Below are 57,671 nucleotides of genomic sequence, written 5' to 3'. Positions count from 1 at the left end.
CGCACACATTGATACAGCTTCAAATCGACCCTTGGAGGGCAATATTTGGTGAGCGGCTGTATGCTGGTCTGACTCCGGAAGAAGTGCGTTACTTGGATGATCAGACCTTGACCAATTGGAAGCAGCAGTATGGTCTCCGATTTGCGGCCACAGGAGATGTGCGATACGTGCAGGAAGAGGATATGGATGCATATCATTGTCTGCTTGCAATTGAAGAAGGAGCAACATGGGAGCCGATTGTGCATGATGCGCAGCCGGCGCATCATTTGCGTACAGTAGCAGAAATGGAGCGTCTATCGGATAGTGTATTGTGGCAGGAGGCATTGGCTGAGGCTGGTTCCATTGCTGAACGCTGTACGATTCAGCTGCAGCTTGGCGGCCGTCATTTACCTTCATATCCAGTTCCTCAGGAAGGACAAGCTGATGCATATTTGAGTCAGATATGCAGCAAACGGCTTCAGGAGCTATACGGGGATAGCAAGGAAGCTAAGGAACGATTGACATATGAGCTGAATGTCATCAAGGAAATGGGCTTTAGTGATTATTTCCTCATCGTTTGGGATTTTGTCCGTTATGCCAAGGAAAACGGCATCCGTGTAGGTCCTGGCCGCGGATCGGCCGCTGGCTCACTGGTTGCCTATGTGCTGGGCATTACAGCGGTGGATCCGTTGTCGTACGGTCTTTTGTTTGAGCGTTTCCTTAATCCGGAACGGATCTCGATGCCTGATATTGATATTGACTTCTCGGATTATCGCCGGGATGAGGTCATCCGCTATGTAAAAAATAAATACGGTGCAGACCACGTAGCGCAAATCATTACGTTTGGTACCTTTGCGGCCCGTTCCCTTTTGCGGGAGCTGATCAAGACGATGGAAATACCACAGGCGGACGCTGCCTATTTGCTTAAGATGATTCCCAATAACGCAGCATCTTTGTCTGCAGGCTTAAAGGCTTCAGAAGAACTGACTGCCTATGTGAAAGAATCAGAGCAGCTGAAGCGCTTATTCCGAATCGGCGTCAAGCTGGAGGGGCTGCCGCGTCATGCATCGACGCATGCAGCTGGTATTGTCATCAGTGCCGATCCACTTGTGAAAACTGTTCCGCTCGCTTCAGGACACGATGAGGTAGCGTTGACCCAATTTGCCATGAAAGAGCTGGAACAGCTTGGTCTGTTGAAAATGGATTTCCTTGGGTTGCGCAATCTGACCTTGATGGACCATATTTTGAACAGCTTGCCAAAGAAACCTGATATAGAAACTATTCCGCTGGATGACGAAGCAACCTTCCGTTTATTCCGGGAAGGACGCACGAATGGTGTGTTCCAATTTGAATCAAGCGGTATGAAGCAAGTACTGCGGCAGCTGAAGCCATCATCCTTTGAAGATATTGTTGCCGTCAATGCCTTGTACCGACCAGGTCCGATGAGTTATATTCCTGTCTTTGTCCGTCGTAAACACGGAGAGGAAGCGGTCAGCTACCCGCATGCGAAGCTTGCGCCAATTTTGGAGAAGACTTATGGTGTACTCGTCTACCAGGAACAAATCATGCAAATAGCAGCATCCATGGCAGGATACAAGCTAGGGGAAGCAGATCTGCTGCGCCGGGCTGTCAGTAAGAAAGATGCCGGGGTACTTGAAAAAGAAGAAAGCCGCTTTCTTTCCGGCTGTATAGAAAAGGGCTACAGCACCGATACTGCCAAGGAAGTATTTTCCTGGATCGTGAAATTCGCCAACTACGGATTCAACCGCAGCCATGCAGTCGCATACAGCTATCTTGCGTATCAGCTGGCATACTTAAAAGCGCATTTTCCTGCAAACTTTTTTGCTGAATTGATGAGCGGTGCAGCGAATCAGCCAGATAAGATTCGGCAATATATCCGTGAAGCAGCTGACAGCGGAATCAGGGTATCAGCTCCCAGCATCAATAAAAGTTTCGGCAAGTATACAGTAGAAAACAGAAATATACGTATGGGACTGCTGACCATCAAAGGTATTGGTGCCCAAGTGGTCCGGGCAATTATCGATGCACGGAAAGATGGACCATTCAAGCATCTCTTCGATTTTTGCATCCGGGTGTCCATCAGTAAATCTGCATTGGAGCAGCTCATCTTAGCCGGCACATTCGATAGCTTGCATGATAACCGAGCTGCAGTGTTGGCTACAATAGATAAGGCGATAGAGCAGGCAGAATTGTTCAGGGAATTATACGATCAGCCGTCGCTGTTGGGAGAAGTCGAATTCGAAGCCACTTATGAAAAGCAGGAGCCATTTTCATCGATGGCCATTTTGAAGTACGAAAAAGAAGTGCTTGGATTGTATATTTCCAGTCATCCGCTCGCAAGCTATCGGGGTGATCTCCGCAGCAGCGGTTATATCGCAGTGCAGCAGCTTGAGGCATTGCCAGCTAAGGAGCAGGTACGGCTAGCTGCTGTTGTGCTCCAGCAGCGAACGATCCGGACGAAAAAGGGACAGCCCATGGCATTCTTGACACTCGGAGACGAGACAGGAGAAGTTGAAGCTGTCGTATTTCCGGATTTGCATCGTCAAATTGGCCGTTTTCTGGAAGAGGAAACACTGCTCGATCTTGTTGGTAAGATCGAGGAAAGGAATGGGGAAAGGCAGCTTATTCTGCAAGAGGCGCAACTTTTCCAGGAAGACAAGCTTGAACCGAGTAAAGAACGGCTCTTTATTCGTTATGATACGATTGCGGAAGCAGAAGTCCTCGATATTGTCCGGGAATGTGCCGCACAGTATCCTGGAAACGTACCTGTCATCGTTGTACACAAGGAAACACGGAAAAGCTATCAGCTGTCCGGTTCGTATCACCTCGAGCTAAACCAGAAAAGCCTGGGTATGTTAAGGAAACATTTCGGGAAAGAAAACGTTGCCGTGTCGGGGCAATGATGATACGACTTTCTTTACACCATGGTGTGATATGCCTATAATGTATAGTCGTCTGTACCGACCGTCATGCTATAAATTACAAAAAGGATGATAAAATATGTCCAACTTAAGAGAAGATGCACTGAAAATACACCGTGAAAATAAAGGGAAACTGACAATGAAGTCAAAGATCCCTGTCCGTAATGCAACGGATTTGAGTCTTGCTTATTCCCCTGGTGTAGCTGAGCCTTGTAAAGAGATCCACCAAAACAAGGATGACGTCTACGAATACACGATGAAAGGCAACATGGTTGCGGTTGTCAGTGACGGCTCTGCTGTACTTGGCCTTGGAAACATCGGTCCGGAAGCATCTCTGCCGGTAATGGAAGGAAAATCTGTCCTATTCCAAAGCTTCGCAGGTGTGGACAGCTTCCCTATCGTACTCGATACAAACGATGTGGACGAAATCGTTCGCACTGTTAAATTAATGGCACCAACATTCGGCGGTGTGAACTTGGAGGATATTTCCGCTCCTCGCTGCTTCGAAATCGAGGAGCGTTTGAAAGCAGAAACGGATATTCCAGTATTCCACGATGATCAGCATGGTACTGCGATCGTAACGGTTGCTGGTTTGCTGAATGCATTGAAATTGGTTGGCAAAAGTTTCGATAACATCAAAGTTGTCGCAAACGGCGCTGGTGCTGCAGGTATCGCAATCATCGAATTGCTGCACAGCCTTGGCGTAAACAACGTGATCATGTGTGATTCCAAAGGGATGATCTACGAAGGCCGTCCGGAAGGCATGAACAAAATGAAGGACCGCGTAGCGAAAATCACGAACCGCGACCGTCAGGAAGGCAGCCTGTCCGATGCGATCAAGGATGCTGATGTGTTCATCGGTGTATCTTTGGCTAACCTATTGTCTAAAGATGATGTACGCACAATGGCGAAAGATCCAATCATCTTCGCAATGGCGAACCCAGATCCGGAAATCCTTCCAGATGATGCAAAAGAAGCGGGTGCCCGTGTAATCGGTACAGGCCGCTCTGACTTCCCTAACCAGGTGAACAACGTACTTGCTTTCCCTGGTATCTTCCGTGGTGCCCTTGATGTTCGCGCAACTGGCATTAATGAAGAAATGAAGATTGCAGCTGCTAGAGCGATTGCAGATCTAATCGACGAAAGCGACTTGAACGAAGACTACGTTATCCCGGCTCCATTCGATCCACGCGTTGCACCAGCTGTTGCCAAAGCAGTAGCGAAAGCGGCAATGGATACTGGCGTCAACCGCATCACGGTCGATCCGGAAGAAGTGGCTGAGAAAACGCGTCAGCTTACAATCATCGACGAAGACTGACATCCAACCTGCACAGGCAGACGTTTCCATTGTTGGAAAATGTCTGTCTGACGCGGGTTATATGTATTTACATAGTTGAATTTAACGCGCACGTTCATGGAAATGATGGTACAATAAATAGTTAGATGCGTTTGTTCAAAAGGAGGAATTACCTTGCTTAAAGATTTTTTTAGCAAGAAGAAACATGCTTCCAAGCCTAGTGAAGAGGCGAAGCAGGATATTCCTGAAGGACTCATGCTCAAATGCTCGGACTGTGGAAAGATCTACTACCGAGAAGAGATGAGAAAGCAATTGTATGTGTGCCCTAACTGCGGCCACCATCATCAATTGCCTTCTGATGAGCGAATTAACAATTTGTTCGACGAAGGTTCATTTACGGAATATGATACAGACTTAACAACAGGCAATCCGCTCGGATTCCCAAGCTATACGCAGAAATTGGAGAAAGACCAGCTGAAGACAGGATTAAAAGAAGCTGTCGTCACCGGTGAAGGTACAATCAATGGTTTCCGCACAAGCTTTGCTGTCATGGACTCTCGTTTCCGGATGGCAAGTATGGGTTCTGTTGCGGGAGAGAAGATTGCTCGTGCAATTGAAAATGCACGCAAACAAAACATTCCATTCATCATTTTCACAGCATCTGGAGGTGCCAGGATGCAGGAGGGCGCTTTGAGCCTTATGCAGATGGCTAAGACATCTGCTGCTGTACAGCGTTTCCGTGATGCAGGCGGACTGATGATTTCTGTCATGACCAATCCTACATATGGCGGAGTTTCTGCAAGTTTTGCGTCACTAGGGGACTATAACTTTGCTGAGCCGGGCGCACTAATCGGTTTTGCCGGCAGACGTGTTGTGGAAGAAACAATTCGTGAGAAGCTTCCTGAGGACTTCCAGACTGCGGAGTTCCTATTGGCGCACGGCCAGCTGGATGATGTTATCAATCGCCATGATATGAAAAAGTATCTGACCACGATCCTCGATATTCATCAAGCAGGAGGAAACGTATCATGAAACAAGTATTGGAATTCGAGAAGCCAGTCATCGCTCTGCGTGAAAAAATTGCAGAGCTGAAGACTTTCACAAAAGAGAGCGACCTCGACTTGACGGAAGAAATCGTTAAGCTGGAGACGCGTCTGGAAAAGCTGGAGAATGATATTTACACGAACCTGAAGCCTTGGGATCGAGTACAAATGGCACGACATGCAGAGCGTCCGACGACACTTGATTATGTGGATCAGCTTTTCACTGATTTCCTGGAGTTCCATGGTGATCGCTATTACGGTGACGATGCTGCCATTGTCGCAGGTATCGCCAAGTATAAAGGTCGCCCGGTAACCATCGTGGGACATCAGCGCGGCAAATCAACGAAAGAAAATATCCGCCGTAACTTTGGTATGCCGCATCCGGAAGGTTTCCGGAAAGCAGCACGCCATATGCAGCAAGCTGCTAAATTCGGCCGTCCGATCATTTGCTTCATCGATACAAAGGGTGCTTTCCCAGGTCGAGCAGCAGAAGAACGAGGACAAAGCGAAGCAATTGCCCGCAACTTAATGGAAATGTCCGGATTCGAAGTACCGATTATTTGCATCGTTATCGGAGAAGGCGGCAGCGGTGGCGCATTGGCGCTTGGTGTCGGTGATCGCTTGCTTATGCTGGAGAATTCCACCTTCTCTGTTATTTCACCGGAAGGCGCAGCCTCCATCCTGTGGAAAGACGGCGGAAAAGCGAAAGAAGCAGCTGAAAAACTTAAGATCACTGCACCTGACTTGAAGGAGCTTGGTGTCGTTGATGGCATCATTCCAGAAATCCGGGGAGGGGCTCATCGGGATCTCTCGGCTCAAGCAGAGCTTGTGGATCAGGCTATTGCCGAACATCTTTCCCAATTGGAAAAATTGGACAAGCAAGTATTACTGGAACAAAGATGGGAAAAATATAGTAATATTGGTTCCTTTGCTGAATAAGCACTCGTACAATTGACTTCATCTTCCGCTTCTGTAAACGATTTACATAGGCTTTTTTGCGGAATTCTTTCCCTTACTTTTTTTAATAAGAAAATTATATGTTTTTATTTGATAATAAGTTGGATAAGGATTATCTTTGAAAGGGTATAAAAGTTCTATAATCGAAATTGCTTAGAGGTGAGCGCATGAAAAAGATAGGTGTTCTAACAAGCGGAGGAGATTCTCCAGGCATGAACGCGGCAATCCGTTCAGTCGTAAGGAAGGCTATTTATCATGATTTGGAAGTGTATGGCATATACAACGGCTATCAAGGTTTGATTGATGGAAATATCAAACAGCTGGATCTTGGATCAGTCGGCGATATCATTCAGCGCGGCGGGACGGTGCTCCACACTGCACGCTGTGAAGAATTCAAGACAGATGAAGGACAGAATAAGGGTATTGAACAATTGAAGCGCTTTGGCATCGAGGGACTAGTTGTCATTGGCGGCGACGGTTCATTCCGCGGAGCAGAGAAGCTGACGCAAAAAGGCTATCCATGCATCGGTGTACCAGGAACGATCGATAACGATATTCCGGGTACTGACTTTACAATCGGTTTTGATACGGCACTTAACACAGTTATCGAAGCGATTGATAAAGTGCGCGATACGGCTACGAGCCATGAGCGTACGTATGTAGTAGAGGTAATGGGCCGACATGCAGGCGATATAGCCCTATGGGCAGGTCTTGCAGACGGTGCGGAAAGTATTTTGATCCCGGAACAGCCGACAGACTTCAATGACGTCATCGAGCGGCTGAAGCGCGGACAGGAACGTGGAAAGAAACATAGTATCATCATCGTTGCAGAAGGGGTCGGCAGTGGTTTTGAGTTCGGCAAACGCATCGAGGAAGCAACGAATATGGATACACGGGTAACTATTTTGGGCCATGTGCAAAGGGGCGGATCGCCTACAGCAAATGACCGTGTACTTGCAAGCCGTCTAGGCGCACACGCGGTCGATCTTCTGCTTGATGGCAAATCCGGACGCATGGTAGGAATCCAAAACAATAAACTTGTGGATCATGACATTCTGGAAATTTTGGACCAGAGACACGAAATCGACCTGGACATGTATAAACTATCCCAGGAACTATCGATCTAATAGATGTTGCACTACTGAAGGAGGATTCTCATAATGAGAAAAACAAAAATCGTATGTACAATTGGACCAGCTTCTGAGTCCGTAGAAACACTAGTTCAGCTTATCGAGGAAGGTATGAATGTCGCACGCCTTAACTTCTCCCATGGAGATTTCGAGGAGCATGGCGCCCGCATCAAGAATATCCGTGAAGCATCAAAACGCACAGGTAAAACGGTAGCTATCCTTTTGGATACAAAAGGACCAGAAATCCGTACCGGCGTTTTGCAAGGCGGCGAAGCGAACATTGAAAAAGGCGACGAAATCTTTGTCAGCATGACTGAGCTTGAAGGTACCAAAGAGAGATTCTCTGTAACGTATCCTGGCTTGATCAATGATGTTCATGTCGGCTCGAAGTTTCTATTGGATGATGGCTTGATCGAATTGGAAGTACTGGACATCGATAAAGCGAATAACGAAATCAAAACAAAAGCATTGAACTCCGGATTGCTTAAAAACAAAAAAGGTGTCAATGTGCCAGGTGTCAGCGTAAACCTTCCAGGTATCACAGACAAGGATGCAAGCGACATCGAGTTCGGAATCGAACAAGGCATTGATTTCATCGCGGCTTCCTTCGTAAGACGCCCATCTGATGTATTGGAAATCCGTGAATTGCTTGAAAAGCATGAGGCAGGCCATATCCAAATCATCCCGAAAATCGAAAACCAGGAAGGCTTCGATAACCTGGATTCCATTTTGCAGGTGAGTGACGGTCTAATGGTTGCGCGTGGCGACCTGGGCGTTGAAATCCCGGCAGAAGATGTGCCTTTGGCTCAAAAAGAAATGATCAAGCAATGTAACATCGCTGGTAAACCAGTAATCACTGCTACACAGATGCTTGACAGCATGCAGCGTAACCCGCGTCCGACACGTGCAGAAGCATCTGACGTTGCGAATGCGATTTTCGATGGTACAGACGCTATCATGCTTTCTGGTGAAACAGCTGCTGGTAACTACCCTGTCGAGGCTGTGCGCACGATGAATAACATCGCTCGTAAAGCTGAGACTGCACTAGATCATAAAGCAATTCTTGACGAGCGCTCCAAAGCAAGTGACATGACAATTACTGATGCGATCAGCCAGTCTGTTGGTCATACTGCAATCAACTTGAGTGTCAGCGCAATCGTTACAGCTACTTCAAGCGGCTATACTGCGAAGATGATTTCCAAATATCGTCCGAAAGCTCCTATTGTAGCTGTTACATTCGATGAGGCGACAAACCGCAGACTTGCCCTTGTATGGGGTGTACAAGCAATTACAGGTGAACGTGTAGAATCTACGGATGATATGCTGGATCTTGCAGTTGACACAGGACTATCTACTGACTTGTTCAAGCGCGGGGACCGCATCATCATCGCTGCAGGTGTACCTGTGGGAGAAACTGGTACAACTAACTTGATGAAAGTACATGTTATCGGTGATATCCTTGCTAAAGGCCAAGGCATCGGTAAAGGCAGTGTATACGGCAAAGCTGTCGTTGCAAAAGATGCAGAAGAAGCACAGCGTCTTCTTCAAGCGGGAGATATCCTTGTAACGTACGGTACAGATAAAGACATGATGCCAGCCATCGAAAAAGCTGGCGGTCTTATTGTAGAAGAAGGCGGTTTGACTTCCCACGCAGCGGTTGTCGGCTTAAGCCTTGGTATCCCGGTCGTAGTTGGTGTGGCGGAAGCAACAACTAAAATCTCTAATGGTGCACTAGTAACAGTTGATGCAGCCAAAGGTGATATCTACGACGGTCATGCAAGTGTCCTATAAGTTATAAGTTATAAGAGACTAGGAGAGGGTATGAGACCCTCTCCTTTTTTTAATTTTTTTGGCGTGGTACACTTGAATTATTCTGATGTAATGGAGCGTTGTATATGAAAAAAGCGTTACTTTTTCTATTCATCTTGTTCCCGGCTATAGAGATAACGTTTTTTATCTGGGCTGGTATGGAAATTGGTTTTCTATGGCTTTTCCTTCTTATCGTGGCAACAGGATTGCTTGGAGTAGCGTTGGCGCGCCGCGAGGGGATCCAGACATATAAAAGGGCAAGGGAGCAAATGCAGAATGGCCAGCCGCCAACGGATGAACTTCTTAATGGTACGTGCATTCTGATTGGCGGATTCCTGCTGTTGCTTCCTGGCTTTTTCAGTGATTTGGTAGGTCTTTTGTTTTTACTGCCGTTTACACGTAAAAGACTTCGTTACTGGGTGCAAGCATTGCTCATGCGGCTTATATCCAAAAATACGATTCGTGTTTACCGCCGTTAAGCCTGTTTGCCGTATTTGATATATTGCCAGAGGATACGCAGCACACCCGTATGGTAAAGCGTATGGAGGACGACTAATAAAACTGGGCCGGCAAGCAGGCCGATAAAGCCTAACAGCTGGAACCCAGCAAAGACTGCAATTAGAGTAGCTAACGGATTCAGCCCAATCTGGACAGACAATAGATTGGGCTCCATGAGCTGCCGCTGCAGCACGATTACAAGATAAAGAACTGCCAGCCCGATTGTTATAGTGAAGTTTCCGGTAAGAAAGCTGTAGAGGATCCAAGGGACGAAGACAATTCCTGTTCCAAGATAAGGTACGATATCAATCAGGGAGATAAAAAAAGCCGTAGCAATCGGATGCTCGATACGAAGTACGGCAAATCCGATGCACATGATGACAAATGTCAAACTCAAGAGTAAAGCCTGTGCTTTAAGGAATCCTACACATGCTTTTTTTAATCCTTTGAAAACTTGTTTCGCGGAGGAGAGCAGCAAGGCAGGCAGAAAACGATTTAAAAATAGCATGATTTTTTCCCAATCTTTACAGATGAAAAAAGTGCCCAGCAAGGCAAATATACAGACGCTTATATAAAGCGGGGCTTTGCCGAGCAGCATAGGTACAGCTTCCAATGCAGCTTGAATGCCATCCCCGAGAGTGGCTGAAAGATGCTGGATGACAGCTTGCAGATTTTCATCCAATGCTTCTTGCTGGCCAGGATCCAATTCTTGCTGAAATGACATCAATCGTTCGTAATATGGCACAATATAAAGTTCCGCCAGCTTTTGTACATACCCTACAAAATCAGTGAAATGTACGGGAACGGTCTTAGCCAAATACGCTGCACCCTGGGCAATTTCATTTACCGCCAGTGCGAGACCAGCTACGCAGCAGCCTAAAAATATCAATAATATCAGTGCAACAGCTGCAGTCCTGTTCAAGGCTGTTTTTCGCTCAATTACGCGAATAGCAGGATTCATCAGAACGGCAAGGATGACAGAGATGATAAATGGATATACATAAGGAGCGGCAACCAGAATGAGTGTAATACTGCCCGCAATCAATCCAAGGACAATACATACCCGCAGCAGCTGGTGGAGTGTTGCCATTTGCATGAGCTCACATCCTTTTAATAGTAAAGAAGAAGTTTGGAGGAAAGGAATTTGTTAAACACTTCATCATTATTTTTAGTTATCATTCTTATATTAGGAATCATCGGAAAGAACCAATCCATCACAATCGCCGCATACGTATTGCTAGGCATCAAAGTGCTGCAGCTGGATGACAAAGTGTTCCCATTTCTTGCATCCAAAGGTTTAAGTATCGGAATCACTGTCCTGACAATTGCAGTACTTGTCCCAATCGCAAGCGGAGAAATCGGCTTTAAAGATTTATATGCAAGCGTGAAATCATATTATGCCTGGGTAGCATTGGCAGCAGGTATTCTTGTGGCGATTTTAGGAAAGTACGGTGTGAATCTGATGTCCACCGATCCGCAGGTGACAGTGGCCCTTGTGATAGGCACAATCCTTGCTGTTGTGCTGTTGAACGGAGTTGCAGTTGGACCTCTGATAGGTGCCGGCATCGCTTATATGATCTTCCAGATTGTTGGACTATTTACTAAATAACGAAAAATTGATATTATTCTAATAATAAAGAAAACAAAAAAATTAAAACGTTTTCATTTCACAAACAGCTATATTATGTTTATAATGAAAGTGCTTCACTCAAATATCTAGCAACTTGAATTTTTTATTACACATGTTATGGATTTGACTTTTACTAAAGGGGAGAGATTAACATGGCAGTAGTTAAGGGGCTTGAAGGTGTTGTAGCGGCAGAATCAAAGATTAGCTCAATCATTGATGATCAGCTGACTTATGCTGGCTACAGCATTGACGATCTTGCTAGTAATTCCAGTTTCGAGGAAGTAATTTATTTGTTATGGCATGATGAGCTGCCGACACAGGAGCAGCTTGCACAGCTAAGAGGGGAATTGGCTGCGCAGGCAAAGCTTCCGGAACCGGTCATCGACCACTTGAAATCCTGTGATTTGAAAGCGGTTCATCCTATGGCGGCACTTCGCACTGCTGTTTCACTGCTTGGGTTGTACGATGAGGATGCAGAAGTGAATACACCAGAAGCGAACGCTAAAAAGGCAATCCGTCTCCAAGCGCAGATTGCAACGCTGGTTGCTGCTTTTTCTCGCATCCGTTCCGGCCAGGAACCAGTAACACCGCGGGAGGATTACAGCTATGCTGCGAATTTCCTGTATATGTTCAACGAGAAGGAACCAAGTGACATCGAGGTTGAGGCGATGAATAAGGCACTTGTACTTCACGCTGACCATGAATTGAATGCATCTACATTTACTGCGCGTGTCTGCGTCGGTACATTGTCTGATATGTATTCAGGGCTTACAGCTGCCATTGGAGCATTGAAAGGCCCGCTTCATGGAGGCGCAAATGAAGCAGTTATGGAGATGCTGTTCGACATTGGGGAAATTGAAAATGTGGAAGCATATCTGGAAAAGAAATTTGCAAACAAAGAAAAAATCATGGGTATGGGACACCGTGTCTATAAATCTGGTGACCCGCGTGCAAAATTCCTGAAAGAAATGTCACGTGAACTGACAGAGAGATCTGGGCAGACGAAATGGTATGAAATGAGCGTAAAAGTAGAAGACATCGTCAAGCGGGAAAAGAATCTTCCGGCTAACGTCGATTTCTATTCCGCTACTTGCTATTACAGCTTAGGGATCGATCATGATCTTTATACACCAATCTTCACAGTGAGCCGTTTCTCAGGCTGGATCGCACACATCCTGGAACAGTACGCAGACAATCGCCTGATCCGTCCGCGGGCAGAATATGTCGGGGAAACACATCGTACGTATACACCAGTTGAAGAAAGAGTCTAATAATTTTACAACCATAGTGGCCAAAATTTGCTAAACTGATAGAGTATCAGATTTTATTTAGGAGGAATCGAACATGGCTGAAGCAAACAAAATCACAGTAACTAACGGAGCGCTGCAAGTACCAGACCGTCCGGTCATCCCTTTCATTGAAGGAGATGGAACAGGTCCTGATATTTGGGCTGCCGCAAGCCGTGTACTCGAGGCTGCTGTAGATAAGGCTTACAAAGGCGAAAAGTCCATTGAATGGAAAGAAGTGTATGCAGGTCAGAAAGCATTCGACAAGACAGGCGAATGGCTCCCGGAAGAAACACTTGATGTGATCCGAGAATACAAGATCGCTATCAAAGGTCCATTGACAACGCCGGTTGGCGGCGGTATCCGTTCATTGAACGTAGCGCTAAGACAAGAGCTTGATTTGTTTACTTGCTTGCGTCCGGTCCGCTACTTCAAAGGTGTACCTTCACCAGTGAAGAAGCCAGAGGATACGGATATGGTGATTTTCCGCGAGAATACGGAAGATATCTATGCTGGTATCGAATGGCAAAAGGGTTCACCGGAAGTGAAGAAAGTCATCGATTTCCTTGAGAATGAAATGGGAGTACATAAAATTCGCTTCCCGGAAACGTCTGGTATCGGTATCAAGCCTGTATCGGAAGAAGGAACACAGCGACTGGTGCGCGCAGCAATTGACTACGCAATCCAAGAAAACAGAAAAAGTGTGACACTGGTTCATAAGGGCAACATCATGAAATTCACCGAAGGCGCCTTCAAAAACTGGGGTTACGAACTGGCAGAAGCTGAATACGGCGATAAAGTATTCACATGGCAGCAGTATGATAAAATTGCCGAAGAGCAAGGCCGTGAAGCTGCTGACAAAGCACAGCAGGAAGCGGAAGCAGCTGGCAAGATCGTTATCAAAGATGCGATTGCAGATATCTTCCTTCAGCAAATCCTGACTCGCCCTGCAGAATTTGATGTAGTAGCGACGATGAACTTGAATGGAGACTACATTTCTGATGCTCTTGCTGCTCAAGTCGGCGGTATTGGTATCGCTCCTGGAGCGAATATCAACTATGAAACAGGCCATGCCATCTTTGAAGCGACTCATGGTACTGCACCGAAGTACGCAGGCTTGGATAAAGTGAATCCATCTTCTGTCATCCTTTCCGGAGTGCTTCTGCTTGAGCACCTTGGCTGGAGAGAAGCAGCAGATTTGATCACAAAAGCTATGGACAAAACAATTGCTTCCAAAGTTGTTACGTATGATTTCGCACGCTTGATGGACGGCGCAACAGAAGTGAAGACATCTGAATTCGGTGATGAATTGATCAAAAATATGGACTAATGTCTCGAAGGAGGAAACATCATGGCAATCAAACGCAGAAAAGTATCCGTAATCGGCAGTGGTTTTACAGGGGCTACAACAGCATTCCTGATCGCGCAGAAAGAGCTTGCGGATGTCGTACTAGTCGACATTCCGGACATGGAGGATCCAACAAAGGGTAAAGCCTTGGATATGCTGGAGGCATCTCCGGTACAGGGCTTCGATGCTCATGTCAAAGGCACTTCGGACTATGCTGACACGAAGGATTCCGATGTAGTTGTCATTACTGCTGGTATCGCTCGTAAGCCTGGTATGAGCCGCGATGATCTTGTGAATACAAACAGCAAGATCATGAAATCTGTTACTGAGCAGGTTGTGAAGTATTCTCCAGAAAGCATCATTGTTGTATTGACCAACCCGGTTGATGCAATGACATATACAGTTTACAAAACATCCGGATTCCCGCGGAACCGTGTTATCGGTCAGTCCGGTGTCCTTGATACAGCTCGTTTCCGTACATTCGTCGCAGAAGAGCTTAATCTTTCCATCAAGGATATCACTGGTTTCGTCCTTGGCGGACATGGAGACGATATGGTACCGCTTATCCGTTATTCTTATGCAGGCGGAATTCCGCTTGAGACATTGATTCCGGAGGATCGTCTCAATGCAATTGTAGAACGCACAAGAAAAGGCGGCGGTGAAATCGTCAACCTTCTAGGTAACGGAAGTGCGTATTATGCGCCGGCTGCATCCTTGCTCGTGATGGTGGAAGCTATCCTGAAAGATCAGCGCCGTGTCATTCCTTCCATTGCTTACTTGGAAGGTGAATATGGCTACAACGATCTATTCCTTGGCGTACCGACGATCATCGGCGGAAACGGCTTGGAAGATATCATCCAGCTTGAGCTTACTGATGATGAGAAATCACAGCTGGATAAATCCGTTGAATCCGTAAGAAAAGTCATGACTGTCTTGCAATAAATAAAAAAAACCTATCCTTTATAAGGATAGGTTTTTTTATATTTACAAACTCTTAACAGAGAAAGCGAATTGGCATGGTTCACTTTACAGTTGGAAAACGGTATGATGTTGCATAGAGGGGGCTAGTATCCATGGCACAAAAAGTACTTATTGTTGATGATGAAGAATCCATCGTAACCTTACTGCAATTCAATATAGAAAGAGCTGGGTTCGAAACGGAAACAGCCTTCGATGGGTTGACTGGACTGCAGAAGGCTCTGCAGAATACATATGATATGATCGTTCTCGATCTAATGCTTCCAGAGCTGGATGGGACAGAAGTGTGCAAGCAGCTGCGGCAAAAGCAGATTGATACGCCGATTCTGATGCTAACTGCACGTGACGAGGAACTGGACAAGGTACTAGGTCTTGAGCTTGGTGCGGATGATTATCTGACTAAGCCTTTCAGTCCGAAAGAGGTTGTTGCTCGGATCAAAGCTATTTTGCGACGCACGAATAAAAGTGATAATTATATGGAAAGCGGCGAAATCAAGATTGCCGGCTTGTCCATTTTCCCTGATCAATATGAAGCGTCCATCAATGGAGAATCTTTGAGCTTCACTCGTAAAGAATTTGAACTATTACTGTATCTTTCAAAAAACAAGGGGCGCGTCATGTCCCGGGATCAGCTTTTAAGCTCGGTCTGGAACTATGACTTCGTCGGGGACACGCGTATCGTGGATGTACACATCAGTCATTTGCGTGAAAAGATCGAACCTGATTCCAAACATCCTGTCTATATCAAGACGATCCGCGGCTTGGGCTATAAAATGGAGGAGCCGCAATAATGCGTCGCAGTTCTTATGGGATTGCCGTCTATGGATCGCTTATTTTGCTGATCTTTGCGGCAATCGGTTTTATCCTTATGCAAATCACTTCCGAGTGGTTCATTCTGTGGAGCGCCCTGCTGATCGGCGCAGCTTTGATCATTTCAGTACTATACCGGCTGCAGGAACGCTATATCAAGCCTGTTTCCATGACAGCCGAAGTGGCAGAGGAACTGGTAAAAGGAAACTATAAAGCAAGGAATTACGAAAACTTCTATGGAGATGCCGGCCGCTTGATTCGCTCCGTGAACCAGATTGCCCGCAATCTGCATGAACTGGAGCTCCTGGAGAAGATGCAGGAGGATCAGCTGGAAACGGTAATCGACAATATGGAAAGCGGCTTGATGCTTGTCGATGAACGCGGATATGTGCACCTGGTCAACAGGAAGTTCCTATCTGTATTCGGAGGCAAGGACAAGGATTATATCGGTCATGTGTATCATGATACGATTTCGCAAACCAATATCCATCATGTGGTGTCCGAGGCTTTCCTTTATGAAGAGAAGGTTCGTGATGCCTTCACCTTGCAGCGGGAAAAAGAGAAGCGCTTTTTCGAGATTGTCGCTGCACCTATTTTCAATGATTCCTACGATCTGAAAGGTGCTGTACTCGTTTTCTATGAGATTACGGATTTGAAGCGTGTCGAGGAGATGCGGAAGGACTTTGTGGCCAATGTGTCGCATGAACTAAAAACGCCGCTCACATCCATACGTGGTTTTTCCGAAACACTGCTGGAAGATGGGGCATTGGATGATAAGGAACTCACGGAGCGTTTTATCACAATCATCAATAATGAAAGCCAGCGTCTCCAAGCATTGGTAAAAGATCTATTGGAGCTTTCTCGTTTAGAGAAAGATGAACTTCAAGTAAGGATGGAGAGACTTGATTTTCGGTATATGGTTGATGCAATCATGCCGATGATTGAGCAGCATGCATCCAATAAACAAATCGAAGTGGAACTGGAGCTTCCTGACAGTGTTATCATGCGAGGAGACGAGGACAGGTTAAAGCAACTTGTTATCAACTTGATGAATAATGCCGTCAACTATACGCCGCCGAACGGCAAGGTGAAGCTGAAGGTAACCCAAACCAATGATGCAGTATTCACAGAGATATCGGATACTGGTATGGGGATTCCGGAAGATTCGCTTGATCGTATTTTTGAGCGTTTTTACCGCGTTGATAAGGCGCGCAGCCGTAATACCGGCGGAACCGGACTTGGTCTTGCAATCGTTAAGCACGTCGTCGAAGCGCACGGCGGAGCGATAACGGTGAGCAGTGAAGTGAACAAAGGAACTACTTTTTCTATTCGATTGCCAAAGGCTCTTGGTTAAGGTCGTCCATCTGGACGATCTTTTTTGTTTCGGCGGGGAAACATGGTAAACTAATGAAAAGAGACAGGAACGATGATAAAGGAGTTTGGTGTATGACGAAAAAATTAGTTTTAATCGATGGAAACAGCATCGCGTATCGTGCGTTTTTTGCACTTCCGCTGCTGAATAATGATAAAGGAATCCATACGAATGCTATTTATGGATTCACAACAATGCTATTCCGTATTTTAGAAAATGAAAAGCCAACACATTTGCTTGTAGCCTTTGATGCAGGGAAGACGACTTTCCGTCATGAAACGTATAAAGAATACAAAGGCGGACGTCAGAAGACACCATCCGAATTATCGGAACAATTCCCGCTGCTGCGAGAACTATTGGATGCATTTTCGATCAAGCATTATCAGCTGAATCAATATGAAGCTGACGATATCATCGGCACATTGACTAAGCAAGCAGAAGCAGAAGGCTTCGAGATTAAAGTCATCTCCGGGGACAAGGATTTATTGCAGCTTGTCAGTGATAAGACGACAATACAGCTTACGAGAAAAGGTATCAGCGAAATCGATTCCTATACACCTGACTTCCTATTGGAAAACATGGAGGTCACACCTGATCAGATTATTGATATGAAAGCGCTCATGGGCGATAGCTCCGATAATATACCGGGGGTTCCAGGTGTCGGTCAAAAGACGGCTGTCAAACTTCTAAAGCAGTTCCAGACGCTGGATCGCATTTACGAACAGCTGGATGATGTTTCAGGTAAAAGCATCAAGCAAAAGCTGACGGATAACAAAGAATCGGCCTTCATGAGCCGTGAGCTTGCAACAATTGAAACGAAAGCACCAATCGAAGTGAGCCTGGATCAAATAAATTATGAGGGCTTTCAGCCTGCAGCTGTAAGTGCGATATTCAAAGATCTTGGCTTCCAGTCCCTGCTTGGAAGGCTCGGCGAAGAAGGCGCACCGGAGGAAGTATCCCAAGAGCTTGAGCCGCTGGATGTAACGATCGTAGATAACATTACCGAGGATCTGTTCACTGGAGAAGATGCATTGGTTGTCGAGATGCTGACGGATAATTACCACACAGCGCAAATTGAAGGCTTTGGTCTGGCTAATGCAAACGGAGCATTTTTCATTCCGTCAAATGTTGCATACGAATCGGATGTGTTCAAAACATGGGCGGAGGATAGTACGAAGGCAAAATGGGTTTTTGATGTAAAACGATCTGTCGTGGCCTTGCTGCATCATGGAATTACGTTGGAAAATGCTGATTTCGACTTGCTATTAGCTTCATACTTGATCAATCCATCTGAGAATCATCATGACATTCCAGCAATCGGACATCGTCTGGGAAAAAATGATGTTTTATATGATGAAGAAGTTTACGGAAAAGGCGCGAAGATCAAGGTGCCTGATTTGGAAGCCTTCAGTGAGCATCTTGCCAGAAAAGCGATGGTCATATACCAGCTGAAGCCAGAAGCAGAAGCAAAGCTTTCGGAAAACGAACAGCTTGATTTATTCCGTAACCTGGAAATGCCGCTTGCCAGCATCCTTGGAGAGATGGAGTATTTAGGTGTACAGGTTGATGTAGAGCGCATCAAAGAAATGAAAGAAGAACTTGGCGGCAGGTTATCGGAAATCGAGCAGAAGGTGTACGAGCTTGCGGGTGAAGAATTCAATCTTAATTCACCAAAACAGCTTGGACCGATCCTTTTCGAAAAACTTGGTTTACCTGTTATCAAGAAAACAAAAACAGGATATTCGACATCAGCGGATGTACTGGAACAGCTCGCTGATCAGCATGAGATCATTCAGCAGCTGCTTTTGTATCGTCAATTAGGGAAGCTTCAGTCCACATATATTGAAGGACTATTGAAAGTGGTGGATAAAGACACAAACAAAATCCACACGCGCTTCAATCAGGCATTGACGCAAACAGGACGATTGAGTTCGACAGAGCCGAATCTGCAGAACATCCCAATCCGCCTGGAAGAAGGCCGTAAAATTAGACAAGCCTTTGTTCCGTCAAAAGAAAATAGCGTTATCTTTGCAGCGGACTATTCACAAATCGAACTTCGAGTTCTGGCACATATCGCTCAAGATGAGAAATTAATCGAGGCATTCAATGAAGATATGGATATCCACAGCCGGACAGCAATGGACGTTTTCCATGTGGAAGAGAAGGATATCACGAGCAATATGCGCCGCCAAGCGAAGGCAGTCAATTTCGGCATCGTCTATGGTATCAGTGATTATGGGTTATCCCAAAGTCTCAGCATCACGCGTAAGGAAGCGCAGCAGTTCATCGACCGTTATCTGCAGAGCTTCCCTGGTGTAAAAACGTATATGGAAGATATCGTACAGGATGCCAAGCAGAAAGGGTTTGTAACAACGCTTATGAACCGCAGGCGCTACCTTCCGGATTTGACGAGCCGGAACTTCAATGTGCGAAGCTTTGCTGAACGCACAGCAATGAATACACCGATTCAAGGCAGTGCAGCTGATATCATCAAAAAAGCGATGATTGATTTGGCGGAACGTCTGGAAACAGAACAAATGGAAGCAAAGCTTTTGCTTTCCGTACATGATGAACTGATTCTGGAAGCACCAGAATCAGAACTCGAAAAATTAAAAGTAATAGTGCCTGATGTTATGGAACATGCTGTTGAGCTGGATGTACCGCTTAAAGTGGAATATGCATACGGCAAAACATGGTACGACGCGAAATAAGCAAGGAAAGAAGGACATGGAATGCCGGAATTACCTGAGGTAGAAACAGCGAGAAGGACATTGGAACAGCTCGTCGTCGGCAAGACGATTGAAGACATCACTGTCCGCTGGCATAAAATCATTAAATTTGATGAAGGTGTAGAAGCCTTCATCAATCGGCTGAAAGGACAGACGTTCCGTTCCATTGGCCGAAAAGGAAAGTTTCTTCTATTTTACTTGGATGGGGATGTACTTGTATCCCATTTACGGATGGAAGGGAAGTTCTCTGTCAAGCCGGACACAGAACCATCTGACAAGCATACCCACGTCATCTTCCAGCTGACGAATGGCGAGCAGCTGCGTTATAACGATGTCCGCAAGTTCGGTACGATGCACCTGTTCACAGAAGGGCAGGAAAATGAAACACCGCCGCTCACTCTTGTTGGACCGGAGCCTTTTGATGAAAACTTCACATTGGATTATTTCAAGGAAAAGGTACAGCGAAGCAGCAGGATGATCAAGAATATCTTGCTGGATCAAACTGTTGTAGCGGGGTTGGGAAATATTTATGTGGATGAAACATTGTTTAAAGCCGGGGTACATCCGGAGCGGCGCGGCAGTTCGATGGAAGACATGGAATTGGTCCGTATCCAGCAGGCTGCAGCTGAGACATTGCTTGAAGCAGTCGAAAAAGGCGGCAGCACGATCCGCAGCTATGTGAACAGCCAAGGAAAGATCGGGACGTTCCAGCAGCAGCTGCTCGTATATGGCCAAAACGGCACACCTTGCCCGAATTGCGGCAGGGAAATCATCAAAATCAAAGTGGGCGGAAGAGGCACACATATTTGTACTTCCTGTCAGAAGTAAAGGAGGAAGCAAAGGTGGGTATTGTAATCGGACTGACTGGCGGCATTGCCTCCGGGAAAAGTACAGTGAGCAGCTTGTTCAAGGAGTATGGTATCCCGGTTGTTGACGCGGATATTGTTGCGCGTGAAGTGGTTGAGCCTGGTGAACCTGCTCTGGCCAGTATTGTTGATGCATTCGGCAGTGAAATCTTGCTTCCTGATGGGTCGCTGGACAGGCAGAAGCTGGGCGGGATCATCTTTCGGGATCTAGAGAAGCGCGAGATCCTGAATGGTATCGTCCATCCTGTTGTCAGGGAGAGAATGACAGCAGATCGGGACCGGCTGAAAACGGAACATCCTGCGGTCGTCCTTGATATACCATTATTATTTGAAGGCAACCAGCTGCATTTAGTCGATAAAGTGGTTGTTGTGCATGTTGATCCGCAGATCCAGCTTGAAAGATTGATGCAGCGAAATAATTTAACGGAACAGGAAGCATTGGACCGAATCAACAGTCAAATGTCTTTGGCAGACAAAGCAACCCGAGCGGACGCCGTCATAGATAATAACGGCAGCAGGGATGAAACGAAAGCGCAGCTTGAAAAGCTATTGTCTTCTTGGAACATTAAGGAAGGAGCCTGACAAAAAGGGCTCCTTTTTTGTTCGCATTTTTCTTTTAATATGTTATACTAATATCAATAAAACATTATATAGTGTGACACATTAGAGGAGGCAGTATAATGACAACACGTATCGCGATTAATGGATTTGGCAGAATTGGACGATTGGTTTGCAGACGAGCAATGGAAATGCCTGATTTGGAAATTGTGGCAGTCAATGCTTCTTATCCAGCAGAGACGCTGGCGCATCTTCTCCGATACGACAGTGTGCACGGCAACTTGGATGCTGTTATCACTGCAGAAGCTGGATCAATTGTTTATGCAGGGAAAAGAATCCGTGTGGTAGGGGAACGTAATCCAGCACAGCTTCCTTGGGGCGAGCTTGAAGTTGATGTCGTTATCGAAGCCACTGGCAAGTTCTGTTCACAGGAAACAGCATCACAGCACTTGGATGCAGGTGCAAAGAAGGTTGTCATTACAGCTCCTGGAAAAAATGTGGACGCGACGATTGTAATGGGCGTGAATGATCGGATATACGAAAGTGATGTGCATCATATTGTTTCCAATGCTTCTTGTACGACAAACTGTCTGGCGCCGGTTGTCAAAGTGCTGGATGAACGGTTCACGATTAAAAACGGTTTGATGACGACAGTTCACAGCTTCACGAATGACCAGAAAAATATCGATAATCCGCATAAAGATTTGCGAAGGGCAAGAGGCTGTACACAATCCATCATTCCGACGACAACAGGGGCGGCCAAAGCACTTGCGGAAGTACTGCCGCATCTGAAGGGAAAGCTTCATGGAATGGCTCTGCGTGTTCCGACTCCAAATGTATCGCTTGTTGATCTGGTGGTGGACGTGGAAGAGACCGTAACTGCCGAACAAGTCAATGATGCGTTCCGGACAGCGGCCGAAACAGATATGCGAGGCATTATCTCTTATAGTGAAGAGCCATTGGTCAGCATCGATTATACGACCACAGCGCAATCGGCAACAATTGATGGTTTATCAACAATCGTTATGGAAGGGAAAAAAATAAAGGTCATTGCTTGGTACGATAATGAATGGGGATATTCCTGCCGTGTCGTCGACTTGGCCCAGCTTGTCGGCAGCAGTCTTCTGAAGGCTGATAGGGCAGAAGTCATCTAAGGTGATACAACCCTCTTTATGCTAAATTTGAACGTATGCTTGCCAAACAGATACAAACACTATATACTACTTTTTGCATGCAATCTTTGCAGCATACAAGCATATTGTCAAAACTGTTTTCCTGAAGAATCTATGCAGCAAGTGACTGCTTAAAGGGTTAGGACCTCTTAGGACTAACTTTCCCCCGTGGCAATTCACGCATTTATTTTTTAGGCAAATATGCAAAGGGGGAACTACATTGGATACAATGGGAAGACATGTTATTGCGGAATTATGGGATTGTAACGCAGAAAAACTAAACGACATGAAGCTTATCGAGCAAATTTTCGTTGACGCAGCATTGAAATCAGGAGCTGAAGTACGGGAGGTTGCCTTCCACAAGTTTGCGCCGCATGGCGTTAGCGGAGTGGTCATCATCTCTGAATCGCACCTCACAATCCACAGTTTTCCAGAACATGGCTACGCCAGCATCGATGTTTACACTTGCGGTAACATCATTGACCCGAACGTAGCAACCGATTATATCATTGACGCGCTAGAAGCTAAAACTTGTGAAAAAGCGGAGCTTCCGCGGGGCATGGGTCCTGTGGCAGTGCAGCCGAAATCACATTAATATTTGAATAACCAACCCCTGTTCCTTTTAGGAACAGGGTTTTTTTAATGTTGTATTTCCATTCGGAAAAATGGCAAACCTACATAGGGGATACATAGCTAATAGTCGCATTTTCGTTTTACTTCAGATATAATAGCAGGTACTAATAGTTACTGCTAGAAAGAAGGTATGTTTTTGAATAGACGTGTCGTAGTTACAGGATATGGTGCTGTTACGCCGCTTGGCTCGGATGTAGAGACATTCTGGGATAATATCAAAACTGGGGAATCCGGGATCAAACAGCTGGATCCGGAGAAATTTGCCGGCATAGCATCGCAGATCGGCGGAATTGCAAGCGGATTCGATCCGGAGCAATACTTGGACAAAAAAGAAATCGAACGCTATGACTTGTATAGTCAATTTGCTTACGGTGCAGCTGTGCAAGCGATGGAGCAAGCGAACCTTTCCGCGGATACCGTAAATCCGGAACGAGTCGGAATTTATATCGGTTCTGGTATTGGCGGTGTAAATACAATATTGGACAATCACGCCACGATGCTTGAAAAAGGTCCCAGGCGTGTTTCACCATTCATGGTGCCGATGATGATCAGCAATATGGCTGCAGGAATTGTTTCCATCAAGACAGGCTTCAGCGGTCCTAGCTTCGCACCTGTATCTGCTTGTGCAACTGGTAACCACGCAATCGGGGAAGCATTCCTGAATATCAAGCACGGTTATGCAGATGCCATTCTTGCTGGCGGAGCAGAAGCATCGATTACACCTTTCGCTTATGCTGGATTCACAAAAATGCGGGCAATGAGTACCCAAAACGATACACCTCAAACAGCAAGTTCGCCTTTCGATGCAAACCGCGATGGGTTCGTTATGTCGGAAGGTGCAGGTATTCTTGTGCTGGAAGAGCTTGAACACGCGCAAAAACGAGGGGCAAACATCCTTGGGGAAATTGTGGGATACGGGTCCACAACGGATGCCCATCACATTACATCACCTAACTATCTTGGGCCTGCACGCGCAATGAAACTGGCGATGCAAATGGCTGATATAGAGCTTGGGGACGTGGATTACATAAATGCACATGCCACAAGCACCCCTGAAGGAGACAAAACAGAAACCAAAGCAATCAAGGAAGTATTCGGAGATAAAGCGAATGACTTGCTGATCAGTTCAACAAAATCAATGACTGGTCATTTGTTTGGCGCTGCAGGAGCTGTGGAAGCAATCATCACACTTAAAGCATTGCAAGATGGCATTGTCCCTCCAACGATCAACTATCGGTATGCTGATCCTGACTGCGATTTGTCATATGTACCGAACGAAGCGGTAGAAAAGGATTTGACGGTTGCTTTGTCAAATGGTTTCGGTTTTGGCGGACACAATGCGGTGTTGGCACTGCAAAAATGGAAAGGGTAGCCCTCGGCTGCCTTTTTTTGTTGAGTCTAAGAACGCTTCGATTTTTCGCTTGAATCATGGTAGAATAGGAAAAAGACGATGCAAAAGTGTCGCAAATGCGCGAAGCCTGTCGAGGTTCGCGAAAGTAATGGGGTGGATCGGCATGAGATGTCCAAACTGCCAATATAAAAGCACAAAAGTACTAGACTCCCGTCCCATCGAGGAAGGGCGTTCCATCCGACGACGCAGGGAATGTGAAGACTGCGCTTTTCGCTTCACAACGTTTGAACGTATCGAAGCAACACCTTTGATTGTTGTTAAAAAAGAAGGAATGCGGGAAGAATTCAGTAAAGAGAAGCTTTTGCGCGGGTTGATCAAGGCGTGTGAGAAACGTCCGGTCGCGCTTGAGCAGATTGAACATATTGTAGCGGAAGTGGAGAAGGAACTGCGTAACAGCGGAACATCCGAAGTACAAAGCAAAGAAATCGGTGAGATGGTCATGGAACGACTGTCGGAAGTGGATGAAGTGGCGTATGTACGTTTCGCATCTGTTTACCGGCAATTCAAGGATATCAGCGTCTTCCTGGAAGAATTGAAGGACTTGATCAAGACCGACAAGAAAGAGTAATAGTTTGCAAGAAGGAAAGGACAGATAGTATGAACAGTCAGCATATCGGGAAACTTCTGCCAGCTGATGGGTACCAGCTCCGAATGAAAGCAGTACTTCCGGAAGCATATTCGGCTGCGCTGACCCATCTGTATCAGCCGTTGCTCGGAATACGGGCAGTGACCTTATATCAGACGCTGGTCAATGATTTTTTCCTGCATCATGGCACATGTGAACCGCAGACACATCATATGCTTATGACGCTGCTGGACATGCCGATGGATCAATTATATGAAGCAAGGCTGCAGCTGGAGGCAATTGGTCTGATTCGGACGTATCAACATCTCGGGGAACAGAATTTGTATACATACGATTTGTATGCACCTTTTTCACCTGATGCATTTTTCCAAGATGACATGCTTTCCCAGCTGCTGTATCACCAATTAGGCGAAAGCAGATTCAAGCAAATGAAAGATCTTTTTATCAAAGAGGCTGATTTGCCTGAAACGATGGAAGAAGTTACAGCATCGTTTGAAGCTGTTTTTTCTGCTGGGAATTTGACGAAGCACGCTGTCCAGCCGAAAAAGACAGCAGCTAGATCTGCTGCAAATGTAAAACAAGGACCTTCCATCGAAGCCGAGGTTGTCGATTTCGACTGGCTGCGTCATTCACTGAAGCAGCGAATGCTTGATCCGGAAGTGATTCTTACACCTCGCAACCAAAAGCTGCTCGAGTCGATGGCAGTCCTGTATAGCCTCACCTCACCAGAACTTGACAAAGCACTGCTCTGGGCTGTTTCGGATGAGCATGAGCTGAATCCGGCAGAATTCAAATCTGCCTGCCACGACCTGTTTCTGGCACGTCCTAAAACAACAGATACGAAGGTCATGGAGCTTGTGCAAAAGGACACCAAACAGGAGACAGACAAGCAAGCTACCACCAAGCAGGAGCAGCTTATCCAGCTGCTGGAGACGATTTCACCCAAACAGCTTTTAGAGGATATTTCCGGAAACGGAACAGCAGCTGCGTCCGATTTGAAGGTCATCCGTGATGTTATGTCGGAGCAAGGCATGGCACCTGGTATTATGAATGTGCTTGTCTATTATGTACTGCTCAAATCCGATATGAAGCTGTCGAAAGCATATATGGAAAAGATAGCAGCGCACTGGGCCCGGAAAAAAATAAGTACAGTAAGAGAAGCAATGGAGCTTGCTAAAAGCAGCAACCAGCCGTGGAACACAGCTGCCAGTTCGAACCAGCCGGCAGCAAGAAGAAAAACTTCAGGCCGTGCGGAGGTTGTCCCGGAGTGGTTCGATCAAAAAGGCAAGGTGGAAGCTCCCAGCACTGCAGCTGTGCCTGATGCGGATGTGGCGGAGTTGCTTAAACAGTTCAATGAAAATAAGCGGCATGTTTGAATGATAGCGGGAAGGGGGTGCACGCATGGAACCCATTCAAGCATCCTTACGAAAATGGATGCAGGAAAACGGTAATTTTAAAGAGAACTTCGAGCGCATGCAGCAGCAGGTGAGGCAAGATCCGGAAGTCAAAGCGGTACTGGAAGCAAATCCGCAGTTGACAGAACAGGATATCCAGCGCAATATGATGCGCCTTTACGAATATACTACGCAATCAAAGCAATGCCAGGACTGTCCATCCCTCGGGGAATGCCGGAATATCCTTAATGGCTATACACCGACACTTGAAGTGGATGGCAATGTCATTCGTCTAGCGTATGATAAATGCCATACCCGTCTCCAGCAGGAAGAACGGGAGAAGCAGCAGTCACGCATCAATAGCCTGTACATGCCGAAGGATATACTGCAGGCGTCAACGGAAATGCTTGATCATGGTGACCCAGAACGCCAGCAGGCGATTTTGAAGACATTGCAGTTCCTGCAGCAAACAGGAGATACCATCCCTGAAAAAGGGTTGTACTTCTATGGACCGTTCGGCGTAGGAAAAACATATTTCCTTGGTGCCATCGCTAACTACTTGGCGGAAAGAAATATATCCAGCATGCTAATCTATATGCCGGAATTTGTAAGGGAGATGAAAGCTTCCCTGAAAGATGATTCGGTCAACGAAAAAGTTGAGCTGTTCAAGAAGACACCAGTACTCATGCTGGACGATATCGGTGCTGAATCCCAATCGGCTTGGTTCAGGGATGAGATACTCGGTTCCATCCTTCATTATCGTATGATGGAAAGGCTGCCGGTCTTCTTTACGTCCAACTATTCCATTGCCCAGCTGGAGCAGCAGATTGCCACAACAAATCGCGGTGATGTGGAAAGAGTGAAAGCAGGCAGGATCATGGAGCGTATTAAGCGTGTTGCCACTGAGGTACCGTTGTTCGGGAAAAATAGAAGAAACGATTAAGCTAAAAGGCAAGCCGGAAACCGGCTTGTCTTTTTTTAGGCTCATAATTCCATTTTCCGCCCATATAATGTAACAGTTGATAGTGGCGAGGGTGGTTGATATTGCGTAAAGTGTTTATCAAATCAAAAAAAGAGATGGATACATTCTGTTCGTGCCTGGCTCTGCTGGATGGAACGAAACAGGTGTATGTAGATGAAGATGACCGCTGGGGCTATGAAGCAACAATTCATGATGGCTATCACAGGCGGATTGCAATCGCCTTAGTAGAAACGTTTCTTCATCACCGGGAAACAGAATGGATCAAGCAAATTGTAAAAGAAGTTTATTATTATAAGGATGAGGAAGCAATAAAGCGTATAGCAGAATTGACGCATACGATTCTCGTCGGAGATATGTACGAAGAAGAAAAAGAGCCTAGTCTGCCGCGTCAGCAGATTACGCAGATTTTTCAAGAGATTGCTGCCAAAAACATCCGGATTTTCTTTGATGCCGTCATCCAGTTCCGCAGCTCTGCTTACAGGGAAGCTTTGATGGAAGTAGTCGGTGATGCGATAGATGAGTACAAGCGTGAAGAAGAATACCAGCTGTATGTGGAATCCCTGCGGGAGTATGTAGGTAAAAAACCGATTGGAACTGACACCATCCATGTCATACAAGGGCGTGATTTTTCCTTCTACAAAGAAGATGGAACGTGCTATACCGCTGAAGAGATCATGTCGCTTGCTGATGAAGAGCCGCTTTCCCTGGCAGGCATCGGGGTACAGGAAAAAAATCTGACGCCTTTGATTGCGATGTCGCCAAAGCGCATTTACTTATACGGTGACTACCCATCTGAACCGAAGACACTGACTGTCATCAATATTTTTCAGGAAAGAGCCGCATACCTTCCCTTACATCAATTTCCTTTCTCCATGTTTTAGCATGTCCTTGCATTTTCCTTATTCAGCGCTTATACTTATTTTATATGAAGAAGCGACAATAAAGGACATGATAGTGAAATCCGTTTGCACTGAAGAGAGGGGAGCCTAGGCTGGAAGCTTCCTGCATACGCTTTGCTGTTACCACCTTTTACAGCTCTGTCGGGGGACGAAAGAAAACCGGCAGCGTCTGATCTACGTTACAGATTCTTGAGCCGGTATATTTACCGGGAATTAGGGTGGAACCACGAGACAAACGCTCGTCCCTTTGCGCATACTTTGTGCAAAGGGACGGGCTTTTTATATTTTAGGAGGAAAGAACAATGGCAGATGCATTAGAAATCATTTTCCCAGATGGAGCAAAGAAAGAGTTTCCTGCTGGTACTACTGGCGAGGATATCGCAGGGTCCATCTCATCAGGTTTGAAAAAACAGGCTCTCGCAGTCAATGTTGACGGCGTTGCATATGATTTGCGTACACCGCTACCAAATGGCGGTGCAATCGAAATCGTCACACTTAAGCAGGAACAAGGCGTGGAAATCATGCGTCACTCCACAGCGCATTTGCTTGCACAAGCAGTAAAACGCCTGTATGGCAACGTACAATTCGGGGTGGGTCCAGTAATCGAGAACGGCTTTTACTATGATATGGATCTGGAGGCTAGCATCACACCGGAGGATCTTCCGAAGATTGAAAAAGAAATGCAGCGAATCGTTGATGCCAACCTTCCGATCGTCCGCAAAGTTGTCAGCCGCGATGAAGCAAAAGCGATGTTCTCTGAAATTGGCGATGAGTTGAAATTGGAATTGATCGATGCCATTCCAGACGACCAAGATGTAACAATCTACGAGCAAGGAGAATTCTTCGACCTTTGCCGCGGTATTCACGTACCATCTACAGGCAAAATCAAAGTGTTCAAACTTCTAAGCATCTCTGGTGCCTACTGGAGAGGAAACAGTGACAACCAAATGCTGCAGCGAATCTATGGTACTGCTTTTGAGAAGAAGAGCGAATTGGATCATCACTTGAAAATGCTTGAAGAAGCAAAAGAGCGTGACCACCGCAAACTAGGAAAAGAATTGGAATTGTTCACAGTTTCCCAGAAGGTTGGACAAGGTCTGCCGCTTTGGCTGCCAAAAGGCGCGACTATCCGCCGTACAATCGAGCGCTATATCGTCGACTTGGAAGAAAAGCTTGGCTATGACCATGTTTATACTCCAGTACTGGGCAGTGTAGACCTTTATAAAACAAGCGGACACTGGGATCATTATAAAGATGATATGTTCCCGCCGATGGAAATGGACAATGAAGACCTTGTACTGCGTCCAATGAACTGCCCGCACCATATGATGGTGTATAAAAATGAATTGCACAGCTACCGCAGCCTGCCGATCCGTATCGCAGAGCTGGGAACAATGCACCGTCATGAAATGTCTGGAGCACTTGCCGGCTTGCAGCGTGTTCGTGCGATGACATTGAATGATGCCCATATCTTCGCTCGTCCAGATCAATTGAAAGATGAGTTCATCCGTGTTGTCCAACTTGTACAAGCTGTGTACAAAGACTTCGGTATAGAAGACTATTCCTTCCGTCTTTCTTACCGTGATCCGGAAGACAAAGAGAAATATGTGGATAACGATGCAATGTGGGATAAAGCACAAGCAATGCTGAAAGAAACAATGGAAGATCTTGAACTTGATTACGTGGAAGCAGAAGGCGAAGCAGCATTCTATGGTCCGAAGCTTGACGTACAGGTGAAGACTGCGCTTGGTAAAGATGAGACATTGTCCACTGTACAATTGGACTTCCACTTACCTGAACGCTTTGATTTGACTTATATCGGTGAAGATGGCAAAGAACACCGCCCAGTCGTTATCCACCGTGGCGTTGTATCAACAATGGAACGTTTCGTTGCTTTCTTGATCGAAGAATACAAAGGTGCTTTCCCAACATGGCTTGCACCAGTCCAAGCGAAAATCATCCCGGTTTCCCCTGAAGCACACTTGGCATATGCTCGCCAAGTAGAGGATGCTTTGCGTATGGAAGGTATCCGTGTACAAGTGGACGAGCGAGATGAAAAAATGGGTTATAAGATCCGCGAAGCACAAGTACAGAAGATTCCATTCCAGATTGTCGTCGGTGACCAGGAAGTGAGCGACCAAGCCGTAAACATCCGCCGTTATGGCGAGAAACAATCTGAAACGAAAGATCTGAAAGCTTTCGTTGCGGATATTAAAGAAGAAGTAGCGAAGCGCGTATTGCGTAAATAATAGAGAGAAATCCTTTCATCACTGCTGCAGTTGTGGGAGGATTTTTTTTTGAAAGGAGTGCTGAGGGAAGTGCCGGGAATCTTACTTTATTTTACGCTGCTTCATCATACCTTCGGCGATAGGATAAAAAACAGCAAGCACCATGATTATCATCAGCCAGGCATGACCATCATTTATCCAGCCAAGAGCTATCAGGCTGAATTCCACTTCAATAAAACAAAAAATCAGTACCATAATATTCTTTATCTTATTGATCATTTTCCGGCTATTTAAATAAAAAGAGGCCGCATTTTTTTCATTCAGTCGTGCCGGGTAATTGTGTACATGAGGATTTTTACCCAATAGATGCATGAGTGTGAACATAGGTATACTGATAGCTGGGAGGAGAAATAGGCTTTCTTTTGTTGCCCAGTCATCGACGTGTCCGGTCAGTCCCATGTGGAGAGGCACCTGTTCAGGCAGCTGCCGCCAGATTATGATCAAGAAGATGACAGTAGCTAGATAACTGCCGATTCCGATAGTATCCCATACTTTTTCACCACGTGCTTTCGGTAGGTTGAGCTGTTTTTGCATCTAAATATCACCCCTTTGTTTACTTACGGTATAGGTGGGGAATAAGTTCCAGCTATATAATTTTAAATCGAGAGGTTGTCAGTATCCAAAGAATGTGTTACATTAGTTGAGCAGGATTACTGGGCTTCAATATGATTGACAGCATTCATCAGCTATGATAAGATTGTAAAAGTGAAATAAATATTGATCTGAGACAAGCAGAAGTACCCACTTCTCACCTGATTGACGCCGCTTGGCAGTTGGCAGGTACGAAAACAGTGTTCTAGGACAAGTGTGGGTGCCGTATGCGTACCGGCATTTTTTTTATGCTTTTTTACAACCATGTTTAACTGATAAGCGGCGGATATCTTGTCCCCGATCATAAGTTTCCCAAAATATCCTGGAGGTGGATGATTATTAGCAAAGATACGAACATCAATGAGAAAATTCGTGCACGTGAGGTTCGACTCATTGATTCAAACGGTGACCAGCTTGGCGTTAAATCCCGTCAAGAAGCATTAGAAATTGCACAAACTAGAAATCTTGATTTGGTGCTTGTGGCTGCAAACGCAAAACCACCCGTGTGCCGGATTATGGATTATGGTAAATACCGCTTCGAACAGCAAAAGAAAGAAAAAGAAGCGCGTAAGAACCAGAAAATAATCAACGTAAAAGAAGTTCGTTTGAGCCCGGGAATCGAGGATCATGACTTCAACACGAAACTTCGCAATGCGCGTAAGTTTCTTGAAAAAGGCGATAAAGTAAAGGCTTCTGTTCGTTTCCGCGGACGTGCCATTACGCATAAAGAATTAGGCCAAGAAGTTCTCGAAAAGCTTGCCGGCGAGTGCAAGGATGTTGCAACGGTTGAAATGAAACCGAAAATGGAAGGCCGCAGCATGTTCCTAATGCTTGCTCCTATAGCTGAGAAACAGTAAGCCGAAGGATATAAGGAGGAAATACGATGCCAAAAATGAAAACCCACAAAGGGTCCGCTAAACGTTTCAAGAAAACAGGTTCTGGAAAAGTAGCCCGTAACCACGGTTACACTAGCCACTTGGCTGCTAATAAATCTACTAAACAGAAACGTAAACTTCGTAAAGATGCACTTGTTTCTGCTGGTGATCTTAAACGTATCAAGCAAATGCTACCTAAATAATAAAATCAAAGAATTATTTGTCCTATAGGAGGGAATACTATGCCACGTGTAAAAGGTGGAACAGTAACGCGTCAGCGTCGTAAACGCGTTCTTAAGCTAGCTAAAGGTTATTACGGTGCTAAACACGCACTATTCAAAACTGCAAAACAACAAGTAATCAAATCCGGTCAGTATGCATACCGTGACCGCAGACAGAAAAAACGTGACTTCCGTAAACTTTGGATCGCACGTATCAACGCTGCTGCACGTATGAACGAACTTTCTTACAGCCGTTTGATGCACGGCCTTAAACTTGCTGGTATCGAAGTAAACCGTAAAATGCTTTCAGAGCTTGCTATCTCTGACGAAAAAGCATTCGCGCAACTTGCTTCCAAAGCAAAAGACGCATTGAAATAAGCGAAAAAGCCGCTATCCTTTGATAGCGGCTTTTTGTATAGAAAGGGGTAGGAATATGTGGCTGGTCATTAGTCTCTACCTGCTGGTTATCAATATCCTGCTGTTCAGCTGGATGGGAATCGATAAACAAAGAGCAAAAGAGCGCGCATGGCGCATAAGTGAACGAAGGCTGTGGATCACAGCAATCATTGGGGGTGCGCTGGGCGGCTGGCTCGGGATGCAGGCATTTCGACATAAAACGAAGCATACCGCTTTCGTTATTGGCTTTCCATGCCTGGTCGTCATGCATGTCCTGCTGATTCTTTATTTGCTGTAAGATAAATGCTGTGTGCTTGTCATAAAGGCTCGTCTCCTGTCATATATATTAGGGACATCTAAGAGGGAGTGAGCAGCAATGGACCAGGTTGGCGTGAGTATGTTGACGGTCGTCGCAACAGGGGGATTGTTTGCACCGCTTTTGTTCATCCTCCTGTACCTGCTTCGTCCTGCTTTATTTTTGCCTGTTGTTTTCCTATGTATCTCGGGAGGGATTTTGTTCGGTGCTGTAGCTGGTACGATTTTGTCCATTATCGGCATTACCGCATCCAGTATGCTGTTCTATGGCATCGCCCAGCGTTTCCCGCGGTCGGCAAACAGGATTCTCATGCTGAAACAGAAGCTGATTGGCAGGCACACAAGCTTTACCACGGGGCAAGTAGCTTTAATGCGGCTGGTGCCTTTTATTCACTTCCACATCTTAAGCGTCTGCTTGATGGAGAATAACCGCAGTTGGAGATCATATGGGAAGGCCTCGATTCTATCGAGCATTCCGCTTGCTACTGCTTATTCTTTTGCGGGTACTTGGCTGCGCTACTTGCCGCCTGCAGCTATAGCAGGGGTCATGATCGTCCTTCTGGTCTGTATTTACCTGATGCGGAAAAAAGAATTCACTATCAAATGGGAAGAATTTTTCAAAGAAAGTGCATAAAACACTGGCGCTTCAAAGAGCTCCAGTGCTTTATCATATTTCTGTAAGGACAAGCTCTTTTATCGGATGCTTCCATTCGATAGAAGCATAAGGGAAATGGCTCAGGATGCATTCTTCCATCTTATATAAGTCATTTCGGGAAAAACCGGTCAATCGATCCGGCTGTACAGCATTCATAACCACCTTTGTCACTTCGATGCTGTCTTCCCTTGGCTGTAAAAATTTTTTGCCAATCATCCGATAACCGCGATAGCTCAGTGAAAAATGATGATCGTACTGTTCGCGATACTCCACTTGCTCCGGATCGAGGCGTGATGGATCGTTGGCGGGGTTTTTCCTAGCTTTCATGACGGTGTAGAACAAAAGAATTGCTGCACCTGCCAGCAACAGTAGAAAAAGAATCTTCATAGCGAGCAGGCCTCCTTTACTTTTTGTATAGATACGATTACGCTAAAGAAGAAGTTTCATCCGTTTTACTATACCCTCCCTACATAGGAATAACGCAAGAAGGAGTATTCTATATGGATTACGAATATCTATTCACTAAACAGCGTGAGCTGGATGCTTACATCGAAAACAATCTCGAATCAGCAAATCGAGAAAATCTTTTCCGTAAAAAAATACTGGCCCTTCAGGTTGAAATCGGGGAATTGGCTAATGAGACCCGCTGTTTCAAATTCTGGAGCAGAAAAGGTCCGAGCGAGCAGCGTGTCATTTTAGAGGAATATGTTGATGGCCTGCATTTCATTTTGTCCGTCGGACTTGATAAGAATCTTACGTATACATCTAAACCGCTGATTGATAACGAAATCGATCAAACAGATGCATTTTTGGAGCTGTACGGCAGCATCGGTGCATTTTATAGCGATCCAGTACAGGGAACGTATGACACGCTATTCCAAAGCTTCCTGCAGCTTGGCCGGCAGCTGGGTTTCACAGAGTCTTCGATTTTGGAGGCTTATCAGCAGAAGAACGAAGTGAACCATACGAGACAGGACGAAGGCTATTAAACGGAGGAGGAATACATAATGAATGACAAATTAAACATGCTGAAAAGTTTGACGGATGCACCTGGTGTGTCGGGTGATGAAGCGGGTGTCCGTAAAGTAATGCGTGAATATATTTCACCATTTGCTGATGAAGTAACGACAGATAATCTTGGCAGTTTGATTGCCATCCAAAAAGGCAGTAAGACAGATGGCCCGAAGGTGATGGTAGCAGGACACCTTGATGAAATCGGCTTTATGGTGACACGCATTGATGCGAATGGTTATCTTTTCTTCCAGACACTCGGAGGCTGGTGGAGTCAAGTCATGCTTGCACAGCGTGTGACTGTCCATACAAGGAAGGGTGAGCTTGTCGGTATTATCGGTTCCAAGCCACCGCACTTATTATCACTTGAGAAAAGGAAGAAGCCTGCTTCTATAGATGAGATGTTCATAGATATCGGTGCAGGCAGCAAGGATGAAGCAGAAGAGTTTGGCGTACGTCCCGGTGATTCTGTTGTACCGTATTTCGAATTCACGAAAATGAAGAACGAAAAACTGCTTTTAGCCAAAGCATGGGATAATCGCATTGGCTGTGCAGTAGCTATCGATATCTTGAAGAACTTGCATGGTACCGAAAAAGAAGCAACTGTTTATGGTGTCGGTACTGTTCAGGAGGAAGTAAGAAGACGAGGTGCTACTACATCTGCCAACAAGATTGGACCGGACATTGCTTTTGCAGTCGATACTGGTATCGCGGGTGACACACCTGGGATCAGCGATAGGGAAGCGACAGGAAAGCTTGGAGCTGGACCGCAGATCGTTTTATATGATGCCGCGCATATCGCCCATAAAGGCTTGCGGGATCTTGTAATCGAAACTGCAGAGGAACTGGATATTCCTTACCAATACGATACAATCAAAGGCGGAGCAACAGATGCGGGCAGTATTCATCTGACTGGCGATGGTGTCCCTGCTTTGACAATAGGAATTCCGACCCGCTATATCCATACACATGCGGCCATGCTGCATGAAGATGATTATGATAATACAGTGAAACTATTGACTGCAGTTATTCAAAAATTGGACAAAGAAACAGTCGAGAAAATTACGTACAGCTAAAGAAAAAAACCAGCTTCCGCTTGGAGGCTGGTTTTTTTATGCTAAGTAGCTGCCCATGATCTTCTGGACATAATTCGTCGTTTCATTGAATGGAGGGATGCCATTATATTTATCGACATTTCCCGGGCCGGCGTTATACGCTGCTAAAGCTAGGCTGGTGTTGCCGTCATAGCGGTCCAGCATCTGTTTCAAATATTTTGTGCCTGCCATCACGTTCTGCTCCGGATCGAAGCTGTTGGTCACCCCGAGTCCAGCTGCTGTAGCTGGCATAAGCTGCATAAGACCTTGTGCGCCTACGCCGCTTTCAGCCAATGGATCGAAGTTTGATTCCATCTGAATGACAGAGCGGATGAGCTTTTCATCGACTCCGTATCTGGAAGCAGCATCAGAGATGATGCCATCAATCGTCTTATTACCTGAACTCTCGGGGACGCTATCTGTAACAGATTGAACAGCAGGAACGCTTTGTGTTTGTGTCATGTTACTATGCGTTACATAAGGATTCAGTCTAACCGTAGAACCTGTATTCATCGTCTGCTGGAGCAGATTGCTGAAAGACTGACTGGAACTTGTGGTCGCTGAAAAGGCTGTCCGTTGCTGGTAAGCTGCGAGCATCGTTGGACTAAGTGTGGAAAGCAGATAAGATGTATCCAAAAAACATATCTCCTGTCACATATTGTTAGTCCAATTGTAGCTCAAAAGAACCAGGGGTACAAGACCTATTTCAGCGGAGTTTTATCCTTGTGTTTGAACGCCCTTAGCTAGTGCATCAACCATTTCCTGCTTCTCCTGATCGCCTGCGTTTTTCCAGATCAGTTCGAATAAAACTCCCAATCCAGGAAGAAGAACTTCTCTTCCATCGATGGAATCTGTGATTGTCGCTTGCAGCTGTTCCTCATTGTTGTCCTTGATATTTGCCAAGATAGCACGTCGGATATCTAAATCCATGCATGAGCACCTCCTAAACTTTTTTATAGTTTGACCTCTGTTCGTAAAACTATGTATGATAGAGGATATGTCAAGAAAGAGGAAGTGAACGTGCGTTGATCACATCAACTCAAAATAGCCAAGTGAAACAGTGGCAAAAATTGAAAAGAAAAAAAGAACGGATAAAATCGAATACCTTCCTGATAGAAGGGTTCCATCTTGTAGAGGAAGCGATCAAAGCTGGCTGGACGATTGATCAGCTTATATTGCGCGAGGAAACGGATCAGCCGGAATGGGCATCGGAATTGGAACCGGTGCGTGTATCGGACCATGTATTTAGAGCAATCACGGAAACAGAAACACCGCAAGGAATTGCAGCAGTTGTACAGATGGAGGACAAAAAGCTGAAGCGGCACAATCGTATCCTTTTGTTGGATGCTGTCCAGGATCCAGGTAATTTAGGAACGATCATCCGTACGGCAGATGCAGCCGGATATGACGCGGTCTATTTGGGAGAAGGCTCGGCTGATCGGTATAATGACAAGGTTATCCGCGCTACGCAAGGCTCTATCTTCCATTTACCTGTTTTATCTGCCGATTTGGAGCTTCTGTTGCCGGAACTTCAGGAAAATGGATATACCGTGTGGGCAGCCGCATTGGAAGGTGCTGTCGATTACCGAGATTTGACTGCACCGAAAAAAACAGCACTGCTTGTCGGCAATGAAGGTGCAGGAATCGACAAACGGCTGATCGCCCAAAGCGATATGGCTGTAAAGATACCTATTTTCGGCAAAGCAGAATCCCTGAATGTGAGTATTGCTACTGGTATTTTGCTGTATCACACGGTAAATAGATAAAAGCGGGTTGCAAGAAGTCCCTGGATTTTCTATAATGAAACAAGATTAATATTGAGATGCGTGGAAAGAGTCAGTAATCCCTGCGAATCGTAACAACAGGAAGGCATGCCTATAGACTGAGAGCATGCTGGTTGCGGCAGCGGATGAACCTTCACTCTGGAGCAGGCACCGGGACCTTGTTTATGACAAGTAAAGGTGTATCCGGATTGCTAAATCCGTTATCAAGCTTCAAGTTGGGTATACATGTATACCAACAAGGGTGGTACCGCGAATGAAAGCTCGTCCCTTTTCGGAGGGAGGGGCTTTTTTTATGCTCAAAAATCATAGGAGGCAAAAGCATGAGAGAAAAGCTCGAAGCACTACAAGCAGAAGCCATCGAGAAAGTGCAGCAAGCAGACAACCTGCAGAGCTTGCAGGATGTACGTGTTGCTTATTTAGGTAAAAAAGGACCAATTACAGAAGTACTTCGCGGAATGGGAAAACTTTCTCCTGAAGAACGTCCGGTTATCGGTGAATTGGCAAACAAAGTACGTGAGACGATTGCTACTGCGTTAGATAATAAAAAGAATCTGCTGGAAGAAGCAGCGTTGAATGAACAGCTTCAAAAAGAGGCAATAGATGTCACATTGCCAGGACGACCTGTCAAAACAGGCGGCCCTCATCTTTTGACTAGCATCATTGAAGAAGTGGAAGATCTTTTCCTCGGTATGGGATTTGAGATAAAAGAAGGTCCGGAAGTGGAAACGGATTATTTCAACTTCGAAGCTTTGAACCTGCCGCAGGATCACCCTGCGCGGGATATGCAGGACAGCTTCTATGTGACTGATCACTTGCTTTTGCGCACGCAGACATCTCCAGTGCAAGCTCGTACGATGCGCGAATACGATGGCAATAAAGCAATCAAAATGATTTGCCCAGGTATTGTATATCGCCGAGACACAGATGATGCGACGCATTCCCATCAGTTCACTCAGATCGAGGGACTATTAGTCGACAAGAATGTACGTATGAGTGACTTAAAAGGCGTGCTGCTTGAATTCTCCCGCAAACTGTTCGGAGCTGACCGCGAAATCCGCCTGCGTCCAAGCTTCTTCCCGTTCACAGAGCCTTCTGTTGAAGTCGATGTAACATGTAAGGTGTGTGACGGGAAAGGCTGTAACGTATGTAAGCATACTGGCTGGATCGAAATCCTGGGTGCTGGTATGGTGCATTCCAATGTACTGCGCATGAGCGGTTATGATCCGGAAGAATATTCTGGCTTCGCATTCGGTATGGGTGTTGAGCGGATTGCGATGCTTAAATACGGTGTTGATGATATCCGTCACTTCTATACAAATGATGTACGATTCCTATCGCAATACCATAAGGCATAACGGGAGGCAAAAACGATGTATGTATCTTTGAATTGGCTGAAGCAATATGTAGATATAGATAATATTACGCCGGAGGAGCTGGCTGAAAAAATCACGCGCTCCGGAATTGAAGTAGAAAGTATTGAACGCGTAGCACCAGAAAGCACGAATGTTTTCGTTGGCTGCGTGGAGAGCTGTGAACAGCATCCGAATGCAGATAAACTGAATCTTTGCCAAATCAATGTTGGCACAGAAACATACCAGATCATCTGCGGTGCACCGAATATAGCCCAAGGACAAAAGATCGCAGCAGCATTGCCAGGAGCCCGTCTTCCAGGCGGCGTAAAAATCAAGAAGGCCAAACTGCGCGGTGTGGAATCCCACGGCATGGTTTGCTCGCTGCAGGAGCTGGGCATTGATGAAAAATTCGTACCGAAGGAATACGCAGAGGGAATCTTTGTTTTCCCGGAAGATACGGAAGTTGGTACGCCAGTAGCTGAATTGCTGAACTTGGATGATGTTATCTTGGAGCTTGGTTTGACGCCAAACCGTGCGGATGCAATGAGCATGCTGGGTGTTGCTTATGAGGTTGCAGCTATCCTTGACAAGGAAGTCAAGCAGCCTGAAGAAACGTATCAGACAAGCGACAGCAAAGCAGCTGACCTTGTTCAAGTAAGAGTCGAAGACGGCGAGCTTAATCCGTATTACGGTGCGTTTGTCATCGAAGACGTAACGATTGCACCATCACCGCTTTGGATGCGTAATTACTTGATGGCAGCTGGCATTCGCCCTATTAACAACGTTGTCGATATCACGAACTATGTGCTGCTGGTTTACGGACAGCCTTTGCACGCGTTTGATTATGATAAAGTGGCAACGAAGGAAATCGTCGTGCGCTCTGCTGATGAAGGCGAGAAGATCCAGACTTTGGATGATCAGGAACGCACTCTAAAAGGCGATGAAATTGTCATCACGAACGGTAAAGAACCGATTGCTCTTGCAGGTGTGATGGGCGGAGCTAACACTGAAGTTTCCGAGGATACGAAAACAGTATTACTCGAAGCAGCTTTCTTTGATGCACGTGCTATCCGCCGTTCCAGCAAGCACCATAACTTGCGCAGTGAAGCAAGTGCTCGCTATGAAAAAGGCATCGATCCGAATCGCGTAGAACGAGCTGGAGCATATGCAGCGCGTCTTTTAGCCGAGTATGCTGGCGGTAAGGTTGCGCAAGGTGTTGTGGCATTTGACGAGCTGAAGCGTGAAGAGAAGCAAGTCAAAATCGATACATCGAGTGTGAATAACCGTTTGGGTACAACAATTTCTGATGAGGAAATTGCATCCATCCTGACAAGATTGCAGTTCGGTTTTGAACAAGACAACAGTCAGTTCACTGTGTCTGTACCAACAAGACGAGGAGACATCAGCTTGTTTGAGGATATGCTGGAAGAAATCGCCCGTATTTACGGATATGATAATATTCCTTACACATTGCCTGAAGGAGAAGCATTCGCTGGCAAACTGACGACAAAGCAATACTTGAAACGTCAGCTGAAGCAATATCTGCAAGGTGCTGGACTGATGGAAACCATCACATACTCGCTGACAAGCAAAGCCCGCACGGAAATGCTTGTAAGTCCAGATGTGTCGGAACAAGAAGTTTATCCAGTTAAATTGAAAATGCCGATGAGTGAAGAACATAGCCATTTACGCTTGAGCATCATTCCGGAGCTTGTCGACACACTTTCCTATAATGTTGCTCGTAAGCAAGAGAACTTGGGCTACTACGAATTCGGCCGTGTATTCCTATCCAAAGAAGAACAGATTACAGAGCAGCCGAACGAAACAGCTCGTCTTGCTGGTGCTTTGACTGGTACTTGGATGGAACAGCCATGGCAGCAAGAGAAGAAGCCTGTCGATTTTTATGTTGCAAAAGGTATCGTGGAGGGAATCTTTGCACAGCTTGATCTTGAACCTGTATTCCAGCAGGCACAAGTCGATGGCTACCACCCAGGTCGTACAGCAACTGTTTCCCTGAACGGCAAAGTTGTCGGCGTAGTCGGCCAGCTACATCCAACAGTCCAAAAAGCATTCGACCTGAAAGAAACATACACATTTGATTTGGACATTGCTTATCTGATGGATCAGTACGAAGAAGTACCAAGCTTCCGAACAATTCCGCGTCATCCTTCCGTTACAAGAGATATCGCTCTAGTTGTGGATGAAGCGGCACATGCAGGTGACATCCAGCGTACGATCCAGGAAGCAGGCGGAGAGCTTGTTCAGCAGGTGCAGATCTTTGATGTGTATCAAGGTGAGCACATGGAAGCAGGCAAGAAGTCAATCGCCTTCACGGTGCTTTATCAGGATCCGACACGCACACTGACAGATGAAGAAGTAGAAGCATCTTATAACAGCATCATGGAAGCTGTGAAAGAGAAGCATGAAGCAGAATTGAGAAGTTAATTCAGAGGGAAAGCAGAATTGTATGATTCTGCTTTCCCTTTTTTTATAGGAGGAAAGTAAATGGACTATATTACGTACCTGCGAAATATGGTTGGCCAGGAAAAAGTGATCATGGTTGTTGCGGGAGCATTCGTCCTGAATGACGCAAATGAATTATTGCTTCAAAAAAGAAAAGATAACGGAGAATGGGGATTGCCGGGTGGCTTTATGGAAATGGGAGAGAGCACAGAGGAAACAGCACAGCGGGAAGTTTTCGAAGAAACTGGACTTCAACTTGGAGAACTCCGGCTGTTCCGTGTGTACTCTGGACCTGAATATGACAAGACGTTTGCCAATGGTGATCAAGTGGCGCTTGTGCAAGTTTTGTACAGCTGCAAGGGATTTACCGGTGTAGTTATCAGGTCGAATAACGAGTCTGCTGATAATAGGTTTTTTTCGATGAATGCGTTGCCTCATGAACTATTTCAAGAGCATGTTTCACTTATACGGGACTTTCAGCAAGCCATTGAGATTGGAGAATATTGAAGCAAGGGTTTATGGTTCCAGGAAAATTAATGGATACAGGAAAACGCAAGTGTCGCTCTGCTATTATCGGGAATTATGACGTTAAAAGGCAGTATTCCTGTCTATACTGGTAATAAGCGAGGGGATTAGTGATGGCGAGACAGCAAACAGGCAGATGCGAGCTCTGCGGCAGGGACGAGGTCACCTTGACAGAGCATCATCTGATTCCGAAGGAAATGGGCGGTACATTTCTGGATACAAGCATGATATGTATACCATGCCATAAACAAATCCATGCTTTGTATACAAATGAGGAGCTTGCTGCAAGGCTTCCTAGTATCGAAGCCTTGCGTACGGATGAGAAGCTGTCCAAATATATTAAATGGATCCGCAAACAGCCTGCTGGCAGACTGGTGCGGACCAGGAAATCAAACAGCCGCCGCGGATATGGACGTTAGACGTACTTCTCCGCTTTGGCGCTATTGGCAAAATGCATCTTCGTGAACACTGGCAATGCTTGTCGTCCGTGTGTCCGGATTAATCGGCCTGCTGCCTGGTCGACAGCTGCGCTTGCTCCTTTTGGAATCGTGAAGCCCGCTTGTTTGGACAGTTTATCCATTTCTTTGATAAAGCTTGCCCGGGAAATGATTGATGCAGCAGCAACCGCAAGGGAATGACTTTCTGCTTTTGTCATGAAACTCACGTCTTGTTGAAGCTTCTCACCTTCCGTTGCTAGGTGCTTTATATAAGTTGAGGGCAGCTGGAACTGGTCGATCAAAATTCCCTCTGGCCTCGTCGGCGCTATTTTGGCAAGCAGCTTCTGGATGGCGTGATGGTGCAGCATCGTTTTCATTTTTCCTTGAGACCAGCCGCGCTGCTGCAGCTGATTGTATCTTTCGTTGCGCATCACAAGCAGCGAATAAGGAAGCTCCACATGCATCAGATCCTTGGCAATTCGCTGGATTGCATCATCCTTTAACAGCTTGGAATCTTTCACACCCAGCTCTTTCAAAAGAGCGAATTGGCTTCGGTCCACATACACACTCGCCACCGTGATCGGCCCGAAAAAGTCACCGGTGCCTGCTTCATCAGAGCCGATATGGGAAGCTGTGAATAAGGAAGGAGACGGTGCATACTTGTGATCATTGACACTTGGTTTGGAACCTGCCTTTTTTTGGGGATTATCCGGAGCACTTCCCCATTTATCTGCTTCTGTTTCCGGCGCCTTACCTTGGAAAAGTACTTTTCCGGATTTGTACGCGGTGATGGAACAGCCAGGAGTCTTCGCTGAAAAAACGGCACCAGGAGGGGCAGATTTCTCATCACGGCTGTATGTTACTTTCATCTGCTGGATTGTTTCCAGCGGCAATTGCAAAACGATTTGTCCCACGTTCATCTCTCCAATCTGACAATAAGTATAGCATGCCGTCCATCTATACAGAATAGTTTCCTAAATCGACACCTTCATGTTACTATTAAGACTAGTATTATAAGAGAGAAGTGAGGGGAGATAACGTGTCCCAATCTGATAAAACACGTGTTATGGTGGAGATACATAACCGGTCCTATACAATTGTCGGACAAGAGCCAGCCCATCGCATGCGGATGGTGGCAAGCCTTGTCGACCAGAAGATGTCGGAGATCCATCAAGCAAATCCGAATCTTGATACCGCGAAACTGGCCGTACTGACGGCTGTGAATACAACTAACGATTATTTAAAACTGAAAGAAGACTATGCACAATTGCTAGGCTCTATTACAAGGAAAGAGGCAAGAAAGGATAATGATTGATTTACTTATCATCGCCATGCTCTTGTTTGGCGTACTCGTTGGCCTAAAGCGCGGCTTCATCATGCAGCTGTTCCATTTGGCAAGCTTTGTCGTATCATTCATCGTTGCAGCCATATATTATGACCAGCTAGCGCCGAAGCTGGAGCTTTGGATCCCGTATCCGGATGTATCTTCCGATAGTGCTTGGTCTGATATATTCGGTGCTGTACCGCTCGATCAGGTATTCTACAATGCCATCGCGTTCGCAATTTTGTTCTTTGCGACGAAAATCATCTTGCATATCATCGGATCCATGCTGGATTTCATAGCAGACTTACCAATCCTACGCTCAGTGAATAAGCTTCTCGGCGGCGTACTCGGCTTTGTTGAAATCTATTTGCTCGTATTCGTGATATTGTATCTATCGGTATTGCTGCCGATCACCCCAGTGCAGGAAGCTCTGGACAGGTCAATACTAGCAGCATGGATCGTGGAGCACACACCATATATTTCAGGTGAGATCAAGGATCTATGGCTGAATCATGTTGCAAATAAATTACCCACAGAATTGATGGGATGAAATGCTTAACCCTTGCGGCATCGTGCGCAAGGGTTTTCTACCTTGTATTGAAAGGATGAGAGGAATGGCTATCAATAAAAAGGACGTAGTCAGACTGCTTGAAACAATCGCAATTTATCTTGAGCTAAAAGGGGAAAATACATTCAAGGTGTCTGCTTACCGGAAAGCTGCAGCGGCATTGGAAGCCAATGATCAATCCATCGATGAAATTGAGGACTTTACAAAGCTTAACGGAATCGGTAAGGGAACAGCGGCGGTTATCGAGGAATACATCAAAGACGAACAGTCTGATACATTGCGTCAGCTGCAGGAGGAAGTACCGGAAGGACTGGTACCATTACTTGATCTGCCAGGTCTAGGCGGCAAAAAGCTGGCCAAGCTGTATCAGGAGCTTGGTGTCATTGATGCGGCCAGCTTGAAAGAAGCGGTCGAATCAGGTAAAGTCGCATCGTTAAGCGGGTTCGGTAAGAAATCTGCTGAGAAGATTCTTGATGGCCTTGCAAATGTTGGATCCAGACCAGAACGAATTCCAATCGCCATGATGCTTCCGCTTGCGGAAAGAATCGAGTCTTTCCTGGAATCTTTGGAAGGTATTGAACAATTTGCCCGTGCAGGCAGTCTGCGGCGGATGCAGGAAACAGTGAAGGATTTGGATTTTATCATTGCAACCAACGATCCTAAAACTGTCCAGGAGCAGCTGCTTACTATCGATAATTTAAAAGAAGTCATCGCTAAAGGGGACACGAAAGTATCCGTCACACTAGAAGAAGGCTATGACATCAATGTAGACTTCCGCTTGATTGAACCAGCAGCATTCGCAACGACGCTGCACCATTTCACTGGTTCTGCCGACCATAATGTAGCTTTGCGCCAGCTGGCGAAAAAACGCGGCGAGCGCATCAGTGAATATGGAGTTGAGAATGTAGAAACAGGGGAATTGACTACATTCCAATCTGAAAAGGAATTTTTCGGACACTTTGGTTTGTCGTTCATTCCGCCTGAAGTACGGGAAGCACAAGGCGAGCTGGATAGCTTCAAGCAAGACATGCCGCTTGTTCAGCTTTCCGATATCCAAGGCGATTTGCATATGCACTCAACTTGGAGTGATGGTGCCCAGTCAATCGAGCAGATGGCCAAACAAGCCATGGAGCTAGGCTACTCTTATATAGCAATTACAGATCACTCTAAGTATCTTAAAGTGGCGAATGGTCTGGATGAAAAACGTCTGCGGAAACAAAGGGAAGAAATAGAGCGCATCAATGCGTTGTATCCGGACTTTCATATATTTGCTGGTGTCGAAATGGATATCCTGCCAGATGCCCGTTTAGATTTTGACGATGATTTTCTGCAGGAAATGGATTATGTCATTGGGGCCATTCATTCCAGCTTCTCGCAATCGGCTGATCAAATCAAAGAACGTCTCACAGCAGCGCTTGAGCATCCGAACGTCAATGTCATCGCTCATCCAACCGGACGACTTATCGGAAGAAGAGCCGGCTATGCGGCTGATCCGGACTGGCTCATCGAAAAAGCTGCCGAGACAGGTACTGTCATCGAGCTGAACGCCAATCCTAATAGACTGGATTTATCATGGACATACCTGAAAAAAGCGCAAGAACTTGGTGTAAAGATCGCTGTCAATACCGATGCACACAGCTATGCGACGCTGTCATTCATGGAAGTTGGCGTTGCTATGGCCCGCAAAGGCTGGCTTAAGCCGGAGACAGTTATCAACACTTGGTCCAAGAAGCAATTGATGGAGCTTTTTCAGCGTAAATAACAGCTAAAAAAGTGGGGGGAAAACATGAATAAACGAATATTCCGTGTACTGGAATTCGATAAAATCATACAAAAGCTAAGTGAACAGGCAGCATCATCACTTGGCAAGAAAAGAGTCATGAAAATAGAGCCAGCGACAGAGCTTGCAGAAGTGGAACAGCTGCAGGCAGAAACGGATGAAGCAGCATCTGTCATCCGACTTCGCGGCGGCATTCCGCTTGGCGGCATCTATGATATTCATGCGAGCGTCAAACGTGCAGTCATCGGCGGTATTCTAAATGCGAACGAATGCCTTGATATTGCCAGTACAATCTATGGCGGCAAAAACTTGAAGCATTTCATCGAAGAACTGGAAGAACCGGAAATGCCAATCATCCGCAGTCTTGTTGACCAGCTTGTTTCATTGAGTGATTTGGAGCGCCATATCAAGAGTGCGATTGATGATCATGGCCGTGTGATGGACGGAGCTTCAGAAAGACTCCGCGGGATCCGTTCCCGCATCCGTACGAACGAAAGCCGGGTAAGGGAAAAGCTTGAGTCCTATACGAGATCTAAGAGCAAGATGCTGTCAGACTCGATCATAACGATCCGGAATGACCGTTATGTCCTGCCAGTCAAACAAGAATATCGCGGGGCAATCGGAGGCATCGTACATGATCAGTCTTCTTCAGGTCAAACTTTGTTCATGGAACCTCAGGCTGTAGTTGATTTGAATAACCAGCTGCAGGAAGCAAGGGCACAGGAAAAAGCTGAGATTGAACGGATCCTGAAGGAAATCAGTATGCGAGTTGCGGAAGATGAAGCAATCTTGCTTGCGAATATCGAGATTCTCAGTCAGGTTGACTTCATTGCGGCACGTGCGAAGCTAGGTGCAGTCATGCGCTGTTCTATGCCGAAGATGAATGACAAAGGTATCATTCATTTGAAACAGGCCAGACATCCTCTGATCGATCCAGAGCAGGTAGTGGCAAATGATATCGATCTTGGTGAGGATTACTCTACCATCGTCATCACTGGTCCGAATACCGGCGGTAAGACGGTTACAATCAAAACGATCGGTTTGTTCACACTCATGGCTCAATCGGGTCTGCAGGTGCCAGCGCTTGATGGCGGTGAAATGGCAGTCTTCACGGAAGTGTTTGCCGACATTGGTGATGAACAATCGATTGAACAGAGCTTGAGTACCTTCAGCTCACATATGGTCAACATCGTTGATATTTTGAAGCAAGTCGATCATCAGTCCCTTGTACTATTTGATGAACTTGGTGCAGGAACGGATCCGCAGGAAGGTGCGGCGCTTGCAATGAGCATACTCGACGAAACGATTAAACGCGGCGCGACTGTCGTTGCGACGACGCATTATCCTGAGCTGAAGGCATACGGCTATAACCGCGAACGTGTCGTAAATGCGAGTGTGGAGTTTGATGTGGAAACACTCAGACCCACATATCGCTTGCTGATCGGAGTCCCGGGCCGCAGTAATGCATTCGAGATCTCCAGACGTCTTGGTTTGAAGGAATCCATCATTGATAGTGCCAAGGAATTGATCGGTACCGATTCGAAGAGTGTCGAAAACATGATCGCGTCTCTTGAAACATCCCGCAGGGAAGCTGAGCACGATTATGAAACAGCCCGGGCACAGCTTGAAGAAGCAGAAACACTGAGACGCGATTTGGAGAAGCAGTGGCAGGAATTCGATGCGAAGCGAGAGCGTTTGTATCAAAAAGCAGAAGAAAAAGCTGCCAAAGCTTTGGAACAGGCTAGAGAAGAAGCTGAAGAGATTGTTGCTTCCCTTCGCACGATGAAAAATCAAGCCAGTGTAAAAGAGCATGAAATCATCGAAGCCCGCAAACGACTGGAAGGTGCTTCACCGGAGCTTGCGAAAAAAGGCACGAAAGCAGCACCGCAAACGAAGGAAAACAAACAGCTCATGCCTGGCGATGAAGTACTTCTTCTTACTTTGGGACAAAAAGGTACAGTGGTCGAGAAGGTCAGTGACAAAGAATATTTGCTCCAAATTGGAATTATGAAAATAAAAGCGAAACGAAAAGACATCGAATTCGTAAAGAGACAGGACGTATTAAAAGAAAAGCCGGTTGCAACAGTCAAAGGCTCCGCCTATCATGTGAGCACAGAACTGGATTTGCGCGGGGAACGCTACGAGGACGCACTGCGCCGGGTCGAGAAATATGTGGATGATGCGCTGCTTGCAGGTTATCCGCACGTATCGATCATCCACGGTAAAGGCACGGGTGCCTTGCGCACAGGCGTGCAGGAATTTGCCAAACGACACCGGGCAGTGAAGAATTATCGTTCTGGCGGCATGAATGAAGGCGGAACCGGTGTAACCGTGCTTGAATTTCAGTAAACAACGGGGAGTACGGGATTATGGAGTCATTTTGGGAAAATACGATCGTCCTGACAGCCGCACGGTATAGCGTAGCGGTACTGAGTATCATCGTGTTTATGGCTATTTTTGAGCTGGTGACTTCCTATAAGAACTGGGAAGAGATCCGCCGCGGGAATTTATCTGTCGCGATGGCGACAGGCGGTAAGATGTTCGGTATAGCGAACGTACTTCGCTTTTCCTATGAACATAATGATGGGATCCTCCAGAGCATCATGTGGAGTTCCATTGGTTTTGTCATGCTGCTGATCGGCTACTTTATTTTTGAGTTCCTGACGCCGACGTACAAAATCGACTCGGAGATCGCTAATGATAACCGTGCGGTTGGATTTATTTCACTTGTTATTTCAGTGGGATTATCTTATGTTATAGGAGCAAGTATTTAGTGCAATGTTTAGGAATGAACGCTTCTAAGCAAACTAGTAGCGTTACGGACTTCAGCAGTGCTATACTCGATGAAAGCTTTTATTTAGGAGGAATAAACATGGCAATTGTAAATGCTACTGATTCAAACTTTAATACAGAAACAAGCCAAGGACTTGTCCTTGCTGATTTTTGGGCAACTTGGTGCGGACCTTGTAAAATGATCGCGCCTGTATTGGAAGAAATCGACGGTGAAATGAGCGATAAAGTTAAAATCGTGAAGCTTGACGTTGATGAAAACCAAGAAACTGCTGGCAAATTCGGCGTAATGAGCATCCCGACATTGCTTCTTTTCAAAGATGGCGAAGTTGTGGATCAAGTAATTGGCTACCAGCCAAAAGAAGCTCTTGTTGAGCTTGTTAACAAACACGCGTAAGCAATAGACATGAGATCCCTTGTTACATTCTGGTAACAAGGGATCCTTTATGTAAAGCACTAGTAAAAGGGGAAAGCGAATGAACAAGACGATAACGGATAAACTCGCTGTTCTGCCGCCGCAGCCTGGCTGTTACTTGATGAAGGATAAAAATGGGACGGTCATTTATGTTGGAAAGTCCAAGCTCCTCCGCAACCGGGTCAGGTCCTATTTCACCGGTGCACACGACCGCAAGACACAGCGGCTCGTAGCGGAAATCGTGGATTTCGAATATATTGTTACCTCCTCCGAAATCGAAGCACTCATCCTTGAAATGAACCTAATCAAGAAATATGATCCGAAATATAACATCCTCCTGAAGGATGATAAAACATATCCATATTTGAAAATCACAGCAGAAGAACAGCCGCGTTTGCTGGTGACACGAAAAGTGAAAAAAGATAAAGGCAAGTACTTCGGTCCATATCCGAACGTAATCGCAGCCCGGGAGACTAAAAAGCTGCTGGACAGACTTTACCCGCTGCGAAAATGTAATACGATGCCGGACCGTGTCTGCTTGTATTACCACATGCACCAATGTCTTGGTCCTTGTGTCTATCCTGTATCGCAGGAGACGAACCGGAATATCGTGCAGAATATCACGACATTCCTGAACGGCGGACACCATCAGATCAAGAAGGATTTACAGCAGAAGATGCAGGAAGCTGCAGAAGAGCTCGATTTCGAGCGTGCGAAAGAGCTGCGCGACCAAATCCAGCATATTGAATCTGTTATGGAGCAGCAGAAGATGACATTGACGGATCAAACAGACCGCGATGTTTTCGGTTTTGCTTATGACAAAGGCTGGATGTGCGTGCAAGTATTCTTCATCCGCCAAGGTAAGCTGATTGAACGTGATGTAAGTATGTTCCCGTTCTTTGATGAACCAGAAGAAACATTCCTTACTTTTGTCGGACGTTTCTATCTGCATCAAAACCATTTGCTGCCAAAGCAAGTGCTCGTCCCGATCGGTACGAATGTGGAGGGATTGCAGCAGCTTTTGGAAACGGATGTTGCCATTCCATATCGCGGCCGGAAAAAAGAGCTAGTCGAGCTTGCTGGAAAGAATGCGAAAATCGCCATCAAGGAGAAATTCTCACTTATCGAGCGTGATGAGGACCGGACAATCAAGGCGGTTGAATCGCTTGGAGAAAAGCTCAATATAGCGACACCGCATCGCATTGAAGCATTCGATAACTCCAACATCCAAGGGAGCGATCCGGTATCTGCCATGATCGTCTTCACTGATGGCCGGCCCGATAAGAAAGAGTATCGCAAATACAAGATACGGGATGTAAAAGGTCCCGATGATTATGATACGATGCGGGAAGTCATTCGCAGGCGGTATAAACGGGTGCTGCAGGACAATTTGCCTTTGCCTGACCTGATTGTCATTGATGGGGGTAAAGGACAAATGAGCGCAGCAATCGAAGTGCTGGAGGATGAACTAGGACTCGATATACCGGTTTGCGGCCTGGCGAAGGACGATAAGCACCGGACAAGTGAATTGCTGTACGGTACACCGCCGGAAGTTGTCGATTTCGAGCGGAACGCCCAAGATTTCTATTTGGTACAGCGTATCCAGGATGAAGTGCACCGATTCGCCATCAGCTTCCACCGCCAGCTGCGCGGAAAGAGCGCGATCAAATCGAAGCTGGATGATATTCCAGGAGTCGGCGAGAAGCGCAGGAGATTGCTCATGCGTCACTTTAAATCAGTGACAGCAATTCAAGAGGCGAGCGTTGAAGAAATCGCTAAGCTAGGCATCCCAGCACCTACTGCACAAGTAATATTGAACCATTTGAATAATCCTGAAGAAGCAGCAAATGAACAGGATGATGAAAGCCAGGCCTAAGCAGGCCTGTTTTTTTTGTGGTAAATGCTTTAATCCTTGTGAACTATGCTATACTTTATTTAACATATTTTTCCACAAAAAGAAAGAGGTAACATTTTATAAGTAACTATAAAATATTACTGCACGCCATACATTAGATGAAAGAGGAGATATATGAAAGAAGGTAAATATATTGCTATGCCTGTATCCTACCATCACCAGCTTATACAGGTTGTTGTGAGGGAAAGATGGACAAAAACGGTGAGTGAACTTTTAGCATTGAGATTAATGGAGCCGTTTCCTTATACAGGTTTGCGGCGAATAATAGAAAATTATACAACAGCGGATGAGTTGGATTTAGCGGACTGGAATACACATTGGATGGAAATTGGGGGAGCAGTGCAACATTTGATAAGAAGTAAGCTTCCTGAAAAGAATCTGATTAATTGGTGCAGCTTGAATTTCTTTTCGCGGCATCCGGAGTGGAGTAACCAGAACGATGTCATAATGGAGGAATATCCTGTATTCCATCGAGAATATATGGGATATGAGCGTGCTCGATTTTATGTATTGTTCTTTCATTATCAATGGACAGCTGGTCGGAAGTACTTGAAATAGGTAAGCATGCAGTTGCTGGAACTTATGATAAATTTTAACCTAATTTTGATTAGGTTAGTGTTTTCTTATTCGGAAAGGAACATAAGATACTGTAACGATATGGAAGTCAATTTGAATTGAGATCACTATCTGTAAGCTGATGAGAGGTGATATGATGGGGTTTTACGGCTTACTTTTGTTAGGGATGGCAATAAGTGCTATAGTATGCGCTATGGCATGGGCTGTTAATAAACAAACAAATTTTCATATTCCTCTAGTATTACCTAGTATCTGTTTCGGCGTCTTCATTATAGCTGCGGGACTAGTGGTGGGAGCTTGGGATGGTATGAGTATCTCCATTATTGGGCTCGGAACACTGGCTTATACTATTCTGCCGGCGTGCAGTATGATCGTTAACCGATTCCGACGTAAGAAGGGTTAAAGAAAGAAAAAAATAAAAGAAGCACACGTTAATGCAATTGGGTGCAAAATAGATGGGATGGAAGTGGTGGCATGAATGGGTTATAAGAACTTCTTGAAAGGTCCTGCTGCTATAAGCACCTTTTGTGCGTTATTTTCGTTGACACTCGGTACACTGAATTTCGTGCTTATCAAGTTCACGCCCGAACTATGGAAACAACTGAACTTCCTTGAGGGTTTTGTTATTAATACGGTGGTGTTTGGCACTTTGGCCAGTTTTATTCTGGCTTTTTTTGCATCTGATAAAAAAGTGAGGATAATTCTTATCTTATCAGCTTTATTGCTGGGTCTGACACTTTGCCCTCTAACTATTGCAACAGGTATTTTTTAAAACGAGCAAAGGGAGAAATGCAAAAAGATAACAATAAAAAATGACGTGTGGAATACACACGTCACTTCTTCTATTATATTTTGAATCCATCAATCTTCCTTAGCAAAATAAACATTGAATTGGACATGTTCCTTCTTCGGAACATTTTCGTCTACGCATTCACAGGCAAGTTCCTTGATCTGCTCGATGCTTGCAGCGAGGAAGCCTGCTTCCATTCGGTATTCTTTTCCGACTCCGACCTTCCATCTATGTAAGACTGGTGCTCCAGAGAGTTCGAATGTCATTTCTTGTCGTTTCTGTTTGATAAGGCTCAAGTTCCCCCAGCCCATCTGGATGAAGAAGTCCTCAACTTGTTCCATGGATGTCGGGTTTACTTTTCGTGCCAGTTTTTTGCCCATTACATAAAGGATGGAGGAAGCGTCCTCACCTAATAAGTCTGGTAAACTGACAAAACGCAATATATCGTGACCGGCACCATGAGTGATGAGCTGTTCCATATAATCCTTGTCGAATTCTTGCATTTTCTTTTGCATGCATGTCTTCCTTTCCCGCCTTGTTGCAATTACAAAGTATCTTTACTCACTTTACCATGAAAACCGGGTAAACTGCCAATGACTTTTGGCTGAATTAACAATGTTTATGAAACTGATAAAATTCATCGTTAATCGATTGATTTATATAAAATAAAAAAGAGATTAGTAAATTTTTTAAAGCGTTTTCTTGACGCCTAAATTTGATAGTTATACAATAATATTGTTAATAACGGATCTGGTTTTCATTCGGTTTTATTTTTAATCGGATATGAAAACGCAATCATTCTGTTAATTCAGAGAGCTACTGAGGGGGTACGTATGAACGAGAATCGAGAGTTTTTCTACCGCAGGCTTCATTCGTTGTTAGGAGTGCTTCCAATCGGAATCTTCCTTATCCAGCATTTGGTTATTAACCACTTTGCTGCTTACGGGAGCGGCAGCTTCAATACCGCAGCCGGTTTCATGCACAATCTTCCATTCCGCTTCGTGCTGGAATGGGTCGTCATCTACATACCGATCCTGTATCATGCCATTCTCGGTGTGTACATCGTACTGACAGGTAAGAACAATACAAGAAGATATGGATACTTCCGGAACCTGATGTTTCTGCTGCAGCGGATCACTGGTATCGTGACACTGATTTTCATCGCATGGCATGTCTATCAGACTCGTGTTATCACGATCTTTACGCAAGAAACAATCGATTTCGATTTCATGGAAGCGATCCTGACACAGCCATTCTTCTTCTGGTTCTACTTGATTGGCGTCATTTCCACAACGTTCCACTTCGCGAACGGCTTATGGAGCTTCCTGGTCACTTGGGGAATCACAGTTTCTCCGCGTTCCCAGCGAATCGCGACATATGCGACGCTGCTTGTGTTCCTTGGCGTAACGTATTTGGGGGTACGCTCTTTGCTGGCATTCGGCATGGGCGTATAAGATAGCGGCTTTAAGAGAGGGGACTTAAAGATATGAGTAAAAGAAATATAGTTGTTGTCGGCGGGGGACTGGCAGGCTTGATGGCAACCATCAAAGCAGCAGAAGCCGGCGTGCATGTAGATTTATTATCCATTGTTCCGGTAAAACGCTCCCACTCCGTTTGTGCACAAGGAGGCATCAACGGAGCGGTCAATACGAAAGGTGAAGGTGACTCCACCTGGGAACATTTCGACGATACAGTTTACGGAGGGGACTTCCTTGCCAATCAAGGGCCTGTAAAAGGAATGTGTGATGCAGCACCAAGTATCATCCACATGCTTGACCGGATGGGAGTCATGTTCAACCGGACACCAGAAGGACTTCTTGATTTCCGGCGTTTCGGGGGTACGCAATATCACCGGACAGCTTATGCCGGTGCAACGACTGGTCAGCAGCTGCTTTATGCACTGGATGAGCAGGTACGTCGCTTCGAAACTGCTGGTCTGGTAACAAAATATGAAGGCTGGGAATTCGTGCATGCCATCATCGATGAAGAAGGTGTCGGACGCGGTATCCTGACACAGAACATCCAATCCCATGAATTGCGCGCGTTGCGGGCGGATGCTGTCATCATGGCGACAGGCGGTCCTGGTATCATCTTCGGTAAATCGACAAACTCGATCATCAACACAGGTTCTGCTGCTGGAGCTTTGTATGAGCAAGGCGCAATTTATGCGAATGGAGAGTTCATCCAGATTCATCCTACAGCCATTCCTGGTGATGATAAGCTCCGCCTGATGAGTGAATCAGCTCGGGGAGAAGGCGGCCGTGTCTGGACATACAAAGATGGTGAGCCTTGGTACTTCCTTGAGGAGAAATACCCGGCGTACGGAAACTTGGTACCGCGTGATATTGCAACACGTGAAATCTTTGATGTATGTGTTAACCAAAAGCTCGGTATCAATGGCGAGAACATGGTTTATCTTGATCTTTCCCATAAGGATCCGAAAGAACTGGATGTCAAACTGGGCGGTATCATTGAGATTTATGAAAAATTCGCTGGTGACGATCCACGTAAGGTTCCAATGAAGATCTTCCCGGCAGTCCATTATTCCATGGGCGGTCTTTGGATCAGTGATGATCAGATGACAAACATTCCGGGAATCTTTGCAGCTGGAGAATGTGATTACTCCCAGCATGGTGCCAACCGCCTTGGTGCGAACTCCCTGCTGTCAGCAATATACGGCGGAATGGTTGCCGGTCCGAATGCGATCAAATATATCGACGGACTGGATAAGCATGCCGATGACATCTCCAGCAAATTATTCGATGATGCGCTTGCAAAAGAGCAGGCAAACTTCGATAAGATGATAAAGATGGACGGGAAAGAAAATGCGTACAAGCTGCATCGTGAGCTAGGCGAATGGATGACGGATAACGTGACAGTAGTTCGTGAAAACAGCAAATTGCTGAAAACGGATGATAAATTGCAGGAGCTGCAAGAGCGCTGGAACAATATCAATATCCATGATACATCCCTTTGGAGCAACCAAGGTGTCATGTTCACACGCCAGCTGAAAAACATGCTGCATTTGGCTCGTGTCATGACAATTGGAGCGTATATGCGAAATGAAAGCCGCGGCGCCCATTACAAACCAGAGTTCCCAGAACGGAACGATGAAGAATTCTTGAAGACTACGATGGCTAGATATGATGAATCTTCCAACTCACCAGACATCTATTATGAAGAAGTAGACACTTCCTATATCGTGCCGAGAAAACGTGACTACAGCCAAGCGAAAGCGAAGGAGGCAAAAGCATAATGGAAGCGACGAAAACGAAGCAAGAGACGATTACATTAATTGTGACACGTCAGAATGATCCGAGTAGCGCCCCTTATGAAGAAACCTTCCACGTACCATACCGGGAGAATATGAACGTCATCTCTGCTTTAATGGAGATCCGGAGAAACCCGGTGAATGCGGAAGGCAAGGAAACGACACCTATCTATTGGGATATGAACTGTCTGGAAGAGGTTTGCGGAGCATGTTCCATGGTCATCAACGGTACACCGAGACAGTCTTGTGCGGCACTTATCGATAAACTGGAGCAGCCAATCCGTCTTGAGCCAATGTCTACATTCCCGATCATCCGTGACTTGGCAGTTGACCGCTCCCAAATGTTCGATAGCTTGAAAAAAGTAAAAGCATGGGTACCGATTGATGGTACGTATGATCTCGGACCTGGGCCGCGTATGCCAGAGAAGAAAAGACAATGGGCATATGAGCTTTCCAAATGCATGACTTGCGGCGTGTGCTTGGAAGCATGCCCGAACGTGAACGATAAATCCGATTTCATCGGCCCAGCACCGATTTCCCAAGTTCGTTTGTTCAACGCCCACCCAACTGGTGCAATGAATAAAGGCGAACGTCTGGAAGCACTGATGGGAGAAGGCGGTATCGGCAGCTGCGGTAACTCACAGAACTGTGTGCAGGTCTGCCCGAAAGGTATTCCGTTGACAACATCCATCGCCGAGATGAACCGTGCAACGAATATCCAGTCGTTCAAGAACTTCTTTGGTAGTGATACGAACTACTAAAATAGAAGCCACCAGATGATAATCTGGTGGCTTTATTTATGATTGCAAACCTCGTTCAAATATTCCAATCATCTGTTCAAGTGATTTCTCCAAATCAACATCAAGTTTAAATCCTTCATGCTTGTTTAAATCAACAATGCCGTGCAGTATACTTCGGAATCCGCGGATAGCATGAATCTTTTCTGTTTCATTCAATTCGTATGCTGTTAAACGATCAGCTATCAGTTGAACAAGCTTTTCACCGATTTCCCCAGTTCCGCCAAGAAGAGAGGAGGAGTACAGGCCAGGATGGGAAGAGCCAAAATGAACGTATGCCTTTGCTAGAGACAATAGCGGCTGCTTACCCTGCTTCGTATCTGTTAAAGCTTCATATAGTTGTTTTTGGGCAGCTTCGGCCATTGCATACTTAATTTCTTCTAAGTTTTTAAAATGGTTATACAAAGAGGGCGGCTTAATGGATAAGGAGCGGGCGATGTTAGCCATTGTGACTGCTTCGTATCCTTGTTGTTCCGCTAATGAAAGAGCAGTGTCGATGATCATTGTTTTTGTGAGCTGCATTCTAGGCACGTTACCTCACTCCTTTATCAGCACGCAGGATCGCATGCTTCATAGGAAGCAATGGTTCATGAAGCAAGTCTCCATGTCCGACAGCGAGAACCTTAGGTTCAAAGTCTGCTAGCTTTTTAGCGGTTCGAACCGAAATTTCCTTACTCCAGGTAGCCCAGCTCGGAAATGGGAACTGCCATCTTAGATCACCAGATACTGCAATTCCGCCTCTAAGCTGAAACGCGTCTCCGACAAGGAGTGCACCATCTCGATGGTCGAGCAATGCCAGCATACCTGGTGTGTGCCCCGGCGCTGCTATCACTTCAAGTGATCCAACACGGTCACCTTCACGCAAGAATCTATCTGGTTTTGTCTTGATATTTTTCGGATAACCGCCCTTGATCGGCAGACCAGCTTCCATTTTCGTTTTGTTTTGAAGTATATCCCACTCCATCTGCGATAACATGACCTCAGCATCAGGCAATGCATCTTTCAAGCTGTCCAGAGACCCAATATGATCTGAATGAGCATGTGTTAAGACGATTTTAGTAATCGGTTTGCCAATTGTACGGGCCGCGGAGAGAATAGAAGATGCTGAAGAGGCTAGAGCTGCATCGAC

At 45.8% G+C, this 57,671-nt stretch carries 57 protein-coding genes and 1 other annotated feature (2 of these 58 only partly in view); of the genes, 48 read left to right on the top strand and 9 right to left on the bottom strand.

Annotated elements, in window-relative coordinates; genetic code table 11:
- The 7 genes from dnaE to SFC25_RS06780 all read left to right on the top strand — a co-directional run.
- A protein-coding gene (dnaE, locus tag SFC25_RS06810; protein ID WP_411214536.1) for a DNA polymerase III subunit alpha crosses the window boundary here: on the top strand, positions 1–2,903 show its 3' portion. Its footprint begins 370 nt before the window's first position; 2,903 of the gene's 3,273 nt are visible here — the last part of the coding sequence; the start codon falls outside the window, past its left edge; the stop codon is at positions 2,901–2,903.
- Between the two features lie 97 nt (positions 2,904–3,000).
- Positions 3,001–4,239 (top strand): NADP-dependent malic enzyme, encoded by a 1,239-nt coding sequence (ystJ, locus tag SFC25_RS06805; RefSeq protein ID WP_411214535.1) that lies wholly within the window; start codon positions 3,001–3,003, stop codon positions 4,237–4,239.
- A gap of 153 nt (positions 4,240–4,392) precedes the next feature.
- Complete coding sequence (gene accD / locus SFC25_RS06800) at positions 4,393–5,250, top strand: acetyl-CoA carboxylase, carboxyltransferase subunit beta (RefSeq protein ID WP_411214534.1); 858 nt, start codon at positions 4,393–4,395, stop codon at positions 5,248–5,250.
- Complete coding sequence (accA, locus tag SFC25_RS06795; RefSeq protein WP_411214533.1) at positions 5,247–6,200, top strand: acetyl-CoA carboxylase carboxyl transferase subunit alpha; 954 nt, start codon at positions 5,247–5,249, stop codon at positions 6,198–6,200. Before accD ends, accA begins: the two co-directional genes overlap by 4 nt.
- A 185-nt stretch (positions 6,201–6,385) precedes the next feature.
- Positions 6,386–7,345, top strand: coding sequence for a 6-phosphofructokinase (gene pfkA, locus SFC25_RS06790; protein WP_411214532.1), 960 nt, complete (start codon positions 6,386–6,388; stop codon positions 7,343–7,345).
- Positions 7,346–7,378: 33 nt separating this feature from the next.
- The gene (gene pyk / locus SFC25_RS06785) at positions 7,379–9,139 is read left to right on the top strand and encodes a pyruvate kinase (RefSeq protein WP_411214531.1); all 1,761 of its coding nucleotides are present in this window, start codon (positions 7,379–7,381) and stop codon (positions 9,137–9,139) included.
- Positions 9,140–9,243: 104 nt separating this feature from the next.
- A complete protein-coding gene (locus tag SFC25_RS06780; RefSeq protein ID WP_411214530.1) occupies positions 9,244–9,636 on the top strand; it encodes an FxsA family protein in 393 nt (130 codons plus the stop codon).
- Here the strand turns inward: SFC25_RS06780 and ytvI are convergent.
- Positions 9,633–10,751: a sporulation integral membrane protein YtvI gene (ytvI, locus tag SFC25_RS06775; RefSeq protein ID WP_411214529.1), complete on the bottom strand. Its 1,119-nt coding sequence runs from the start codon at positions 10,749–10,751 to the stop codon at positions 9,633–9,635. The genes SFC25_RS06780 and ytvI overlap by 4 nt on opposite strands.
- A 48-nt stretch (positions 10,752–10,799) precedes the next feature.
- Here ytvI and SFC25_RS06770 point away from each other — a divergent pair, with 48 nt between their 5' ends.
- The 17 genes from SFC25_RS06770 (at position 10,800) to thrS (ending at position 30,558) form a co-directional block, all read left to right on the top strand.
- Complete coding sequence (locus SFC25_RS06770; protein ID WP_411214528.1) at positions 10,800–11,264, top strand: DUF441 domain-containing protein; 465 nt, start codon at positions 10,800–10,802, stop codon at positions 11,262–11,264.
- Between the two features lie 173 nt (positions 11,265–11,437).
- Positions 11,438–12,556 carry a citrate synthase gene (gene citZ, locus SFC25_RS06765; protein ID WP_411214527.1) on the top strand — a complete coding sequence of 373 codons (1,119 nt, stop codon included), beginning with the start codon at positions 11,438–11,440 and terminating at the stop codon, positions 12,554–12,556.
- A 73-nt stretch (positions 12,557–12,629) separates the two neighbouring features.
- A complete protein-coding gene (gene icd, locus SFC25_RS06760; RefSeq protein ID WP_411214526.1) occupies positions 12,630–13,901 on the top strand; it encodes an NADP-dependent isocitrate dehydrogenase in 1,272 nt (423 codons plus the stop codon).
- A 21-nt stretch (positions 13,902–13,922) separates the two neighbouring features.
- A complete protein-coding gene (gene mdh, locus SFC25_RS06755; RefSeq protein ID WP_374077047.1) occupies positions 13,923–14,861 on the top strand; it encodes a malate dehydrogenase in 939 nt (312 codons plus the stop codon).
- 131 nt (positions 14,862–14,992) lie between these two features.
- On the top strand, positions 14,993–15,688 hold the full coding sequence (locus SFC25_RS06750; RefSeq protein WP_095222174.1) for a response regulator transcription factor: 696 nt from the start codon (positions 14,993–14,995) through the stop codon (positions 15,686–15,688).
- Entirely contained in the window at positions 15,688–17,061 is a 1,374-nt protein-coding gene (gene pnpS, locus SFC25_RS06745) for a two-component system histidine kinase PnpS (RefSeq protein WP_411214525.1), read from the top strand. The genes SFC25_RS06750 and pnpS overlap by 1 nt, the downstream gene beginning before the upstream one ends.
- Before the next feature lie 92 nt (positions 17,062–17,153).
- The gene (gene polA / locus SFC25_RS06740) at positions 17,154–19,790 is read left to right on the top strand and encodes a DNA polymerase I (RefSeq protein ID WP_411214524.1); all 2,637 of its coding nucleotides are present in this window, start codon (positions 17,154–17,156) and stop codon (positions 19,788–19,790) included.
- A gap of 21 nt (positions 19,791–19,811) precedes the next feature.
- Entirely contained in the window at positions 19,812–20,636 is an 825-nt protein-coding gene (gene mutM / locus SFC25_RS06735; protein WP_411214523.1) for a DNA-formamidopyrimidine glycosylase, read from the top strand.
- A 14-nt stretch (positions 20,637–20,650) separates the two neighbouring features.
- Complete coding sequence (coaE, locus tag SFC25_RS06730) at positions 20,651–21,256, top strand: dephospho-CoA kinase (protein ID WP_411214522.1); 606 nt, start codon at positions 20,651–20,653, stop codon at positions 21,254–21,256.
- 98 nt (positions 21,257–21,354) lie between these two features.
- Entirely contained in the window at positions 21,355–22,386 is a 1,032-nt protein-coding gene (locus SFC25_RS06725; RefSeq protein WP_411214521.1) for a glyceraldehyde-3-phosphate dehydrogenase, read from the top strand.
- 238 nt (positions 22,387–22,624) lie between these two features.
- Entirely contained in the window at positions 22,625–22,999 is a 375-nt protein-coding gene (speD, locus tag SFC25_RS06720; RefSeq protein ID WP_411214520.1) for an adenosylmethionine decarboxylase, read from the top strand.
- A gap of 174 nt (positions 23,000–23,173) precedes the next feature.
- Complete coding sequence (gene fabF, locus SFC25_RS06715; RefSeq protein WP_411214519.1) at positions 23,174–24,409, top strand: beta-ketoacyl-ACP synthase II; 1,236 nt, start codon at positions 23,174–23,176, stop codon at positions 24,407–24,409.
- Between the two features lie 142 nt (positions 24,410–24,551).
- On the top strand, positions 24,552–25,016 hold the full coding sequence (gene nrdR / locus SFC25_RS06710) for a transcriptional regulator NrdR (RefSeq protein ID WP_411214518.1): 465 nt from the start codon (positions 24,552–24,554) through the stop codon (positions 25,014–25,016).
- A 29-nt stretch (positions 25,017–25,045) separates the two neighbouring features.
- Positions 25,046–26,410, top strand: coding sequence for a replication initiation and membrane attachment family protein (locus tag SFC25_RS06705; RefSeq protein WP_411214517.1), 1,365 nt, complete (start codon positions 25,046–25,048; stop codon positions 26,408–26,410).
- A gap of 25 nt (positions 26,411–26,435) precedes the next feature.
- A complete protein-coding gene (dnaI, locus tag SFC25_RS06700; RefSeq protein ID WP_411214516.1) occupies positions 26,436–27,371 on the top strand; it encodes a primosomal protein DnaI in 936 nt (311 codons plus the stop codon).
- 110 nt (positions 27,372–27,481) lie between these two features.
- A complete protein-coding gene (ytxC, locus tag SFC25_RS06695) occupies positions 27,482–28,291 on the top strand; it encodes a sporulation protein YtxC (protein WP_411214596.1) in 810 nt (269 codons plus the stop codon).
- A 320-nt stretch (positions 28,292–28,611) separates the two neighbouring features.
- Positions 28,612–30,558: a threonine--tRNA ligase gene (thrS, locus tag SFC25_RS06690; RefSeq protein WP_411214515.1), complete on the top strand. Its 1,947-nt coding sequence runs from the start codon at positions 28,612–28,614 to the stop codon at positions 30,556–30,558.
- An 81-nt stretch (positions 30,559–30,639) separates the two neighbouring features.
- On the opposite strand, the gene SFC25_RS06685 is transcribed toward thrS, so the two are convergent.
- Positions 30,640–31,131 carry a DUF1648 domain-containing protein gene (locus SFC25_RS06685; protein ID WP_411214514.1) on the bottom strand — a complete coding sequence of 164 codons (492 nt, stop codon included), beginning with the start codon at positions 31,129–31,131 and terminating at the stop codon, positions 30,640–30,642.
- Between the two features lie 189 nt (positions 31,132–31,320).
- Positions 31,321–31,441: a sequence feature (ribosomal protein L20 leader region), on the top strand.
- 79 nt (positions 31,442–31,520) lie between these two features.
- Between SFC25_RS06685 and infC the strand changes: the two genes are divergently transcribed.
- From infC to SFC25_RS06660, 5 genes are all read left to right on the top strand, one after another.
- Positions 31,521–32,045 carry a translation initiation factor IF-3 gene (gene infC, locus SFC25_RS06680; RefSeq protein WP_411214513.1) on the top strand — a complete coding sequence of 175 codons (525 nt, stop codon included), beginning with the start codon at positions 31,521–31,523 and terminating at the stop codon, positions 32,043–32,045.
- 26 nt (positions 32,046–32,071) lie between these two features.
- Positions 32,072–32,266 (top strand): 50S ribosomal protein L35, encoded by a 195-nt coding sequence (gene rpmI, locus SFC25_RS06675; RefSeq protein ID WP_411214512.1) that lies wholly within the window; start codon positions 32,072–32,074, stop codon positions 32,264–32,266.
- Between the two features lie 39 nt (positions 32,267–32,305).
- Positions 32,306–32,662, top strand: coding sequence for a 50S ribosomal protein L20 (rplT, locus tag SFC25_RS06670; RefSeq protein WP_411214511.1), 357 nt, complete (start codon positions 32,306–32,308; stop codon positions 32,660–32,662).
- 55 nt (positions 32,663–32,717) lie between these two features.
- Positions 32,718–32,978 (top strand): DUF1294 domain-containing protein, encoded by a 261-nt coding sequence (locus SFC25_RS06665; protein WP_411214510.1) that lies wholly within the window; start codon positions 32,718–32,720, stop codon positions 32,976–32,978.
- Between the two features lie 78 nt (positions 32,979–33,056).
- Positions 33,057–33,629, top strand: coding sequence for a TVP38/TMEM64 family protein (locus SFC25_RS06660; protein WP_411214509.1), 573 nt, complete (start codon positions 33,057–33,059; stop codon positions 33,627–33,629).
- A gap of 33 nt (positions 33,630–33,662) precedes the next feature.
- Here SFC25_RS06660 and SFC25_RS06655 read toward each other — a convergent pair whose 3' ends face one another.
- Complete coding sequence (locus SFC25_RS06655; protein ID WP_411214508.1) at positions 33,663–34,037, bottom strand: hypothetical protein; 375 nt, start codon at positions 34,035–34,037, stop codon at positions 33,663–33,665.
- Positions 34,038–34,150: 113 nt separating this feature from the next.
- Between SFC25_RS06655 and SFC25_RS06650 the strand changes: the two genes are divergently transcribed.
- Both SFC25_RS06650 and SFC25_RS06645 read left to right on the top strand, forming a co-directional pair.
- Complete coding sequence (locus SFC25_RS06650) at positions 34,151–34,639, top strand: dUTP diphosphatase (protein ID WP_411214507.1); 489 nt, start codon at positions 34,151–34,153, stop codon at positions 34,637–34,639.
- 18 nt (positions 34,640–34,657) lie between these two features.
- A complete protein-coding gene (locus tag SFC25_RS06645; RefSeq protein WP_411214506.1) occupies positions 34,658–35,737 on the top strand; it encodes a M42 family metallopeptidase in 1,080 nt (359 codons plus the stop codon).
- Between the two features lie 36 nt (positions 35,738–35,773).
- Here SFC25_RS06645 and SFC25_RS06640 read toward each other — a convergent pair whose 3' ends face one another.
- Both SFC25_RS06640 and sspI read right to left on the bottom strand, forming a co-directional pair.
- Positions 35,774–36,391, bottom strand: a complete 618-nt coding sequence (locus SFC25_RS06640; protein ID WP_411214505.1) for a lytic transglycosylase domain-containing protein — start codon at positions 36,389–36,391, stop codon at positions 35,774–35,776.
- Positions 36,392–36,472: 81 nt separating this feature from the next.
- A complete protein-coding gene (gene sspI / locus SFC25_RS06635; protein WP_095222213.1) occupies positions 36,473–36,685 on the bottom strand; it encodes a small acid-soluble spore protein SspI in 213 nt (70 codons plus the stop codon).
- A 95-nt stretch (positions 36,686–36,780) separates the two neighbouring features.
- On the opposite strand from sspI, the gene SFC25_RS06630 reads away from it, so the two are divergent.
- The 5 genes from SFC25_RS06630 (at position 36,781) to SFC25_RS06610 (ending at position 42,298) form a co-directional block, all read left to right on the top strand.
- On the top strand, positions 36,781–37,521 hold the full coding sequence (locus tag SFC25_RS06630) for a TrmH family RNA methyltransferase (RefSeq protein WP_411214504.1): 741 nt from the start codon (positions 36,781–36,783) through the stop codon (positions 37,519–37,521).
- A 338-nt stretch (positions 37,522–37,859) separates the two neighbouring features.
- Complete coding sequence (pheS, locus tag SFC25_RS06625) at positions 37,860–38,894, top strand: phenylalanine--tRNA ligase subunit alpha (protein ID WP_411214503.1); 1,035 nt, start codon at positions 37,860–37,862, stop codon at positions 38,892–38,894.
- A gap of 15 nt (positions 38,895–38,909) precedes the next feature.
- Complete coding sequence (pheT, locus tag SFC25_RS06620) at positions 38,910–41,336, top strand: phenylalanine--tRNA ligase subunit beta (protein WP_411214502.1); 2,427 nt, start codon at positions 38,910–38,912, stop codon at positions 41,334–41,336.
- A 60-nt stretch (positions 41,337–41,396) separates the two neighbouring features.
- The gene (locus SFC25_RS06615; RefSeq protein WP_411214501.1) at positions 41,397–41,861 is read left to right on the top strand and encodes an NUDIX hydrolase; all 465 of its coding nucleotides are present in this window, start codon (positions 41,397–41,399) and stop codon (positions 41,859–41,861) included.
- A 131-nt stretch (positions 41,862–41,992) separates the two neighbouring features.
- A complete protein-coding gene (locus tag SFC25_RS06610; protein WP_411214500.1) occupies positions 41,993–42,298 on the top strand; it encodes an HNH endonuclease in 306 nt (101 codons plus the stop codon).
- Here the strand turns inward: SFC25_RS06610 and rnhC are convergent.
- Positions 42,295–43,236: a ribonuclease HIII gene (gene rnhC / locus SFC25_RS06605; RefSeq protein ID WP_411214499.1), complete on the bottom strand. Its 942-nt coding sequence runs from the start codon at positions 43,234–43,236 to the stop codon at positions 42,295–42,297. The genes SFC25_RS06610 and rnhC overlap by 4 nt on opposite strands.
- A 119-nt stretch (positions 43,237–43,355) precedes the next feature.
- Here rnhC and zapA point away from each other — a divergent pair, with 119 nt between their 5' ends.
- From zapA to SFC25_RS06555, 9 genes are all read left to right on the top strand, one after another.
- The gene (zapA, locus tag SFC25_RS06600; protein ID WP_411214498.1) at positions 43,356–43,631 is read left to right on the top strand and encodes a cell division protein ZapA; all 276 of its coding nucleotides are present in this window, start codon (positions 43,356–43,358) and stop codon (positions 43,629–43,631) included.
- Entirely contained in the window at positions 43,624–44,190 is a 567-nt protein-coding gene (locus SFC25_RS06595; RefSeq protein ID WP_411214497.1) for a CvpA family protein, read from the top strand. The genes zapA and SFC25_RS06595 overlap by 8 nt, the downstream gene beginning before the upstream one ends.
- 64 nt (positions 44,191–44,254) lie before the next feature.
- Positions 44,255–45,970, top strand: coding sequence for a DNA polymerase/3'-5' exonuclease PolX (polX, locus tag SFC25_RS06590; RefSeq protein ID WP_411214496.1), 1,716 nt, complete (start codon positions 44,255–44,257; stop codon positions 45,968–45,970).
- 24 nt (positions 45,971–45,994) lie between these two features.
- Entirely contained in the window at positions 45,995–48,337 is a 2,343-nt protein-coding gene (locus SFC25_RS06585) for an endonuclease MutS2 (protein WP_411214495.1), read from the top strand.
- Between the two features lie 20 nt (positions 48,338–48,357).
- Complete coding sequence (locus SFC25_RS06580; RefSeq protein ID WP_411214494.1) at positions 48,358–48,762, top strand: DUF350 domain-containing protein; 405 nt, start codon at positions 48,358–48,360, stop codon at positions 48,760–48,762.
- Positions 48,763–48,860: 98 nt separating this feature from the next.
- Entirely contained in the window at positions 48,861–49,175 is a 315-nt protein-coding gene (trxA, locus tag SFC25_RS06575) for a thioredoxin (protein ID WP_095220191.1), read from the top strand.
- A gap of 79 nt (positions 49,176–49,254) precedes the next feature.
- Entirely contained in the window at positions 49,255–51,069 is a 1,815-nt protein-coding gene (gene uvrC, locus SFC25_RS06570; protein ID WP_411214493.1) for an excinuclease ABC subunit UvrC, read from the top strand.
- Positions 51,070–51,222: 153 nt separating this feature from the next.
- Complete coding sequence (locus tag SFC25_RS06565; protein WP_411214492.1) at positions 51,223–51,666, top strand: YxiJ family protein; 444 nt, start codon at positions 51,223–51,225, stop codon at positions 51,664–51,666.
- Positions 51,667–52,162: 496 nt separating this feature from the next.
- Positions 52,163–52,456, top strand: a complete 294-nt coding sequence (locus SFC25_RS06555) for a hypothetical protein (RefSeq protein WP_411214490.1) — start codon at positions 52,163–52,165, stop codon at positions 52,454–52,456.
- Between the two features lie 89 nt (positions 52,457–52,545).
- Here SFC25_RS06555 and SFC25_RS06550 read toward each other — a convergent pair whose 3' ends face one another.
- Entirely contained in the window at positions 52,546–52,989 is a 444-nt protein-coding gene (locus tag SFC25_RS06550) for a YslB family protein (protein WP_095222226.1), read from the bottom strand.
- 318 nt (positions 52,990–53,307) lie between these two features.
- Between SFC25_RS06550 and SFC25_RS06545 the strand changes: the two genes are divergently transcribed.
- The 3 genes from SFC25_RS06545 to sdhB are packed head-to-tail and all read left to right on the top strand — an operon-like array spanning position 53,308 to position 56,506.
- Complete coding sequence (locus tag SFC25_RS06545; protein WP_038562061.1) at positions 53,308–53,928, top strand: succinate dehydrogenase cytochrome b558 subunit; 621 nt, start codon at positions 53,308–53,310, stop codon at positions 53,926–53,928.
- A 32-nt stretch (positions 53,929–53,960) separates the two neighbouring features.
- A complete protein-coding gene (gene sdhA, locus SFC25_RS06540; RefSeq protein WP_411214489.1) occupies positions 53,961–55,730 on the top strand; it encodes a succinate dehydrogenase flavoprotein subunit in 1,770 nt (589 codons plus the stop codon).
- Complete coding sequence (gene sdhB / locus SFC25_RS06535) at positions 55,730–56,506, top strand: succinate dehydrogenase iron-sulfur subunit (protein ID WP_411214488.1); 777 nt, start codon at positions 55,730–55,732, stop codon at positions 56,504–56,506. The genes sdhA and sdhB overlap by 1 nt, the downstream gene beginning before the upstream one ends.
- Before the next feature lie 36 nt (positions 56,507–56,542).
- On the opposite strand, the gene SFC25_RS06530 is transcribed toward sdhB, so the two are convergent.
- Together SFC25_RS06530 and SFC25_RS06525 are read right to left on the bottom strand one after the other, a co-directional pair.
- Positions 56,543–57,064, bottom strand: coding sequence for a TetR/AcrR family transcriptional regulator (locus SFC25_RS06530; RefSeq protein WP_411214595.1), 522 nt, complete (start codon positions 57,062–57,064; stop codon positions 56,543–56,545).
- 10 nt (positions 57,065–57,074) lie between these two features.
- Positions 57,075–57,671, bottom strand: partial view of an MBL fold metallo-hydrolase gene (locus SFC25_RS06525; RefSeq protein WP_411214487.1) — the 3' portion only. The gene runs 102 nt beyond the window's last position; 597 of the gene's 699 nt are visible here — the last part of the coding sequence; the start codon falls outside the window, past its right edge; the stop codon is at positions 57,075–57,077.

Source organism: Terribacillus saccharophilus (genome assembly GCF_046592595.1).
GTDB classification, from domain to species: Bacteria; Bacillota; Bacilli; order Bacillales; family Amphibacillaceae; genus Terribacillus; species Terribacillus saccharophilus_C.
This window is presented reverse-complemented; position numbering and strand designations above follow the sequence as displayed.

Coding starts and splice junctions, on each gene's coding strand:
- rplT (WP_411214511.1), top strand. CDS start 32,306: ATGCCACGTGTAAAAGGTGGAACAGTAACGCGTCAGCGTCGTAAACGC.
- sdhA (WP_411214489.1), top strand. CDS start 53,961: ATGAGTAAAAGAAATATAGTTGTTGTCGGCGGGGGACTGGCAGGCTTG.
- dnaI (WP_411214516.1), top strand. CDS start 26,436: ATGGAACCCATTCAAGCATCCTTACGAAAATGGATGCAGGAAAACGGT.
- pyk (WP_411214531.1), top strand. CDS start 7,379: ATGAGAAAAACAAAAATCGTATGTACAATTGGACCAGCTTCTGAGTCC.
- sdhB (WP_411214488.1), top strand. CDS start 55,730: ATGGAAGCGACGAAAACGAAGCAAGAGACGATTACATTAATTGTGACA.
- pnpS (WP_411214525.1), top strand. CDS start 15,688: ATGCGTCGCAGTTCTTATGGGATTGCCGTCTATGGATCGCTTATTTTG.
- SFC25_RS06655 (WP_411214508.1), bottom strand. CDS start 34,037: ATGAAGATTCTTTTTCTACTGTTGCTGGCAGGTGCAGCAATTCTTTTG.
- mdh (WP_374077047.1), top strand. CDS start 13,923: ATGGCAATCAAACGCAGAAAAGTATCCGTAATCGGCAGTGGTTTTACA.
- sspI (WP_095222213.1), bottom strand. CDS start 36,685: ATGGATTTAGATATCCGACGTGCTATCTTGGCAAATATCAAGGACAAC.
- citZ (WP_411214527.1), top strand. CDS start 11,438: ATGGCAGTAGTTAAGGGGCTTGAAGGTGTTGTAGCGGCAGAATCAAAG.
- SFC25_RS06750 (WP_095222174.1), top strand. CDS start 14,993: ATGGCACAAAAAGTACTTATTGTTGATGATGAAGAATCCATCGTAACC.
- SFC25_RS06565 (WP_411214492.1), top strand. CDS start 51,223: ATGAAAGAAGGTAAATATATTGCTATGCCTGTATCCTACCATCACCAG.
- SFC25_RS06545 (WP_038562061.1), top strand. CDS start 53,308: ATGAACGAGAATCGAGAGTTTTTCTACCGCAGGCTTCATTCGTTGTTA.
- polX (WP_411214496.1), top strand. CDS start 44,255: ATGGCTATCAATAAAAAGGACGTAGTCAGACTGCTTGAAACAATCGCA.
- pheT (WP_411214502.1), top strand. CDS start 38,910: ATGTATGTATCTTTGAATTGGCTGAAGCAATATGTAGATATAGATAAT.
- SFC25_RS06610 (WP_411214500.1), top strand. CDS start 41,993: ATGGCGAGACAGCAAACAGGCAGATGCGAGCTCTGCGGCAGGGACGAG.
- icd (WP_411214526.1), top strand. CDS start 12,630: ATGGCTGAAGCAAACAAAATCACAGTAACTAACGGAGCGCTGCAAGTA.
- rnhC (WP_411214499.1), bottom strand. CDS start 43,236: ATGAACGTGGGACAAATCGTTTTGCAATTGCCGCTGGAAACAATCCAG.
- SFC25_RS06780 (WP_411214530.1), top strand. CDS start 9,244: ATGAAAAAAGCGTTACTTTTTCTATTCATCTTGTTCCCGGCTATAGAG.
- mutM (WP_411214523.1), top strand. CDS start 19,812: ATGCCGGAATTACCTGAGGTAGAAACAGCGAGAAGGACATTGGAACAG.
- SFC25_RS06585 (WP_411214495.1), top strand. CDS start 45,995: ATGAATAAACGAATATTCCGTGTACTGGAATTCGATAAAATCATACAA.
- trxA (WP_095220191.1), top strand. CDS start 48,861: ATGGCAATTGTAAATGCTACTGATTCAAACTTTAATACAGAAACAAGC.
- SFC25_RS06685 (WP_411214514.1), bottom strand. CDS start 31,131: ATGCAAAAACAGCTCAACCTACCGAAAGCACGTGGTGAAAAAGTATGG.
- polA (WP_411214524.1), top strand. CDS start 17,154: ATGACGAAAAAATTAGTTTTAATCGATGGAAACAGCATCGCGTATCGT.
- SFC25_RS06555 (WP_411214490.1), top strand. CDS start 52,163: ATGGGTTATAAGAACTTCTTGAAAGGTCCTGCTGCTATAAGCACCTTT.
- SFC25_RS06595 (WP_411214497.1), top strand. CDS start 43,624: ATGATTGATTTACTTATCATCGCCATGCTCTTGTTTGGCGTACTCGTT.
- ytvI (WP_411214529.1), bottom strand. CDS start 10,751: ATGCAAATGGCAACACTCCACCAGCTGCTGCGGGTATGTATTGTCCTT.
- SFC25_RS06550 (WP_095222226.1), bottom strand. CDS start 52,989: ATGCAAAAGAAAATGCAAGAATTCGACAAGGATTATATGGAACAGCTC.
- SFC25_RS06665 (WP_411214510.1), top strand. CDS start 32,718: ATGTGGCTGGTCATTAGTCTCTACCTGCTGGTTATCAATATCCTGCTG.
- SFC25_RS06530 (WP_411214595.1), bottom strand. CDS start 57,064: ATGCAGCTCACAAAAACAATGATCATCGACACTGCTCTTTCATTAGCG.
- uvrC (WP_411214493.1), top strand. CDS start 49,255: ATGAACAAGACGATAACGGATAAACTCGCTGTTCTGCCGCCGCAGCCT.
- SFC25_RS06660 (WP_411214509.1), top strand. CDS start 33,057: ATGGACCAGGTTGGCGTGAGTATGTTGACGGTCGTCGCAACAGGGGGA.
- pheS (WP_411214503.1), top strand. CDS start 37,860: ATGAGAGAAAAGCTCGAAGCACTACAAGCAGAAGCCATCGAGAAAGTG.
- SFC25_RS06650 (WP_411214507.1), top strand. CDS start 34,151: ATGGATTACGAATATCTATTCACTAAACAGCGTGAGCTGGATGCTTAC.
- SFC25_RS06615 (WP_411214501.1), top strand. CDS start 41,397: ATGGACTATATTACGTACCTGCGAAATATGGTTGGCCAGGAAAAAGTG.
- thrS (WP_411214515.1), top strand. CDS start 28,612: ATGGCAGATGCATTAGAAATCATTTTCCCAGATGGAGCAAAGAAAGAG.
- accA (WP_411214533.1), top strand. CDS start 5,247: ATGAAACAAGTATTGGAATTCGAGAAGCCAGTCATCGCTCTGCGTGAA.
- pfkA (WP_411214532.1), top strand. CDS start 6,386: ATGAAAAAGATAGGTGTTCTAACAAGCGGAGGAGATTCTCCAGGCATG.
- SFC25_RS06580 (WP_411214494.1), top strand. CDS start 48,358: ATGGAGTCATTTTGGGAAAATACGATCGTCCTGACAGCCGCACGGTAT.
- SFC25_RS06645 (WP_411214506.1), top strand. CDS start 34,658: ATGAATGACAAATTAAACATGCTGAAAAGTTTGACGGATGCACCTGGT.
- rpmI (WP_411214512.1), top strand. CDS start 32,072: ATGCCAAAAATGAAAACCCACAAAGGGTCCGCTAAACGTTTCAAGAAA.
- SFC25_RS06705 (WP_411214517.1), top strand. CDS start 25,046: ATGAACAGTCAGCATATCGGGAAACTTCTGCCAGCTGATGGGTACCAG.
- nrdR (WP_411214518.1), top strand. CDS start 24,552: ATGAGATGTCCAAACTGCCAATATAAAAGCACAAAAGTACTAGACTCC.
- SFC25_RS06725 (WP_411214521.1), top strand. CDS start 21,355: ATGACAACACGTATCGCGATTAATGGATTTGGCAGAATTGGACGATTG.
- ystJ (WP_411214535.1), top strand. CDS start 3,001: ATGTCCAACTTAAGAGAAGATGCACTGAAAATACACCGTGAAAATAAA.
- infC (WP_411214513.1), top strand. CDS start 31,521: ATGATTATTAGCAAAGATACGAACATCAATGAGAAAATTCGTGCACGT.